The 57,671-nt window shown below is 64.8% G+C and carries 48 protein-coding genes (2 of these 48 cut by a window edge); 21 read left to right on the forward strand and 27 right to left on the reverse strand.

What is annotated here, in order from left to right; translation table 11 throughout:
* The 9 genes from ACZ52D_RS03850 to ruvC all read right to left on the reverse strand — a co-directional run.
* Positions 1-513 carry the start of an energy transducer TonB gene (locus tag ACZ52D_RS03850; protein ID WP_464442592.1) on the reverse strand. It extends 639 nt beyond the left edge of the window, so 513 of the gene's 1,152 nt are visible here — the first part of the coding sequence; its start codon is at positions 511-513; its stop codon lies off the left edge, out of view.
* A gap of 15 nt (positions 514-528) precedes the next feature.
* Complete coding sequence (locus tag ACZ52D_RS03855) at positions 529-1,020, reverse strand: ExbD/TolR family protein (protein WP_369925982.1); 492 nt, start codon at positions 1,018-1,020, stop codon at positions 529-531.
* A 3-nt stretch (positions 1,021-1,023) separates the two neighbouring features.
* Complete coding sequence (gene tolQ / locus ACZ52D_RS03860) at positions 1,024-1,719, reverse strand: protein TolQ (protein WP_222455348.1); 696 nt, start codon at positions 1,717-1,719, stop codon at positions 1,024-1,026.
* Positions 1,720-1,826: 107 nt separating this feature from the next.
* Positions 1,827-2,210: a tol-pal system-associated acyl-CoA thioesterase gene (gene ybgC / locus ACZ52D_RS03865; protein ID WP_464442593.1), complete on the reverse strand. Its 384-nt coding sequence runs from the start codon at positions 2,208-2,210 to the stop codon at positions 1,827-1,829.
* A gap of 61 nt (positions 2,211-2,271) precedes the next feature.
* Entirely contained in the window at positions 2,272-2,814 is a 543-nt protein-coding gene (gene thpR / locus ACZ52D_RS03870; protein WP_464442594.1) for an RNA 2',3'-cyclic phosphodiesterase, read from the reverse strand.
* The gene (locus tag ACZ52D_RS03875) at positions 2,814-3,479 is read right to left on the reverse strand and encodes a hypothetical protein (RefSeq protein WP_464442595.1); all 666 of its coding nucleotides are present in this window, start codon (positions 3,477-3,479) and stop codon (positions 2,814-2,816) included. Before ACZ52D_RS03875 ends, thpR begins: the two co-directional genes overlap by 1 nt.
* Positions 3,480-3,885: 406 nt before the next feature.
* On the reverse strand, positions 3,886-4,905 hold the full coding sequence (gene ruvB, locus ACZ52D_RS03880) for a Holliday junction branch migration DNA helicase RuvB (protein WP_222455352.1): 1,020 nt from the start codon (positions 4,903-4,905) through the stop codon (positions 3,886-3,888).
* A gap of 128 nt (positions 4,906-5,033) precedes the next feature.
* Positions 5,034-5,717 carry a Holliday junction branch migration protein RuvA gene (gene ruvA / locus ACZ52D_RS03885; RefSeq protein WP_464442596.1) on the reverse strand — a complete coding sequence of 228 codons (684 nt, stop codon included), beginning with the start codon at positions 5,715-5,717 and terminating at the stop codon, positions 5,034-5,036.
* Positions 5,714-6,211 (reverse strand): crossover junction endodeoxyribonuclease RuvC, encoded by a 498-nt coding sequence (gene ruvC, locus ACZ52D_RS03890; protein WP_222455354.1) that lies wholly within the window; start codon positions 6,209-6,211, stop codon positions 5,714-5,716. Before ruvC ends, ruvA begins: the two co-directional genes overlap by 4 nt.
* Before the next feature lie 327 nt (positions 6,212-6,538).
* On the opposite strand from ruvC, the gene ACZ52D_RS03895 reads away from it, so the two are divergent.
* On the forward strand, positions 6,539-6,757 hold the full coding sequence (locus tag ACZ52D_RS03895) for a DUF1127 domain-containing protein (RefSeq protein ID WP_369925976.1): 219 nt from the start codon (positions 6,539-6,541) through the stop codon (positions 6,755-6,757).
* 99 nt (positions 6,758-6,856) lie between these two features.
* On the opposite strand, the gene ACZ52D_RS03900 is transcribed toward ACZ52D_RS03895, so the two are convergent.
* From ACZ52D_RS03900 to ACZ52D_RS03915, 4 genes are all read right to left on the reverse strand, one after another.
* Complete coding sequence (locus ACZ52D_RS03900; RefSeq protein WP_464442597.1) at positions 6,857-7,201, reverse strand: hypothetical protein; 345 nt, start codon at positions 7,199-7,201, stop codon at positions 6,857-6,859.
* 104 nt (positions 7,202-7,305) lie between these two features.
* Positions 7,306-8,178: a 50S ribosomal protein L11 methyltransferase gene (locus tag ACZ52D_RS03905; protein WP_417474305.1), complete on the reverse strand. Its 873-nt coding sequence runs from the start codon at positions 8,176-8,178 to the stop codon at positions 7,306-7,308.
* Between the two features lie 91 nt (positions 8,179-8,269).
* Positions 8,270-9,505, reverse strand: coding sequence for an MFS transporter (locus tag ACZ52D_RS03910; RefSeq protein ID WP_464442598.1), 1,236 nt, complete (start codon positions 9,503-9,505; stop codon positions 8,270-8,272).
* 192 nt (positions 9,506-9,697) lie between these two features.
* Entirely contained in the window at positions 9,698-11,893 is a 2,196-nt protein-coding gene (locus ACZ52D_RS03915; protein ID WP_417474307.1) for a primosomal protein N', read from the reverse strand.
* 81 nt (positions 11,894-11,974) lie between these two features.
* On the opposite strand from ACZ52D_RS03915, the gene fsa reads away from it, so the two are divergent.
* The 5 genes from fsa (at position 11,975) to ACZ52D_RS03940 (ending at position 15,734) form a co-directional block, all read left to right on the forward strand.
* The gene (gene fsa / locus ACZ52D_RS03920) at positions 11,975-12,628 is read left to right on the forward strand and encodes a fructose-6-phosphate aldolase (protein ID WP_464442599.1); all 654 of its coding nucleotides are present in this window, start codon (positions 11,975-11,977) and stop codon (positions 12,626-12,628) included.
* A 344-nt stretch (positions 12,629-12,972) separates the two neighbouring features.
* Positions 12,973-13,683 carry a DUF484 family protein gene (locus ACZ52D_RS03925; protein WP_369925968.1) on the forward strand — a complete coding sequence of 237 codons (711 nt, stop codon included), beginning with the start codon at positions 12,973-12,975 and terminating at the stop codon, positions 13,681-13,683.
* Entirely contained in the window at positions 13,680-14,600 is a 921-nt protein-coding gene (locus ACZ52D_RS03930) for a tyrosine recombinase XerC (RefSeq protein WP_464442600.1), read from the forward strand. Before ACZ52D_RS03925 ends, ACZ52D_RS03930 begins: the two co-directional genes overlap by 4 nt.
* Positions 14,601-14,756: 156 nt before the next feature.
* On the forward strand, positions 14,757-14,969 hold the full coding sequence (locus ACZ52D_RS03935) for a hypothetical protein (protein ID WP_222455362.1): 213 nt from the start codon (positions 14,757-14,759) through the stop codon (positions 14,967-14,969).
* 39 nt (positions 14,970-15,008) lie between these two features.
* Positions 15,009-15,734: a CDP-alcohol phosphatidyltransferase family protein gene (locus ACZ52D_RS03940; RefSeq protein ID WP_464442601.1), complete on the forward strand. Its 726-nt coding sequence runs from the start codon at positions 15,009-15,011 to the stop codon at positions 15,732-15,734.
* Positions 15,735-15,789: 55 nt separating this feature from the next.
* Here the strand turns inward: ACZ52D_RS03940 and ACZ52D_RS03945 are convergent, their stop codons facing one another.
* The gene (locus ACZ52D_RS03945; protein WP_222455364.1) at positions 15,790-16,242 is read right to left on the reverse strand and encodes a methylated-DNA--[protein]-cysteine S-methyltransferase; all 453 of its coding nucleotides are present in this window, start codon (positions 16,240-16,242) and stop codon (positions 15,790-15,792) included.
* Between the two features lie 130 nt (positions 16,243-16,372).
* Here ACZ52D_RS03945 and ACZ52D_RS03950 point away from each other — a divergent pair, with 130 nt between their 5' ends.
* Complete coding sequence (locus ACZ52D_RS03950) at positions 16,373-16,756, forward strand: hypothetical protein (protein ID WP_417474311.1); 384 nt, start codon at positions 16,373-16,375, stop codon at positions 16,754-16,756.
* 13 nt (positions 16,757-16,769) lie between these two features.
* Here the strand turns inward: ACZ52D_RS03950 and ACZ52D_RS03955 are convergent, their stop codons facing one another.
* From ACZ52D_RS03955 to ileS, 4 genes are all read right to left on the reverse strand, one after another.
* Complete coding sequence (locus ACZ52D_RS03955) at positions 16,770-17,804, reverse strand: ABC transporter substrate-binding protein (RefSeq protein WP_464442602.1); 1,035 nt, start codon at positions 17,802-17,804, stop codon at positions 16,770-16,772.
* Positions 17,804-18,886, reverse strand: a complete 1,083-nt coding sequence (locus tag ACZ52D_RS03960; protein ID WP_464443113.1) for a peptidoglycan-binding protein LysM — start codon at positions 18,884-18,886, stop codon at positions 17,804-17,806. The genes ACZ52D_RS03955 and ACZ52D_RS03960 overlap by 1 nt, the downstream gene beginning before the upstream one ends.
* Before the next feature lie 117 nt (positions 18,887-19,003).
* Entirely contained in the window at positions 19,004-19,915 is a 912-nt protein-coding gene (locus ACZ52D_RS03965; RefSeq protein WP_464442603.1) for a hypothetical protein, read from the reverse strand.
* Positions 19,916-20,160: 245 nt separating this feature from the next.
* Entirely contained in the window at positions 20,161-23,163 is a 3,003-nt protein-coding gene (gene ileS, locus ACZ52D_RS03970) for an isoleucine--tRNA ligase (protein ID WP_464442604.1), read from the reverse strand.
* Between the two features lie 268 nt (positions 23,164-23,431).
* On the opposite strand from ileS, the gene ACZ52D_RS03975 reads away from it, so the two are divergent.
* Positions 23,432-23,854, forward strand: a complete 423-nt coding sequence (locus ACZ52D_RS03975) for a group III truncated hemoglobin (protein WP_464442605.1) — start codon at positions 23,432-23,434, stop codon at positions 23,852-23,854.
* A gap of 70 nt (positions 23,855-23,924) precedes the next feature.
* Here the strand turns inward: ACZ52D_RS03975 and ACZ52D_RS03980 are convergent, their stop codons facing one another.
* Genes ACZ52D_RS03980 through ACZ52D_RS03990 form a run of 3 tightly spaced genes read right to left on the reverse strand, consistent with a single transcriptional unit; the run spans position 23,925 to position 26,781 of the window.
* Positions 23,925-24,917, reverse strand: a complete 993-nt coding sequence (locus ACZ52D_RS03980; protein ID WP_464442606.1) for a YcjF family protein — start codon at positions 24,915-24,917, stop codon at positions 23,925-23,927.
* A complete protein-coding gene (locus ACZ52D_RS03985) occupies positions 24,914-25,369 on the reverse strand; it encodes a GNAT family N-acetyltransferase (RefSeq protein WP_464442607.1) in 456 nt (151 codons plus the stop codon). The genes ACZ52D_RS03980 and ACZ52D_RS03985 overlap by 4 nt, the downstream gene beginning before the upstream one ends.
* Positions 25,366-26,781 carry a YcjX family GTP-binding protein gene (locus tag ACZ52D_RS03990; RefSeq protein WP_464442608.1) on the reverse strand — a complete coding sequence of 472 codons (1,416 nt, stop codon included), beginning with the start codon at positions 26,779-26,781 and terminating at the stop codon, positions 25,366-25,368. Before ACZ52D_RS03990 ends, ACZ52D_RS03985 begins: the two co-directional genes overlap by 4 nt.
* A gap of 114 nt (positions 26,782-26,895) precedes the next feature.
* Here ACZ52D_RS03990 and truA point away from each other — a divergent pair, with 114 nt between their 5' ends.
* Positions 26,896-27,663, forward strand: coding sequence for a tRNA pseudouridine(38-40) synthase TruA (gene truA / locus ACZ52D_RS03995; protein WP_464442609.1), 768 nt, complete (start codon positions 26,896-26,898; stop codon positions 27,661-27,663).
* A 122-nt stretch (positions 27,664-27,785) separates the two neighbouring features.
* A complete protein-coding gene (locus ACZ52D_RS04000; RefSeq protein WP_369925942.1) occupies positions 27,786-28,520 on the forward strand; it encodes an NYN domain-containing protein in 735 nt (244 codons plus the stop codon).
* A gap of 78 nt (positions 28,521-28,598) precedes the next feature.
* Here ACZ52D_RS04000 and gcvH read toward each other — a convergent pair whose 3' ends face one another.
* Together gcvH and ACZ52D_RS04010 are read right to left on the reverse strand one after the other, a co-directional pair.
* Positions 28,599-28,958, reverse strand: a complete 360-nt coding sequence (gene gcvH, locus ACZ52D_RS04005) for a glycine cleavage system protein GcvH (RefSeq protein ID WP_222455376.1) — start codon at positions 28,956-28,958, stop codon at positions 28,599-28,601.
* A gap of 197 nt (positions 28,959-29,155) precedes the next feature.
* Positions 29,156-30,604 carry a glutamine synthetase family protein gene (locus ACZ52D_RS04010; RefSeq protein WP_417474424.1) on the reverse strand — a complete coding sequence of 483 codons (1,449 nt, stop codon included), beginning with the start codon at positions 30,602-30,604 and terminating at the stop codon, positions 29,156-29,158.
* Positions 30,605-30,890: 286 nt separating this feature from the next.
* Here ACZ52D_RS04010 and ACZ52D_RS04015 point away from each other — a divergent pair, with 286 nt between their 5' ends.
* The 3 genes from ACZ52D_RS04015 (at position 30,891) to ACZ52D_RS04025 (ending at position 33,206) form a co-directional block, all read left to right on the forward strand.
* Positions 30,891-31,667, forward strand: a complete 777-nt coding sequence (locus ACZ52D_RS04015; RefSeq protein WP_464442610.1) for an IclR family transcriptional regulator — start codon at positions 30,891-30,893, stop codon at positions 31,665-31,667.
* A gap of 135 nt (positions 31,668-31,802) precedes the next feature.
* Complete coding sequence (locus tag ACZ52D_RS04020) at positions 31,803-32,114, forward strand: hypothetical protein (RefSeq protein ID WP_464442611.1); 312 nt, start codon at positions 31,803-31,805, stop codon at positions 32,112-32,114.
* Positions 32,115-32,234: 120 nt separating this feature from the next.
* Positions 32,235-33,206: a type I glyceraldehyde-3-phosphate dehydrogenase gene (locus ACZ52D_RS04025; protein WP_464442612.1), complete on the forward strand. Its 972-nt coding sequence runs from the start codon at positions 32,235-32,237 to the stop codon at positions 33,204-33,206.
* 15 nt (positions 33,207-33,221) lie between these two features.
* On the opposite strand, the gene ACZ52D_RS04030 is transcribed toward ACZ52D_RS04025, so the two are convergent.
* Both ACZ52D_RS04030 and ACZ52D_RS04035 read right to left on the reverse strand, forming a co-directional pair.
* The gene (locus ACZ52D_RS04030; RefSeq protein WP_464442613.1) at positions 33,222-33,833 is read right to left on the reverse strand and encodes a hypothetical protein; all 612 of its coding nucleotides are present in this window, start codon (positions 33,831-33,833) and stop codon (positions 33,222-33,224) included.
* Positions 33,834-34,022: 189 nt separating this feature from the next.
* Positions 34,023-34,298, reverse strand: a complete 276-nt coding sequence (locus ACZ52D_RS04035; RefSeq protein WP_464442614.1) for a hypothetical protein — start codon at positions 34,296-34,298, stop codon at positions 34,023-34,025.
* Positions 34,299-34,803: 505 nt separating this feature from the next.
* Here ACZ52D_RS04035 and ACZ52D_RS04040 point away from each other — a divergent pair.
* Both ACZ52D_RS04040 and ACZ52D_RS04045 read left to right on the forward strand, forming a co-directional pair.
* Positions 34,804-36,606 carry an autotransporter assembly complex protein TamA gene (locus ACZ52D_RS04040; protein ID WP_464442615.1) on the forward strand — a complete coding sequence of 601 codons (1,803 nt, stop codon included), beginning with the start codon at positions 34,804-34,806 and terminating at the stop codon, positions 36,604-36,606.
* Positions 36,603-40,244, forward strand: a complete 3,642-nt coding sequence (locus ACZ52D_RS04045; RefSeq protein ID WP_464442616.1) for a translocation/assembly module TamB domain-containing protein — start codon at positions 36,603-36,605, stop codon at positions 40,242-40,244. The genes ACZ52D_RS04040 and ACZ52D_RS04045 overlap by 4 nt, the downstream gene beginning before the upstream one ends.
* A 69-nt stretch (positions 40,245-40,313) precedes the next feature.
* On the opposite strand, the gene ACZ52D_RS04050 is transcribed toward ACZ52D_RS04045, so the two are convergent.
* Positions 40,314-41,306, reverse strand: coding sequence for a glucokinase (locus tag ACZ52D_RS04050; protein ID WP_464442617.1), 993 nt, complete (start codon positions 41,304-41,306; stop codon positions 40,314-40,316).
* Between the two features lie 205 nt (positions 41,307-41,511).
* Here ACZ52D_RS04050 and ACZ52D_RS04055 point away from each other — a divergent pair, with 205 nt between their 5' ends.
* Entirely contained in the window at positions 41,512-42,435 is a 924-nt protein-coding gene (locus ACZ52D_RS04055) for a glycosyltransferase family 2 protein (protein WP_464442618.1), read from the forward strand.
* Between the two features lie 30 nt (positions 42,436-42,465).
* Here the strand turns inward: ACZ52D_RS04055 and ACZ52D_RS04060 are convergent, their stop codons facing one another.
* Positions 42,466-43,227, reverse strand: a complete 762-nt coding sequence (locus ACZ52D_RS04060) for a WecB/TagA/CpsF family glycosyltransferase (RefSeq protein WP_464442619.1) — start codon at positions 43,225-43,227, stop codon at positions 42,466-42,468.
* Positions 43,228-43,429: 202 nt separating this feature from the next.
* Between ACZ52D_RS04060 and ACZ52D_RS04065 the strand changes: the two genes are divergently transcribed.
* From ACZ52D_RS04065 to ACZ52D_RS04085, 5 genes are all read left to right on the forward strand, one after another.
* Positions 43,430-44,893 (forward strand): hypothetical protein, encoded by a 1,464-nt coding sequence (locus ACZ52D_RS04065; RefSeq protein ID WP_464442620.1) that lies wholly within the window; start codon positions 43,430-43,432, stop codon positions 44,891-44,893.
* A gap of 261 nt (positions 44,894-45,154) precedes the next feature.
* On the forward strand, positions 45,155-51,646 hold the full coding sequence (locus tag ACZ52D_RS04070; RefSeq protein WP_464443114.1) for a type I polyketide synthase: 6,492 nt from the start codon (positions 45,155-45,157) through the stop codon (positions 51,644-51,646).
* Positions 51,647-51,648: 2 nt separating this feature from the next.
* Positions 51,649-52,665, forward strand: a complete 1,017-nt coding sequence (locus ACZ52D_RS04075) for a glycosyltransferase family 2 protein (RefSeq protein WP_464442621.1) — start codon at positions 51,649-51,651, stop codon at positions 52,663-52,665.
* Positions 52,662-57,227: a MupA/Atu3671 family FMN-dependent luciferase-like monooxygenase gene (locus tag ACZ52D_RS04080; protein WP_464442622.1), complete on the forward strand. Its 4,566-nt coding sequence runs from the start codon at positions 52,662-52,664 to the stop codon at positions 57,225-57,227. Before ACZ52D_RS04075 ends, ACZ52D_RS04080 begins: the two co-directional genes overlap by 4 nt.
* Positions 57,224-57,671: the 5' portion of a 4'-phosphopantetheinyl transferase family protein gene (locus ACZ52D_RS04085; protein ID WP_464442623.1), read on the forward strand. 242 nt of this gene lie beyond the right edge of the window; the window shows 448 of its 690 coding nt (coding positions 1-448); the start codon lies at positions 57,224-57,226; its stop codon lies off the right edge, out of view. Before ACZ52D_RS04080 ends, ACZ52D_RS04085 begins: the two co-directional genes overlap by 4 nt.

A 57,671-nucleotide genomic window follows, 5' to 3' on the forward strand; every position in this document is an offset into this window, starting at 1 on the left:
TTCCTCCGGGGCGACCTCGGGCTGCTCGACCTCATCGACCGCCACGTCCGGCTCGGGCGGGGCAACCGGTGTCGGGGCGACCCGGTCGACCGGGCGCAGTTCAGCCTCGGGGCGCGGCTGAGGCAGCACTTCGGCGATCTCCGGCTCGGTTTCGGCAGGCGGGATCTGCTGCGGCAGTTCCGGCTCGGGGCGCGGCTCCGGGCGGGTCGTCAGCTCGGGATCGGGCGCGACCGGCGGCACCGGCTCGGGCTGGGAAACCTGCGGCTCAGGATCCGATTGCGGCTCGAGGTCCGGCGCGGGCGACGCTTCCGTCGGCTCGGCCAGCGGCGCAGGCTCGGACGACAGCTCGGGCGCCTGGCGCTGCTGGCTCAGCTTTTCGAATTGCTCGGCAGAGATCAGTGACACCTGCTGAACCTCAAACGGCAACGGCTCGGACGGGAACCAGGCGCCGAAGACGACCCAGCCCATCAGGAGCCCATGCCCCGCCAGTGAAATTTTGGTCCCGGTCTGCACCCTGTGCGTCCCCGCCTACTGCCCTTCGCCCCCGGACGGCTGGCCGTCCAGCGCCGGGCCGCCGGTATCCGTTACCAGCCCCACGTTCGAAAAGCCGCCCGCGTTCAACGCGCCCATCACCTGCATCACGTCCGAATAGGCAATCCGCCCATCGGCGCGCAGGAACACCCGGTCAGAGCTGCGCTCTGCCGCGATGGCGCGCAGCTTGGGCACCAGCTGATCCAACGCAACCGGCGTGGTCTGGATCTCGACGCCGCCCTCGGCGGTCATGGTCACCGTCAGCGGCTCTTCCTCGTCGCCCGGCAGGGCGCCGGCGGCGGTCTTGGGCAGCTGCACCGGCACGCCCACTGTCATCAGCGGCGCCGCCACCATGAAGATGATCAGCAGCACCAGCATCACGTCCACGAAGGGTGTGACGTTGATCTCCGACATCGGCCGACCGCGGCCGCGGCGGCGCCCCCGGCGGCGATTGCCGCCCCCTTGAGGTTGCTGAACTGCGGCGCCCATGGCTCAGGAATCCAGCTGGCGGCTGAGGATGGTGGCGAACTCGTCGGCAAAGGCCTCGTAGCCACCGATGATGCGGTCACTGTCCGCGCTCAGCTTGTTGTAGAAGATCACCGCCGGAATCGCCGCCAGCAGGCCGAGCCCGGTGGCCATCAGCGCCTCGGCAATCCCCGGGGCCACAACGGCCAGGTTGGTGTTCTGCTGTTCGGCGATCTCGATGAACGCGGTCATGATGCCCCAGACGGTGCCGAACAGCCCGACGAAGGGCGCGGTGGAGCCGACGGTGGCCAGCACCGACAGGCCGCTTTGCAGACCTTCGGTTTCCTTGGCGATCGCGACATCCATCGACCGGTCGATGCGCGCCTGCGCACCGGGAATCAACGCCCCGTCGCTGCGGTGACTGCGCCGCCATTCCGTCATGCCCGCGGCAAAGATGCGCGCCGCCTGCCCCGGTGGTTCAGAGCCGACCTGATCGAACAGCTCGTCCAGCGGATTGCCGGACCAGAAGGCCTGATCAAAAGCCTCGGCCTCGCGGCGCGCCTGACGATAGTTGATCATCTTCTGGATGATAATGGCCCAGGACCAGATCGAGGCCCCGACCAGCATCAGCATCACCAGTTTTACGGTTACGGTGGCCCGCGCGAAAAGACCCCACATGGAGAAATCAATCTCCTGCGCCAGCGCCAGAGTTTCTGCTTCCATTTCGCCTGCTCTATGATGTCTTGGCCGTTTGCCCGGCCTTTATTGTCAGCAACGCTAACGCAGAACAAATCGAAAGGCCAATGAAACAGGCGTGACGGCGCCGATTGTTACATCAATGCGCGAATCTCTGCCGGCAGGCGGGCGGGCTTGCCGGTGGTGGTAATGCAGACGATGGTGACCTCGGCCCGGAACAGCGGCTGACCAGCGCGGCTGACCTCCTGCTGCAGCGTCATGCGCGCCGGAGTTACCTTGTGCATGCGGGTAGTGACCAGCAGTTCCTCGTCGAATTTTGCCGGCGCCAGATAGTCGGCCTCGATCCGGCGTACCACATAGATCAGCCCGGCCTCGCGCATGGCGTTCTGATCGACGCCGATGCCGCGCACCCAGTCGCTGCGCGCGCGTTCGATGAACCGCAGGTAATTGGCGTGATAGACGATCCCGCCCATGTCGGTGTCCTCGTAATAGACCCGGACGGGGAATTGGTGGATCATGCGCTGCTCTCCTGCCTGCTACGGCGCACACTAGTGGCGAGGCGTGCCACCCACAAGCCGGTCAACCGCTCAGCGAATACTCTGCCAGAATGTCATAGCGCGCGCCTTGCGGGGCCAGGGTGGACTGGAACAGCGCAACGCGCTCCGCGTCGCATTCGGACTGGAAACCCGACGCCGCCGCCAAATAGCGCGCCACCCTGTCCACCTGCCCCGCGTCCAAGTGCCGGGGAAAGCGTCCGAGGGTCACATGTGGGCGGAAGCGCTCGCGGGTCAGATCGATCCCGGCCGATCGGCAGGCGGTGCGAACACGGTCACGCAGCCGGGTCAGCTCGGGCGTCTTCTGCACCTGTGCCGCCAGCACCCGCGGCAGCTTGCCGCCAAACGTGTCCAGCCCGTGGAACGACAGCCGCACCGGTGGCGCGCTGATCTCGGCCAGGTCCTGGTGCAGCCTCTGCAGCTGGGCCTCGGGCTGGTCATCAAGAAAGGCCAGTGTCAGGTGCATGTTCTCTGCCGGGACATGCCGCCCCGCGGTCAGCCCCTCCTGCACCCGCTCCAGCGCGTCGAGGGCCGCATCGGGCAGCAGCAGGCCGACAAAGGCGCGCATCAGCTTTGCGGCGGCTCGGCTGGCGCCTGCAGCCGCGCGAACAGGCGCAGCGCATGGGATTTGTCCTCCGCCGCCACCGGCATCATCCGATCATAGGCGGCGGCGATCACCCCCGCGATCTCGGGCCGCAGGATGGTTGCGCCGGTCTCTGGCAGCACCGCCAGCGGCGAGGCCTCGGCGAATGCCCGGTCGCCCCACAGCAGCGCCACCTGCACCGCCTGGGTCAGCGCAAGCGTTTCCGCGGGCAACTCCGCCATTGCGCCCTGCATCTGCAGGAAGACAAAGGCCGCCTTGATGCCGCCCTGTTCGTCGAAACGGAAAGCGCGGTATTGGCTCGCACCGCTTGCCTTGAGACGGTCCACCAACGGCGCGAGATCGGGGATCATCCGGTCGAGATCCGGGACCGCCAGCAGCTCTTCCCAATCGCGAAAGAAGAAGAACATCAGGTTCGACCCCAGTTCCGGGTCGGTCTCGGCCATCTGGTGGCCTGCCAGCGTCATCACCGCCTCCACCGCGCCCTTGATGGTTCGCAGCGTTTCGTCCTGAACGCCGAATACGATTGGCGCAACCGGCCGCCCCCAGCGGGCAAAGGCATAAGAGCCGTCGTTGCGGGTGAACAGGGTTTCGATCTGCTCGGGCGTCAGGTTCGGCAACTGGGGGGTCATGGGCGTCTCCTTGGTCTTACCCCGTCTATGCCGTCTGCGCCGCGCCACGGCAAGGGGGGGGCTCCCGCGCCTGACCGCCCCTCTGGCTCCACCAGAGGGGCGGAAACAGCCTTGGGCCGGGCGCCGCTGGCGCGGCGCAGCAATCCCCCAAATGGAGCGGGGTCCAATACCGGAGTGCCCTTTCGTCTCTTTGCAGCGAGACGTCGGCCGAAGGCCGCGCCGCGCACCAGCGCGGCGCCCGGCCCAACGGGCGCAGGCGCATCTGTGATGCGCCGGCGCCGGGCGGGAGCGCCTGCCGGAGCGGTCCAGGCACAGGGAGCAATGGTCAGGACATCTGACCTGTTGTTTCGCGCGCGAAACATTGGGGCAGCAACGCTGACACAACTTATAGTGGTGTTTGGCGGTTTTACCCGAACAGGTCGTTCTGGCTGCGCGGTGGGCTCATTCCCAGGTGGGTCCAGGCCTTTTGCGCCAGCATCCGGCCACGCGGGGTGCGTTGGATCAGACCCTGCTGCAAGAGATAAGGTTCGATCACTTCCTCCAGCGCGTCGCGGCTTTCGCTGAGCGCGGCAGAAATTGTCTCGATCCCCACCGGGCCGCCGCCGTAGTTTTCGGCGATCAGCTTCAGGTATCTCCGGTCGGCCCCATCCAGCCCCAGCTGATCCACCCCAAGTCGCGTCAGGGCGCCGTCCGCCAACTCGCGGGTGATCGTGCCGTCACCTTCGACCACCGCAAAGTCCACGACCCGTCGCAGCAGCCGACCGGCAATCCGGGGCGTGCCCCTTGCGCGGCGGGCGATTTCGCGGGCCCCGGCGTCGTCGGCAGGCGCGCCCAATTTGCGGGCGTTGCGACTGACGATCTCGAACAGCTCGTCAATCGTGTAGAACTGCAGCCGGGTCGGAATGCCGAAACGGTCGCGCAGCGGCGTGGTCAAAAGGCCCATGCGGGTGGTGGCCCCCACCAGCGTGAAGGGTTGCAGCTCGATCCGCACGGTGCGCGCGGCCGGACCCTCGCCGATCACGAGGTCCAGCTCGAAATCCTCCATCGCCGGGTAGAGCACCTCCTCCACCGCCGGGTTCAGCCGGTGGATCTCGTCGATGAACAGCACGTCGCGGGCTTCGAGGTTGGTGAGGATCGCGGCCAGATCGCCGGCCTTGGCCAGCACCGGGCCGGAGGTCATGCGGAAGTTCACGCCCAGCTCGCGCGCGACGATCTGCGCCAGCGTGGTCTTGCCGAGGCCGGGAGGGCCGTGGAATAGCGTGTGGTCCATCGCCTCTCCGCGGCGGCGCGCGGATTCAATAAAGACCCGCAGGTTGGCGCGCGCTTCGGCCTGGCCGATGAATTCGCCCAACCCCTGGGGTCGCAGGGCGCGGTCGTTGTCCTCGGGCAGCGGATCGGGGCGCAGGGCGGGATCGGCGTCAATCATGGGCAACTCCCCTGATACGAAGGGCGGCGCCCGGCCGCGGGCGGAAGCGAAGCGCCCGCCCATCGGGGCGGTCGGGCGCTGCCCGGCCGGTCGGCCAGGCGGAACACTGAACTGAAAGCCTCACCTCATCACCCCTTTGGTGCCAGCAGGCGCAGCGCCGCGCGGATCAGTTCCGGCTCGTCAGCCTCCGGGCTGGCCGCGGCGGCCTCTGCCACGGCGGCAGCGGCGTCGGAGGGACCATAGCCGAGATTGCCCAGTGCCGACAGCGCCCCGGCCGAGGCCGCCGCTGCACCCGAAGGTTTCTTGGGCGCGGTCCTGCGGGATGGCTTGGCGGCTGGCTCTGCGTCCTCGATCACCTCCAGCGCCGGTCCGTCCATCGCGTCAGCGACGGTGCCGCCCATCGCCATCACGCCGGGGGCCTTGTCCTTCAGATCGAGCACGATGCGCTGCGCGGTCTTGGGGCCGACGCCCTTGGCCGCCTTCACCGCCGCCCAATCCCCCAGCGCGATAGCGCGGCTGACTCCATCCGGCCCAAGCGCGCCGAGGATCGCAAGCGACACCTTGGCCCCGACCCCCTGCACCGAAGTCAGCAGCCGGTGCCATTCCTTTTCGACCAGCGACGGGAAACCGTAGAGCTGCATCAGGTCCTCGCGCACCACCATGTCGGTATAAAGCGCCACCGCCTCTCCGACGCCGGGCAGCGCCGCAAGGGTGCGGTCCGAGCAGTAGACGATGTAGCCGACGCCGCGCACGTCGATCAGCACGTGATCCTGCGCGCGGTATTCCAACCGCCCTGTCAGCTTGCCGATCATGCGCGTTTCTCCTTCAACTGGCGCTGTCCCGTGCCACCGTAATAGGCGTGACAGATCGCGATCGCCAGCGCATCCGCGGCATCCGCCCCCTTGGGCGCGCAGCCGGGCAGCTGCAGTTTGACCATATGGATGACCTGTTCCTTCTCCGCATGGCCGACGCCGACCACCGTCTTCTTGACCCGGTTGGGGGCATATTCGCCCACCGGCAGCCCCGCCTTGGCCAGCGTCAACAAAGCCACGCCGCGGGCCTGGCCCAGCTTCAGCGTGCCGGCGCCGTCCTTGTTGACGAAGGTCTGCTCGATCGCGGCCTGATCGGGCGCATAGGCGGCAATCACCTCTGTCACCTGATTGTGCAACGACAACAGCCGCTCGCCGAGGTCATCGCCATCCGAGTGACACAGCCCGTTGGCGACATGGGACAGCCGCGGACCGTTTGATTCGATGACCCCCCACCCAAGGGTGCGCAGCCCCGGATCGATTCCCAATATCCGCATTTTCTGCCCGCTGCCTGCCCGCTCATTGCAATTTATTTTCACCTCAATAGCACAAAACGCGAACATGTCCAATTTCTTCGGCACAACCCACGGTTCTCTGCCCGGGCGAAAAACAGTCTGAAACCGACCATTCAAATAGCGCAAAACGACATTCTCGGCCGTTTCGAGCAACCGGGCGCATATCCCTTGTTTTTATGGCTCAAAGCCATGCGATTTTTGCATGGGACACATGCAAATCCATCACTTGCCGGAGCGTTTTTTCCCAACTAGATGCCGGCCATCGCGCAAGACGCGACCGACGGCAGCAGCAGATCAGAGGACAAGGACATGGCCGCATTTGACACCACCCGCACCGCTTATGGTTCCACCGGCCTTTTCGGGCGCATCGGCGGCCTGATTGCCGCTGCAACCGGCGCTCTTGTTGCCTGGAATGATGCCCGCGCAACCCGCAAGGCCCTGTCGGCGCTGAGCGACCGCGAGCTGTCCGACATCGGGCTGTGCCGCGGCGACATCGAAGACGTGGCCCACGGCAAACCGATCTTCTGAGACACTCGCGCGGCACCCGCCGCGCTTGAGGTCCAAACACGACAAACGCCGCGGCGCTGAGGCGCCCGCGGCGTATTTTTTTGTCACGACATGGGTTGGTCAGCCGAGCAGCTGCCGGATGCCTCCAGCCAAGGCCATGCTGGCCGGATCCCGTTGCATCACCATGGCACCGAATTGCTCTATGCCGTTGCCCTGGGACAGCCGCGCGACCCGCGCGTCGTAGCTCTGCTCCCCCAACGCGCAGATCAGGGATGCCTTGCAGACCAGAAACGCCGCCAGAACGTATAGACCCTTGCGCCCCAGCCCGCGCGATGGCGTCCGCAGCGGCTTTGCGACCAGCAGGCCGTCAGGCTGCATACGGATGGCACATCCCGACGACAGAGCCGTGTGCTTGCGGTTGATCTGCTTCAAACGTGCCTGAAATTGATCGCGATGCTCGCCCATATCCAGCCTCCAGGAGGTCCACCTGCTACAGGCGGACGATCTTTGGAGCGGAATGGGGCAAAATTGCGGCAATTAGATAAAATTCACCTAAAAGCCGCGTGAAATCAGGCCGCCTTCTGCAACAGCAACGTCGTCCATTCACCAATCTCCTCGCGCCGGGTGAGATTGATGCCATTCTGTGCATAAACGGCGACCACGTCATCGGCCTGTTCGTTGAGGATGCCGGACAGGATTGCATAACCGCCGGGGCGGAGATTCGCGGCCAGTTCCGGCGACAGCGCCACCAACGGGCCTTTCAGGATATTGGCAAAGATCAGGTCAAAAGGCGCCTGCTCCTGCAGCTGGGGATGGTCGAAACCCGCCGCCTCGAGACAGATCACCTGCCCGGCCATGCCGTTGGCCTTGAGGTTGGCCTCGGCGACTTCCACCGCCACCTCGTCGATGTCGCTGGCGAGGATGGTGCCGTCCCAGACCCGCGCCGCCGCCATCGCGAGCACCGCGGTGCCGCAGCCGATGTCCGCGACCTTGTTGGCCTCGAACCCCTGGTCCAGCAAGCAATCCAGCGCCAGCAGGCAGCCCAGCGTGGTGCCGTGGTGGCCGGTGCCGAACGCCATCGCCGCCTCGATCAGCAAGGGGATGCGCCCCTCGGGCAGCTTGTCAGCGTCGTGACTGCCGTAGACGAAGAAACGTCCGGCCTCGACCGGCGCCAGCTCGCGGCGCACATGGGCGACCCAATCGGTCTCGGGCACCTCGGAAACCACAAAGGGTTTGGCATCATGCATCGCGGCCAGCAGGGCCAGGCCCGCCTCGTCCGGGGCCTCGGTGAAATAGCCGCCAACCTCCCACAGGCCGGAGCCGTCTTCCATCTCGAACACGCCGATGCCGGTGGGTTCCGGGTTCAGCCGCTCCATGGCTTCGCCCAGTGCCTCGGCCTGGGCTTTTGCGGTCAGCGTGGTGAGGGCGGTGAAAGTGGTCATGGCGGCGCTCCTGAAACTGTTGCCCAGCGCCTAGGCCGCAACGCGGCCCGCGTCAAGCATTAGCCCCTGGCCGCCGCCACGGAGCGCGGGATCATTCCGCGGGCGCGGGCTGCGCGAACTTGCTGAAAATCGTCTCGTTGCCCGGCTCCGGGTGGCGCGGGATCAAGAGCGACAGCGCCAGCGAGATCAGCGCCATGCCCGCCGCCAGGGCAAAGACCATGCCCGGCGAATAGACCCAGAGCAGCCCCAAGAGCACCGGCAGGAACACCGCCGCGATATGGTTGATGGTAAAGGCCACGGCCGCGGTGGGGGCAATGTCGCCGGGATCGGCGATCTTCTGGAAATAGGTCTTGAGCGCCAGCGCCAGGGCAAACAGCACGTGGTCCACGACATACAGCACGGCCGCGATCACCACACCCCAGCCGAACCAGTAGATGCCGCCATAGGCCGCAAAGACGATGGCCAGCCCGGCATATTCCACGATCAGCGTGCGGCGCTCACCGAACACCGCCACCGCCTTGCCCAGCATCGGTGCCACGGTCATGTTGATCACGAGGTTGATCAGATAGAGACCGGTCAGCTCATGCACATCAAAGCCGAACTTCTCGACCATCATGAAGCCAGCGAAGACCACGAAGATCTGCCGCCGCGCACCGGCCATGAACTGCAGCGCGTAATACAGCCAGTAGCGCTTGCGCAGGATCAGCTTCTTGGTCTGTGGATGCGGTGCGTCGAATTGCGGATAGGCCAGCAAGGCGAACAGAGCGATCAGCGCGGTCACCCCGCCTGCAGCGAGGAAAACGGTGTTATAGGCCAGGTCGAAGCGGTCCCAGGTCAGCACGATGAGGCCATAGACCACCAGCGTCGCCGCCGAGCCCGCCGCCACCAGCCAGCCCAGCGTCTGCGGCGCGCGGTCCTTGGGCAGCCATTGCAGCTGCAGCGACTGGTTCACCGTCTCGTAGTAGTGAAAGCCGATGGAGCTGAGCAGCGTCACCATCAGGATCCCGCCGAGCGACGGGAACCAAGCGGTGACCGCGGTCGCCACGCCCAGCAGCACAAGCGAGATCAGCCCCAAGACCTGCTCGCGCACGAACAGGATGACGGCAATGACCCCCACCGCCAGAAAGCCGGGGATCTCGCGCACCGTGTGCAGCAGACCGATGTCTGAGCCGTCGAACTGCGCCGCCTCGATCACGAAGTTGTTGAGCAGCGCGCTCCAGGCGTTGAAGGCAATCGGCATCGCCAGCGCCATCAGGAACAACAGGGTCACCGGACGGCGCCAGAACGGGAGGCCTTGGGCCTCGGACAGGGGCATGGGTCTGAACATGAGCTAGGGTTTACGCGGCTTCGCCCGGGCTGGCGAGAGGGAAAACGGGCCTGCACAGTCAGCTTTGCACCAGCGCGCAGAGAGCGGAGGGACGCTCGGTGCGCGGCTCGGCCTCCGGCTCCGGCGGGATTTCGGCCAGACAGGCCTGCGTCGCGCCGGTGTCAGACACTCCCTGGGACGTGGCTGCTCAGGTCAGAAAAAGCTCTGTGGGTCGATGTCGATGCTGAGGCGGAGATCGCCCTTCAGGCGCAAAGGCGCGGTCCAGCGGGCGATGGCCTCCTGCAGCGGCGCGCCCTTGGCGGCCTTGACCAGCAGCCGCACCCGGTGGCGGCCGCGCACGCGGGCGATGGGCGCCGGGGCCGGGCCGAACAGCTGGGCACCGATCTGGCGCAGGGGGCCGTCATTACGCGCCATCGCGTTGCCAAGGTCGAACACTGCCGCCAAATCCGACCCGGAGAGGATGATTCCCGCCATCCGTCCGAAGGGGGGGACCCCCGCGGCCTGGCGTTCGGCGGCCTCGGCCTTCCAGAAGCTCTCTTCATCCCCCGACAGGATGGCGCGGATCACCGGGTGTTCGGGCTGGAAGGTCTGCATCAGGGCTTCGCCCGGCCGTTCGGCGCGGCCCGCACGCCCCGCCACCTGCCGCATCAGCTGAAAGGTGCGCTCCGCCGCGCGCAGGTCAGAGCCTTGCAGCCCGAGGTCCGCGTCGATCACCCCCACCAGTGTCAGCATCGGGAAGTTGTGCCCCTTGGCAACCAACTGGGTGCCAAGGATGATGTCGGCCTCGCCCTTGGCGATCTCCTCGATCCGGGTTTTCAAGGCGCGGGCAGAGCCGAACAGATCCGAGCTCAGCACCGCGATCCGCGCTTCGGGAAACAGCGAGGTCGCCTCTTCGGCCAGACGTTCGATACCGGGGCCGACGGGGGCCATCTTGCCTTCCACCTCGCAGGAGGGGCAGACCTCGGGCACGGGCTTGGTCTCGCCGCACTGGTGACACATCAGCCGCTTCATGAAGCGGTGTTCAACCATGCGAGCGTCGCAATGGTCGCAAGCCACCTGCGCCCCGCAAGCGCGGCAGATGGTGACCGGCGCAAAGCCGCGGCGGTTCAGGAACAGCAGCGACTGCTCGCCCCGCTCCAGCCGCAGCTTCATTGCCTGCTTCAAGGTTGGCGAAATCCAGGTCGAGGGCAGCAAGTCCTCGGACCGCATGTCGACCGCCCGCATCTCGGGCAGCACAGAGGCCCCGAAGCGCGAGGTCAGGTCCAGCCGCTGGTACTTGCCAGCCTCGGCGTTGGCCCATGTCTCCAGCGAGGGTGTCGCCGAGGCCAGAACCACCTGCGCCGAGCACATGGCCGCCCGCAGCACGGCCATGTCGCGGGCGTTGTAGAGAACCCCGTCTTCCTGCTTGTAAGAGGTGTCGTGCTCCTCATCGACGATGATCAGGCCGAGGTCGCGGAACGGCAGGAACAGCGCCGAGCGGGCGCCGATCACCAGCTGCGCCGCGCCCTGCCCGACCATCTTCCAGACCCGGCGGCGTTCGGTCATGGTCGCGCCCGAGTGCCATTCGGCCGGCTTTGCCCCGAAGCGGGCTTCGACGCGGGTCAGGAATTCCGCGGTCAGCGCGATTTCCGGCAGCAGCACCAGCGCCTGCCGTCCGGCGCGCAGGGCGGCGGCCACCGCCTCGAGGTAGACCTCGGTCTTGCCTGAACCGGTGACGCCCTTCAACAGGGTCGTGCCATAGCGCCCGCTGCGGACGCCTTCCGCCAGTGCCGCGGCGGCCCTTGCCTGGTCTTCGGTCAGCTGCTTGGAGGGCAGTTCCGGGTCCAGATGCGGATAGGGGGTGTCGCGCGGCGCTTCCTCTTCGCGCAGGGCGCCCTGTTTCACCAGCCCCTTCACCACCGACGGCGTCACATCCGCCATATCGGCCAGTTCCCTGGGCGTGAAGGCGAGGCCGCCGTATTGCTCCAGCACCTCCAGCACGCGGCGGCGGGCGTCGGTCATCCGGTCCGGCGTGCCTTCGCCGCGGCGCAGGATCTTGCGCATCGAGGGGGGATCGCTGAGCCCCGGCGCGCGGGTGGCCAGCCGCAGCATCGCGGGCATCGGGGTCAGGGTGTAATCGGCGGCCTTGCCGAGGAACTGGCGCATTTCGGTACGCATCGGGGCGACGTCCAGCACCCGGATGACCGAGCGCAGCTTGGCCGAATCGAAATCGCCCGCCCCCGGACCCCAGACCACGCCCAGCACCTTGCGCGGGCCCAACGGCACCTCGACATAGGCGCCGAGAAAGCAGCCGCCCTCCGGCGCGCGGTAATCCAGAAGCCGGTCAAGGGGTTGCGTGGTCAGCACCCCGACCCGCTCGCCTGCCTGAAAGAACTCCTGCCCGCTCATGCTTCTGCCCGTGTTGCCGCCCGTAGTCCCATGAGGTAAAGGCTGAAGCGACCGAGGCCAACCCATCCAAAGGACTGCCCCATGAAATTCTTCGTAGATACCGCCGAGATCGACGCCATTGCCGAGCTGAACGATCTGGGCATGGTGGACGGCGTGACCACCAACCCCTCGCTGATCAAGAAATCCGGCCGTGACATCATCGAGGTCACCAAGGAGATCTGCAACCTGGTGGACGGTCCGGTGTCTGCCGAGGTTACCGCAACCGACGCCGAAACGATGATCGCCGAAGGCCGCAAGCTGGTCGAGATCGCCGAGAACATCGCCGTCAAGGTGCCGCTGACCTGGGATGGTCTGAAGGCCTGCAAGACGCTGACCGACGATGGCCACATGGTCAACGTGACCCTGTGCTTCTCCGCCAACCAGGCGCTGCTGGCCGCCAAGGTGGGCGCAACCTTCATCTCGCCCTTCATCGGCCGCCTGGATGACATCAACCTCGACGGCATGGAGCTGATCGAGGACATCCGCACCATCTATGACAACTACGGTTTCGAGACCCAGATCCTGGCCGCCTCGATCCGCACCGTGAACCACGTGCTGGATTCGGCCCGCATCGGCGCCGATGTGATCACCGCGCCGCCCGCCGTGATCAAGTCGATGGTGAACCACCCGCTGACCGACAAGGGGCTGGATGCGTTCCTGGCCGACATCAAGGCGGCAGAGATCAAGATCCTCTGATCGCCCCGGCAGAAACAGATCAATCAAGGCGCTCCGGATAGGGGCGCCTTTTTTCTTGGGCCGCTGGCCAAACAGTCTGCGCTTCTTTCCGCGCCGCGTACCCCCTCCGGCCAAACCTGGATCGCTGCCGTGCCTTGAAACCGGTTGCGTGAATGCGCTGCAGCGCCGGGCCTGGCCCGGCGCCCGGCCCAACGGGAGTGGGGCATTGCGATGCCCCGACGACGGGCGGGAGCCTGCCTGCGCGGCAAATTCCCCGAGTTCCGCATTTTTCGGCGGCATCGCGCAAAAGCCGTGTTATACACGGGCCAAACCCGTCAGAGGTCCAGAGCCGCAAGAGTGTTCCCATGAGCAGTTCAAACCGATCAGCCGAATTGGAAGACAAGCTGCGCGAGGCGATCCTCGCCAAACCCGACGCCGTGCTGGAAGACCAGCACCTCATGAGTGCGCTGGTTGCCGCCAACGAACGCGCGATGGGGTCCAACGTCGTCGACCTGCGCGGCATCGCGATGGAACGTCTGGCGGCACGGCTCGACCGGCTGGAGGATACACACCGTTCGGTGATTGCCGCCGCCTACGACAACCTGGCGGGCACCAACCTGATCCACCGTGCGGTGCTCCGGCTGATGGAGCCACAGGACTTTGCGAGCTTTCTCACCTGTCTTGAGCAGGACATGCCGGAGATCCTACGCGTTGACGCGCTGTCTCTGGTGCTGGAGACCTCCCGCCCGGGCAGCGGCGCCGAGGTGGAGCGCAAGGCCGGCGTGCTGAAACTGGCCGGTCCCGGCTTTACCGAGAGCTATGCCGGACAGCCCGCAACCGATCGCCCGGTCACCCTGCGCCAGACCGAAAGCGCCAGCCCCCGCGTGTACGGGGCCAAGGCCGAAACCATCCGGTCAGAAGCCTGCCTGATGCTGGATCTCGGCGAAGGTCGCTTGCCCGGCATGCTGGTGCTGGGCTCGGCGGACCCGCAGCAGTTCTCCCCGATGCAGGCCAGCGATTTGCTGACGTTTTTTGGTGGCGTGTTCGAACGCTCGATGCGCTACTGGCTGGCATGACGATGATCTCCCCGGCGTGCCGCGATGCCCTGCAACAGTGGCTTGAGCGGCTCGGTGGACTGGAAGGCGCCTCCGCCAATACCTGCACCGCCTACCGCGGTGACGTCACCGGCTTTCTGGCCTTCATGACACAGCACAGCGGCGGCCCGCAGGGGCTTGGAGCGCTGGCGCGCATCACCACTGCCGACATGCGGGCCTGGATGGCCTCCGAACGTGGCAGCGGCACCGGGGCGCGGTCTCTGGCGCGCAAGCTTTCGGCCGTCAAAAGCTTTTACCGGTGGCTGGCCCAACGCGAAGGGTTCGAGCCCTCGGCCGTGCTGTCCGCACGAGCTCCGAAGTTTCAGAAGAAACTGCCCCGCCCGCTGGCACCGGATGCCGCCAAGGCGGTGCTGGAAACCGTCGAGCTGCAATCCCAGAAATCCTGGGTCGCGGCGCGCGATGTGGCGGTGGTCACGCTTCTCTACGGCTGCGGGTTGCGGATCTCCGAAGCGCTGAGGCTGACCGGGGCCGATGCGCCGTTGCCACCGGTGCTGCGGATCCTCGGCAAGGGGAACAAGGAACGCGTGGTTCCGGTGCTCCCGGCGGCACGGGACGCGGTCGACCGATACCTCGCGCAGTGCCCCTTCCCGCTCGAAGCCGATGCGCCGCTCTTTCGCGGGGTCCGTGGCGGGGCGTTGAACCCGCGTCAGATTCAGGACGTGATGGCGCGCACCCGCGCCCAGCTGGGCCTGCCCGCCACCGCCACGCCGCACGCGCTGCGGCACAGCTTTGCCACCCACCTGCTGGAGGCAGGCGGGGATTTGCGCGCGATCCAGGAACTTCTGGGACATGCCTCGCTGTCGACCACCCAGACCTATACCGCGGTGGACAGTCGGCACCTCATGGATGTCTACAGGCGCACGCACCCGAAAGCCTGACTCCGCGCAGGCAAAGGACCACCCGTTTTTGCGGCAACTGGCGTCGCCCGCGCAGGCAGGTCGTTAAAATGCAACCGAAATAGAGGGCGGGCTGAAAGGGGCTGTTAACACCGGACAGGCGAAATGGGCGCAAATCAATCCAGAAAGGATTTCGCAATGACCCTGACCGGTTTTGCCGCCCTGTTTGCCGATGGCGCCCCCTCTGCCCCAGCGCCCGCGCCCGGCAGTCACCCCTATTCCCGCATCAACGACCTGCCCGCTGGTCATCCCGCCTCGCGCCCCGGTATCGCGGACCCTGCCCCGCATGGTCGCAGGATGTCGCGCATTCAATTCAGCCAGGGTGGGGAATCCCGCAGGTTGCTGCACTGAACGCTTGCGGCGCCGGGACAAATTCGCCATCACGGGGTCATGAGACCTCAGATCCGCGCCTTGACCGTACACCTGCTGACAGCCACCGGAGCCGTTTTTGCCATGTTGGCGATGCTGGCCGCAGCCGAAGGCAAGTGGAGCCTGATGTTCGTCTGGCTGGTGGTAGCCTTTGCGGTGGACGGAGTCGATGGACCGCTGGCGCGGCATTACAACGTCAAGCGTTACGCGCCGGAATTCGACGGGGTGCTGCTCGACCTCATCATCGACTACCTGACCTATGTGTTCATCCCCGCCTTCGCGTTGTTCCAGTCCGGATTGATGGCCGGCTGGACAGGCTGGGTCGCGATCATCGTCATCACCTTCGGCAGCGCCATGTATTTCGCCGATACGCGGATGAAGACCAAGGACAATTCCTTCTCCGGCTTTCCCGGGTGCTGGAACATGCTGGTGCTGGTCATCTTTGCCCTTGAGCCGAACCACTGGACCAGCCTCGTTCTGGTGACGGTGCTGGCCATCGCGATGTTCCTGCCGCTCAAATTCATCCACCCCGTGCGCACGCAACGCTGGCGCAACCTGTCGCTTCCCATCGCCCTCGCCTGGACATTCTTTGCCGGTTGGGCCGCGTGGGTCGACTTCCACCCGGCCAGCTGGGCCCACTGGGGACTGGTGGTGACCTCCGTCTACCTGCTGTTCGTTGGCATCGTTCAGCAGATCGTGCCTGAGCGCGCGCACGTGGACGCCGCCGTGCAGAACAGCAAAGGCTGACAGCGTCCAGTCGTCCTTGTTCTGGCCACCTTGGGTCGGACAAGTCCCGCGAGCGTCAGATCAGCAGCCCCGCTGCCCGCTCGTGTTTCAACAAGAACACCTTCGTTTCCACGCCGCCCGCCCCCGAGAAGCCGCCGAGGCCGGAGGCCGAAAGAACGCGGTGACAGGGAATGATCACTGGGATCGGGTTGCTTCCGCAGGCTGCCCCGACCGGTTGTGACGCGGTTCCCAAATCGCGGGCGATATCGCCGTAGGTTCGGGTCTCGCCCCACGGGATCTCCATCATCGAGGCGCAGACAGCCCGCTGGAAATCGGATCCCCGGACCCACAGCGGCAAGTCGAAAGCCACCAGCTCTCCGGCGAAATACGCCCGCAGCTGCGCCAGTGCCCGGTCCAACACCGGCGACTGGCCGCTGGTCTGCGAGGACCAGCTCAACCCAACAATGACACCGTCCTGCTCCGCCACGCTGAGCGGTCCAACCGGCGTGTCCAGACTGGCTGAGTTCATCTGCCCCTCCCAACCGCACGGCCAACGTTAACACACTGTTAACCAAACCTAACGGAAGTTTCACACATTAGCTCAAATTATTCTAAAGTGAATATCAACACAGCGTCGAATGTTATTAAAAGGTTTCCACATGCTTCCCGCAATCGCCAACGCCTCCAGCTACCACCCGGGTCTGAAACAGCTTCAAGCAGCGCGCCGTGCGCAGCTGGAAATTGCAACCACCGCTGACCAGTCGGTGGATGCAACCCGCACAAGCGGTGCGACGCAAGGCCTGGCACGCAATGTGGCGCGGGAAGAAGCGCTGAGCGCAGAGCGCCCGCAGGCGCTGACCCCGCAGCACGTCGGCCCGGCCCGCGAAGCCGCCCGCAGCGAAGCACTGGGTCTCAAGCAACTGAACGGCTTCGATCTGGGCGCCTACTACCAGGACCTGATGAGCGGCATGCAGGCTGGCCCCAAGACTGCCAGCGCACTGGCAGCCGAGACCCGTTACCTCGAAGCCCGCAAGGTGATCTGATCCAGGTCTCGCCTTATTGCAGCTGGGCCCAGAACAGCTCCAGGTGGCGTGACATGATTTCCTCGAACCGACCGGAGCGGCGCAGCGCCTCCAGGCCTGCGTTGACCCGGTAGAGATGCGTGGTGCCGCGCCAATGGTGCTTGGAGATCACCACATGCAGACTTTCCTCTGACAGCGGCTTTTCCAGCGGTACAACGCTGTCCCGCAGCCCGGCGCCCACCAGCGTGCTGGCACCAAGGAAGAGGTCGACAGCCACCGCGTCCACCTGCCCGGCCAGCACCATCCGAAAGCAGTCCTCTGCGGTCTGGGGGCGCACAAGGGTAACCACGCCCCGCTCCAGCCAGCGCCGGTCCGACCGGTTGAGATCATGGATAAAAAGCCCTGCCGGACGACATAGGGTCTTGCCCAGCACATCGGCGTCGCTGTCATGGCGCATGTCGCTGCCGACCCGGACGAACAGCATGATCGGCAGCGACATGACCGGGTCCGAGAAGTGAAAGTTGGTGCAGGCAGGGTCTTGCGGTTCGGCTTCACAATCGGGCTTCACCCAAGGAAAGCCCATGTCGAATTCCTTGGAATCCAGCAGCGGGAACAGATGCCTGGACCAGTCGTCCTCCCATGTGATCGAGCGGCTGACGGGCGCGGGGGTTACATCCAGCGCGGCATTGACCAATTCCGTCACCATGCCCTGCCCCGGCAGATTGCGGTCCGTGAACGGCGCGTAGCCGTCCCCCGTCAGCAGCTTCAGCTCCACCTGTTCCGGCGGTACTGCCGGGGCGTCAGCTTCCGCAACCTCTTGCGCGCAGGGGATGAACAGCCTGCGCCCGGGCAGCACCGCCGCCCCGGAAAGCCGGGACTGGTTGTGCGCATAAAGCAGCGTCCAGCGGTCGCGGTCGCCGTAATGGGTTTCCGCGATCGAAAACAGCGTGTCACCGGGCTGGGCCACGTAGTCGACATCGCAAATCGCGAAGGCAGCGGCGGGCGCAAGGCAGCATAGCGTCGCGACCGCACCAAGGCGGCAGAAAATGCGTGTGATCCAGTCTCGCATCAGTGCCCCCGCCAGAAACGTGTCAGATGGTCATCGAGAATGGCCTGATAGCGGCCGCTGTCGCGAATACCGCGCAAGCCGGTGTCGAACATGTCCAGCAGCTCCGCCGCACGGGGATGGGATTTGTGCACCACCACATGCAGACCAAGCACCGCAAGCGGATGCGGCATCTCGGAAAATCGCGCCTCGAACCCATGTTCACGCATCACGCTGCGGCCGGTGAACTCGTTTACGGCCACCGCGTCGGCGCGGCCTGCCGCGACCAGCTCGAAACACTCCCGGACCGTCTGCGGTCGCAGCAGCGTTATCTTGTTGTCCGCCACCCAGCGCCGACCGCCCTGATCCAGATCGAACGTAAGGTAGCCCGCAGGGCGACACAGCGTCTTGCCTTCGATGTCTTCGTCCCGGCGAAACTCGAATGGGCGGTCCTTGGGGGCAAAGAGTAGCATCAGGGTCTCGAACATCGGCTCCGAGAAGAAGAAGTTTCGGCAGCGGTAGCTGTCCGGCATCGTGTCGCACGCCGGCTTGTACCAGGGAAAGCCAAGGTCCAGCAGGGCGTTGGACAGCAGGGGGTCGAAATGTGACGACCAGTCGTTGACCCAATGGATGGCATAACCCTCGGCCGGGGCAGCCTGCGCCATCGCGGCGCCCACCACTTCGGCCAGCAATCCACCACCGGGGGCCATTCTGGCGGTGAACGGGGCAAAGTCATCGCCCGTCAGCAGATTGATTGCGCCGCCCGCGGCAGCATTGGAGTCGCCCTCGCTGTCGCCCGTCGAATCCGGACTCGGCGTTGCGGCCACCGGTCCCTGAGGCAGACCTTGCGGCTGCCCATCGAGACAGGGCAGCGACAGCCGCATGCCAACGCGGATACCTTCCGGCCTGGGGCCGATCGACGTCATGTTGCGGTTGTGGATCGCGCGCCACTTGCCGGCATCCTGGTACATGCGATCGGCGATCCCGGACAGGTTGTCCCCCGGTTGCACGGTGTAAACACCTCCGCAGGTGTCTGCCGCGGCGCTGGCGGGCTGGACGACAATCACCAGCAGAAGTAGCCCGAAAGCCCTGAAAACGGTCTTCATCATTCCCTCGGAACTTCTATCCCCAGACCGAGGTCTGCCTGAGGCGGCTGGTGATTGTTTGCTGCGTTGGCCTTGCCAATGGCGACCACGAGCGGGCTGATCTGGTCGGGCTTGGGGTCAGTTGCCGACAAACAAAGCCAGGATGGTGGCTGTGTCGACCTCACCGTCGGCACGGATCAAGCTGGCTGGAACGGCGACCTTCTTTTGCTGATAGGCTGCGTTGACGAGCTGGTGAATGTAGGCTTCGGACTGCCCCTGCGCGGCGGCCGTGCGCACCATGCGAAACAGCGCGCTGCCCTCGTCGGCACCGGGCGTGGACGCGGATAGCGTCGGGCCCGGCTGAGACGGGCTGCTGCGCAGGGCAGCAAGCGTTCCGGCAGTCATCCGCGCAACCAGCGCATCGCCATCAAGCGGGGTGGCAGCAGCGGCGGCAGCCGCACCAAGGGGAACCTGGCCCTGCGGCGCGGAAGCCGCCGTCCAGGTCGCAGGCCGGGCAGTGTCGGCGACCGCCGCGGCATAGGCAGTCCCCGGCAGCGCCTGGCCGCCGGTCGGCGAGGCCGGATGCACCGCTGTCGGCATCGCCGGGACACGACTGAACTGGGCGTGCAGCAAGGCCGCCATCGCAACACTCAGCACTGCCGCGGCAAGGGACAGGCGGGACAGGTTGCCGATGCGTCCGGTCCAGCCCCGCATTCCGCGCCAAAACTGCCGGAACATCCGGCCCATGCCAAAGATCAGAGCCGCCACACCGCGCAGCGCGAGCTGAGTGATCCCGGCGACCAGATGCAAGACCGGCGATCCCGCTGGCGAAACGTCATGCGATGCCGCGCCGGTGGCCGCAGAGGACACCGTTGGCACGCAGGCAGGCGGGGGTGCGGCGACCACGGAACCGCCAGCGCGGTTGGGCACCAGACCGATCCGGATATGGCGCGGAGCCGTCACCCCGTCTATCCGCACACTGACCCGGCGTGCGCGGGCGGTATCGCCGTACCTGCCCACCGGTTGGGTCTCCGAATATCGTTTCAACATGCCCTGCGCCTCTGCCCCACGTCGCGTTCTGTACTGCTCGGAATCTTCGCGTGAAGTTAACGATTTGTTAACCACTCGAAGAAAATCGGTCAATATCCGCGCAGCGCATATGATTGTTCCGAGGGAAAACTCACCGACAGGTTGCGCAAAAGAAACACCGACGAACGAAGGACCCGGGCATAACGCAAAACACCCGACCGTGACGGCCGGGTGCAGCATGTCTGATCAGCAAGATCGGGAAGACGTTATCCCAGCGCGCTGTTGCAGCGTCCGCAGACGCCCGGGTGGCTGTGCGCGCCCACATCCGGCAGAATCTTCCAGCAGCGCTGGCATTTGTCACCTTCGGCCCGCTCGAAGACCACAGAGACGCCGTCGACCTCAGGCATGCGGAAGGCTTCGGCCGGGGCCGGATCGCCTGTCAGCGAGATGTCCGAGGTGATGCAGATGTCGGCGAAATTGACCGAAGACAGGGCGGCCCGGGTCTCCGCATCGCGGACGTGAACCACCGGAGCGGCCTCCAGCGACGCCCCGATCACCTTGTCGGTGCGCTGCACTTCGAGGGCGGCGGTCACCACACGGCGGGCCTGACGGATCTTGGCCCATTTCGCGGCAAGCGGCTCGTTCAGCCAGTCATGCGGGGTCTCGGGAATGTCCTGAAGGTGCACGGAGCTGCCTTCGCCCGGGTATTTTTCCAGCCAGACCTCTTCCATGGTAAAGACCAGGATCGGCGCCAGCCAGGTGGTCAGGCGATGGAACAGGATGTCCAGCACCGTACGCGCAGCCCGCGCATTCAGGGTGTCGCCGTCGCAATACAGCGCGTCCTTGCGGATGTCGAAGTAGAAGGCCGACAGGTCCACGGTGGCAAAGTTGAACACCGCCGAGAACACGCCCTGGAAATCGAAGGACTGATAGCCGGTGCGGACCTTGTGATCGAGCTCGGCGAGGCGATGCAGGACCCATTGCTCCAGCTCCGGCATGTCCGCCGGGTCGACCCGCTGGTCCTCGCTGAAGTCACCGAGAGAGCCGAGCATGAACCGCATTGTGTTGCGCAGGCGGCGGTAGCTGTCGGCGGTGCCTTTCAGAATTTCCGGACCAATGCGCTGGTCGGCGGTGTAATCGGTCTGGGCCACCCACAAACGCAGGATATCGGCGCCATACTGCTTGACGACCTCTTCTGGAACGATGGTGTTGCCCAGCGACTTGGACATCTTCATGCCCTTGGCGTCCAGCGTAAAGCCGTGGGTCACCACGTTGCGGTAGGGCGCGCGGCCCTTGGTGCCGCAGGCCTGCAAGAGGGACGAGTGGAACCAACCACGGTGCTGGTCGGTGCCTTCCATGTAAACGTCGGCGATACCGTCCTCGGTGCCATCCTCGCGGTCACGCAGAACGAAGGCGTGAGTCGAACCGGAATCAAACCACACGTCCAGCACGTCGAAGACCTGATCGTAGTCATCAGGGTTCACGATGCCGTCGAGAACCTTGGCCTTGAAGCCATCTTCATACCAGACGTCGGCTCCGTGCTCCTCGAACTCCGCGACGATGCGCTTGTTCACCTCTGCGTCGCGCAGCAGGAAGTCCGCGTCGGTCGGCAGCGCGCCTTTCTTGGTGAAGCAGGTCAGCGGCACCCCCCAGGCGCGCTGGCGCGACAGCACCCAGTCGGGGCGGCTTTCGATCATCGAGTAGAGCCGGTTGCGCCCGGTCTGCGGCCACCATTTGACCAGCTCGTCGATCGAGCGCAGCGCGCGTTCGCGGATGCTGTTGCCCATCTCGTCCATGCCATCGTCCAGCTTGCGGTCGACCGAGGCGAACCACTGCGGCGTGTTGCGATAGATGATCGGCGCCTTGGAGCGCCAGGAATGCGGGTAGCTGTGCTTGATCTTGCCGCGCGCCAGCAGCCCGCCGACCTCGGCCAGCTTGTCGATGATCGCCTTGTTGGCATCACCTTCACCGCCCTTGCGGTTGAGGATGTACTTGCCGCCGAAGAACGGCAGATCGGACCGGAAGCCGCCGTCGTCCATGACGTTGTAGGTGATCATCTGCTCCAGCATGCCAAGGTCGCGGTAGAGCTCGAACTCCTCCATCCCGTGGCTGGGCGCGCAGTGGACGAAGCCGGTGCCTTCGGTGTCGGTGACGAAGGGGGCCGCGCGGAAGTCGCGGATGTCGTCCCACTCACCATTTGCGCCTTCGGCGCCAGCCAGCGGATGCTTCAGCGACAGGCTGGAGAGTTCGTCGGCGGACACGCCGCGGACGCGCTTGTATTGATCTTCCCCGAGACGGGCCCGTTTGAAGACATCCGCCGCCAGCTTGTCCGCCAGCAGGAAGCGGTCGCCCACCTTGGCCCAGCATTCCTCCGGCGTGCCGGTCACCTCGTAGAGACCGTAGTCGATGTCCTCGCCGTAGACGACCGCCTTGTTTGACGGGATGGTCCAGGGGGTGGTGGTCCAGATCACCACATAGGCGCCTTCCAGATCCTGCGCCACGATCGCCGCATCGGCGCCCGCGAAGTCCGCGTCCTCGCCGTCGGCAGCCACAAAGCCACCCGCCTCGGCCACCTTGAACTTGACCCAGATGGTGAAGCTTTCCTTGTCGTGATATTCGACCTCGGCTTCAGCCAGGGCGGTCTTCTCCACCGGCGACCACATCACGGGCTTCGAGCCCTGATAGAGGGTGCCGTTCATCAGGAACTTCATGAACTCATCCGCGATCACCGCCTCGGCATGATAGTCCATGGTGATATAGGGATCGTCCCAGTTGCCGGTGATGCCGAGACGCTTGAATTCCTCGCGCTGGACATCGATCCACCCCTCGGCGAACTTGCGGCATTCCTGACGGAATTCAACGACCGGCACCGCATCCTTGTTCTTGCCCTTCTTGCGGTACTGCTCCTCGATCTTCCATTCGATCGGCAGGCCGTGGCAGTCCCAGCCGGGCACGTAACGCGCGTCAAAGCCCATCATCTGGTGGCTGCGCACGATCATGTCCTTGATGGTCTTGTTCAGTGCGTGGCCGATGTGCAGATGGCCATTCGCGTAGGGAGGGCCGTCGTGCAGGGTAAAGGGCTTGCGTTCGGCATCGGTCCCCTTGGCGGCGGCGGCTTTCGCGCGCAAGCTGTCATAGACACCGATCTGCGCCCAGCGCTCCAGCCAGGCGGGCTCGCGCTTGGGCAGGCCTGCCCGCATCGGGAAGTCGGTTTTCGGCAGGTTCAGGGTATCTTTGTAGTCAGGCGTCTGGGGCGTGTCGGCGCACATCGGGGGCGTCCTTTGGCTAATCAGGTCGGTGTTCGGGATATTCGGTTCGGCGCGATGGCTCAAGCGCCTTTGCCCGGCGGCTCAATCGTGTCAGAGCGCCGGGAATATAATTCGAATAATGATGGCCGCGATATGGGACATGAGGTGCCTTATAGGCTGCGCCGCGGACCGGGTAAAGCGGTCAGATGCGGCACAAGCGCCCGCCCCCTTCCGCCGCGCGGCTGCTGTCGCTATCTAGCCCCAAAAGATCCAGCATCGCAGAGTGACCATGACCGACACCCAAGCCCAGCCTCCGCTGGCGCGCTTTGACATCACGGCCGAACAGATTAGCCACGTGGTCGCCGTCTTTTATGCCCGCGTGCGGCGGCATCCCGTTCTTGGCCCGGTGTTCGCCGCCCACGTGCAGGACTGGCCGGAACATGAGGAAAAGATCGCAGGCTTCTGGCGCAATGCCATCCTGCGCGAGCGCAGTTACAGCGGCAATCCGATGCGGGTGCATGTCAGCCGCGAGGATGTGAAGGCGGAGCATTTTCCGCTCTGGCTGGAGCTGTTTCACGATGTGCTGCAGACGGAACTCCCCGAGCGGACCGCCCGGCAGTGGGGGGCGCTGGCAGATCGCATAGGCGAAGGCTTTCGCACCGGGGTCGTTGCCATGCGTCAGCCCAAGGATCAGCCGCCGAAACTGTTCTGACACTGGGTTCTGACACTGGCCGCGCGGCCGCTTCGACCATGCCCCCGCCGCGCATGCCCCTGACCGCAGGTTATTTTTCCTTCGAGAACAGCCCGGTCAGCGCCCGCTGCACCACCTTGCGGGTACTGGGGCGCCGGGTCTGGGAGAACGGCATTGGACGGCACACTTCCATTGCCGCCAGACCGACCCGCGCCGACAGCGCCCCGTTGACCAGACCTTCGCCGAAACGACGCGACACTTTGGACAGGACAGAGCCGCCCAGAATCGGCTCAAGCAGGTCATCGCCGGCCGCAACTGCGCCAGTGGCGGCAAGATGCGCCAGCACCGTTCGTGTCAGCCGCCAGCTGCTGACAAGCCCCGGCCGCCCGCCATAGATCGCGGCAACCCGGCGGATCATCCGCAAAGATGACACCAGCGCCGTCAGCACATCCGCAAGCGCGATGGGGACCAATGCCGTTACAGTGGCGACCTGACGCGCGGCGGCCTCGACTTCGCGCAGGGCCAGCGCATCCAGCGGCGCCAACAGATCGGTCTCTATCTGCAACAGCAGGGCATCGGGATCCATCACCTCTTCACACCGCTCTGAAAATCGTGCCCGCTGCCAGGCCAGATCACTTCGTCCTTTGAAGAAGCCTTCCATACGCCGGGCAAATGCCCGCGCCGTCTCGAGGTCGTGACATTCGGCTGCCGCCTGGCGGAGGGCATCCACCCGGCGCAGCCGTGACAGCGCGGCCAACTCGCGCAGGCCAAGACCCAGCGCGAGCACTGCCAGCACAACCAGCCCTGCGGTGACGGCCCATCCCAGCACGGGCAAGCGATCGATCAAGGCCGTGGCGAAATCCCAGGTGGCGACCGAAACCATGGCGCCGACCACCGCGACAAGCAGCCCCCAGAACCAACGCGCCAGCCGGGAAGACTTGCGCGCCGCGATTCTCGCGGCCTGCTCCATCGCCGCCGGGGACGCACCGGGAGCCGCCGCGCTCTCCGGAACCGGCGGTGCCTCGGCCACCGAAGGCGTGTCCGAGGTGTCTTCAAGATCGATCAAAACCGGCTTCTTGCTCATGCTGCCGCCTTGTACTGCGCGCGCCATTCAAAGGTGATGTCCGGTAGGCCCTCATCATTGTGGGCACCATCACTGCGAGCGGTTTCGGCGAAACCTTCCCGCCGGTAAAAACGACGGGCGCCGTCATTGGCCTGAAACGTCTGCAACTGCAAGCGTGGCTGTCCCACCTTGGCGGCATCCAGAAGCGCCTTGCCGATCCCCTGACCGCAGGCCTCGGGGGCCACGTAAAGCGCATGAACCTGCTGCCCGTCACGTGCTAGGAAGCCATCCACGTGCCGCCCGCGTCTCGCCACCGTGACCCAGCCACGGTCGATCATCTCACCGCAAAAGGAGATGGCCTCAGCCTCGGAGTGCAAGGCGGGCATCCAGGGGGTCACCGCGGCGAACCGATGCAGGATCCAGCCGGTCTGCCCGGCATCCAGCGGGGTTGCCGACCGCAAGCAAAAGGTCACAAGGCATCTCCGATCAGAAATTCCGCGGCGCGGTCCATCCGGATATGCGGCGGACCGCTGCCATGTTTCAGTGTCAGCGGCGCAGGGGCAAAACGCATCGCCTGATAGTCCCCCTCCAACCAGCGGGTCGCGCCCTGTTGGGCAGGCACCAGCAGCTGCGCCGGATCTTCGGGCAGCGCGCCGGGGTAGCAGGCCACCTGCCTGCCGCTGTCCAGCAGCGTACCGCGCACGCAAGGCAGTTCGCCACCGTCGTGATGGCGCATTTCCTCGGTGGTGGTGCGCAGGGCGGCCAGGGCCAGCGCCGCTGTCTCGGCGCCGGCAAAGCGGGCGCGATCTTGCGCCTCGCGCGTCAACGCCTCGATAATGGCGGTCATCCTGTCATGCTGGCTATGGTGCAGATGATCGGCCTTTGTGGCCGCGAACAGGATCTTTTCCACCCGTTTGCCGCCCAACAGACGGGTCAGGAAATGGTTGCGACCCGGCTTGAACGCACTGAGGATATCAACCATCGCGTGGCGCAGATCCTCGACCGCCTGGGGACCCGAGCTGATCGCCGAGAGCGCATCCACCAGCACCACCTGCCGGTCGATGCGGGCAAAATGGTCGCGAAAGAAGGGCTTTACCACCTTGGCCTTGTAGGCCTCATATCGCCGCTCCATCTCGCGCCAAAGGCTGCCCCGGGACGGTGCTTCCACGGATCTCAAGGGAGCAAAGGTCAGCACCGGCGAGCCCGCGAGATCGCCGGGCAGCAGGAAACGCCCCGGCGTGCAGTCATAAAACCCATCGGCGCGGGCTGCGTGCAAATAACCGGTGAAAGCGGCCGCCAGTGCCTGCGCCTGCGGCTCGTCATGGGCGGCGGCGGGATCGGCGGCCCCCTGCGCGGCCAGGTAATCCTGAGCCTGCGGGCGGTTTGCGATACGCGCCAGCACTTCCGCGGACCAATCGGCAAAGGATTTGTCCAGCAGCCCGAGGTCCAGCAGCCACTCCCCCGGATAATCGACGATATCGAGATGCAAGGTCCGCGGCCCCGGCAACCCGGCCAGCAGGCCAGCCGGACGCACCCGAAGACTGAGACGCAGCTCGGACACCGCCCGTGTGCTGTCGGGCCAATGCGGTGTCGGCCCGGTCAGCGCTGCAAGGTGGTTTTCATAGTCGAAGCGCGGCACCGTATCGTCAGGCTGGGGTTGCAGGAACGCGGCCTCGATCCGGCCCTCGCGGGCGGCGGCCAGCTGCAGCATCCGGCCACGGTCCAGCAGATTGGCCACCAGCGAGGTGATAAAAACCGTCTTGCCAGAGCGCGCCAGCCCGGTCACCCCCAGCCGCAGAGGCCGATCAAACAGCGCCGCGGACACACCGCTGGTGACGCTTTCGACACCACTGATCACCCCGTCTGCAAGGGAGGTTATCACCAAGACACTGTTCCTGCTCTTCTCTTGTCCATTTCCCTAGATAGGCGGGACGACAGACGCTTACCAGTGCGCATAGAACACTTGCCCCGGCGCTGTGGCATTGCTACTTGCCCGGCCATGCCGCGTTTTGCTCTGAAAGTCGAATACAATGGGAAGCCTTTTGCCGGTTGGCAAAGGCAGAAGGATCAGCCTTCGGTGCAGGGCGCGATCGAGGCTGCGCTGTCGCGGCTTCAGCCGGGCGAGCATACCATCGCCGCGGCAGGACGCACCGATACCGGCGTACATGGGCTGGGACAGGTTGCACATTGCGACCTCGTTCGGGAATGGGACCCGTTCCGCCTGTCGGAGGCGCTGAATTACCATCTGAAACCCGATCCGGTCGCTATCGTGGACTGCGCACGAGTCGATGACGACTGGCATGCGCGGTTCTCGGCCATTGAGCGCCAGTATCTGTTCCGCATCCTGATCCGCCGCGCCCCCGCCACCCATGAGGCCGGGCAAGTCTGGCAGCTGAACCACGACCTCGATGTCGAGGCAATGCAGGAAGCCGCCAACTACCTGGTCGGAAACCACGATTTTACAACCTTCCGCTCTTCGATCTGCCAGGCGGCAAGTCCCGTCAAGACGCTGGACGAGCTGAGGGTTGAACGGGTGCAGGGGTTCTCCGGCCCGGAGATCCATTTCCACGTGCGCGCCCGCAGTTTTCTGCACAATCAGGTCCGCAGCTTTGTCGGCACATTGGAACGCGTGGGTGCGGGCGCCTGGGAGCCGACAGATGTGAAAGCCGCGCTGGAGGCCTGCGACCGCGCGGCCTGCGGTCCGGTCTGCCCCGGCCACGGGCTGTACCTCGCCCGGGTCGGCTACCCCGAAGACCCATTTGGCTGAACGCCCCTTGCATCCCGCAAAGGGCCGCACATACTGCATTCCAGACCTGACCGATACCCCGATGTGCCAGAGGGCCGCCCCGGCCCCCTGCCCAACCTCTTTCACAAAAGGCATACGCGGAAATGGCAAAACCCGAAAAACCCCCACTTCTGGCCGTCCTGATTGATGCCGACAATATCTCGGCCAAATATGCCGAAGCGATGTTCGAGGAAATCGCCTCCTTCGGCGAGGCCAGCATCCGCCGCATATACGGCGATTTCGCCGGCGGTAGCCCGCAGGGCTGGAACAAGGAAAAACTGGCGGCCCTGGCGATTGTGCCTCATCAGCAGTTCGCCAACACCACCGGCAAGAACGCTTCGGACATCGCGCTGGTGATCGACGCAATGGACATTCTGCATTCCGGGCGGTTCGACGGCTTTGTGCTGATCTCTTCGGACAGCGATTTCACCCGGCTGGCCAGCCGAATTCGCGAACAAGGTCTGGACGTGTACGGCATGGGTATGCGCAAGACCCCGGCCGCCTTTGTCCGCGCGTGCAAGCGCTTCATCTATGTCGAGAACCTGCTGCAGGAACCCGCCAAGGCAAAGCCGAAGCCGCGCAAGGAAGACGAGAGTGCCGATCCCCCGGCCGAGCTGCCGGATCCCACCAAGCTGGTGATCCGCGCGATGGACGCCATCGACCAGGATGACGAATGGTTCACATTGGGGCAGATCGGCCAGTTCATCACCACCGCGGCACCGGATTTCGACACCCGCAGTTACGGCAAACGCAAGCTGAGCGAGCTTATTGCCTCGTTGAAGCTGTTTGAGACCAAGCGCGGAGAAGGCAACCAGATCCTGGTGCGGCGGCTGGACTGATCCGCGCCCCAGCAACTGGAGAAGATCAAAGTATGGGCCCGTCGCATCGGTTGCGGCGGACCCTGAGGGCGAGACCGATCAGCCGATAAACGACTTGTACGCGGCCTCGTCCATGTAATCATCCATCGGCGATAGGTCGGACGCCTTGATCTTGAAGAACCAGGCACTGCCCTCAGGATCGTCGTTCACCTTGCCGGGATCATCCGCCAGAGCCTCGTTCACCTCGACGATTTCCCCATCCAGCGGCGCCAGAATGTCGGAAGCGGCCTTGACCGATTCAATCACCACGATCTCGTCGTCCTTGGAGACCTCGGTGCCGGGTTCGGGCAGCTCGACATAGACCACCTCGCCCAGCTGTTCAGCGGCGTGCGCGGTGATGCCAACGGTGATCAGATCGTCTTCGGGCAGCAGCCATTCGTGTTCTTCGGTGTATTTCATGATCTTGGTTTCCCTTGGAAGAGCCGGGGTTCATCTGTATGCGGCTGCCGAATTGGACGTCCGTGAGCACCAGAAAGATGCCGCGAGCCGGAATCGCCAGCCCCAATGCGGGCGCTGGTACACGCTAGCAACGGGCCGCGCCAGCGATCAAGCGGGGAAATCCGCGAGCACAGGTTGGAGGATGGCGCTCGCCACCGTCAGAACAGGTTGAAATACTCGGCCTGCTCCCATTCGCTGACGGTATCGAGGTAGCGTTCCCATTCGAACTTCTTCAGTTGCAGAAGGTAGGCCGTCACCTCCTTGCCCAGCGCATCACGGCACAGTTTCGACTGCTTGAACCCGCTCAAGGCCTGCCCCAGCGACCGTGGCATCCGCGCGGCATCCTCGCAATAGGGCGAGGTTGTGGGACGCGGCGCCTCAAGGCTTTCGGCGAGTCCTGCGGCGCCGGCGATGATTTGGGCGGTTAGCGCGTAATAAGGGTTGGCCGAACTGTCAGGGGCGCGGTTTTCAACCCGGCTGTCCGCCTCTCCCGGTGCCATCAGCGCACGCAGCATCGCGCCGCGGTTGTCCACCCCCCAGCTGATCCGATTGGGGGCCAGTTGATACGGCAGATAGCGCTTGTAGCTGTTGACCGTGGGCGCCACCAGGAGGGACGTTTCCGAAGCGTATTTCAGCAACCCGGCCATCCATCCGCTGGCATGAGGGCTGAGCATGCCGGGGGCCTCGGGCACGAACAGATTGCGCCCCGTCGCCAAGTCGTGCAGCGACTGGTGCACGTGCCAGCCATTGGCCATGGAATTGTGCAGGCGCGGCTTGGCCATGAAACTGGCATGCAACCCCTCTCTGGCGCAGACCTCCTTGGCCATGGTGCGCAGCATCACCATGGCATCGGCCTGGGCCATTGCGCCATCCGGGGCAAAGGTGAACTCCACCTGGCTCGGCCCCATTTCGATTTCGACCGAGCGCACGGGCAGGCCGAGTTTCTGGGCATTGCGCCGCAGCAGGTCCAGAACGCGCTCGACCTCGCCGTAGCGGGTTTCTGTGAGATACTGGTAGCCTTGGGTCAGGTTGCGGGTCTGAACCGGAGCGCCGGGATGGGTCGCCTCTGCATGGCGGTCGGCACGATCCGCCAGCTCAAAGATATGAAACTCCACCTCCAACCCGAAGGTAACGGACATGCCCTGTGCCGCCAGACGGTCCACAGCGCGTTGCAGCACCGCGCCGGAGGCAAAGGCGATCGGGCTGCCATCCTGATAGACCGGGTCGCAGAAAATCCAGGCCGAATGCCCCGACCAGGGCAGCACCCGATAGGTTTCGGGGCGCGGCACCAACAGCACGTCCCCCGCACCCTGCATTGGCCCGCTCAGCCCGCTGTCTTCCTCCCAGACCGCAAAGGCGGCGCGGTGTGACGTGTCCTTCAGCAAGAGCGTTGCAGGCACATTGATGCCGCGCTGGAACAAGCTGTCGATGCCATCGGCCATGACCGTCTTGCCACGCAGGATGCCGTGCTGATCGGCAAAGAGCACTCGCACGGTCTCGACCCCGTCGGCTTGCACCCGCGCCGCAACTTCCCTCGCCTGTCGGCAGGTCTCTTCGTCGAACAGCCCCAGTCGCGCCAGTTTGCCGGAAGTGAAGTCATGCGCCATCGGCCGCCTCGTGGTCTTTTGTCTCAACTGCAAATCTGCCCGGTTCGGTCTGACCCGAGGTGCGTCCGATGCGGACCCAAGCAGCGGCAGACTGTAGCAAAAACGGGCCGGACGTCCAGTTGTACGGCCGCAATTGTCCATTCCGACAGCGCAAAGGCAAAGCAGCGTCGCGATTTACGCCTTGACAGCGTGCGCCCAACGCACATGGTGCTGAACATTCGCACAACATGACGAGCACTGGCGACCGGCCAGGCCAATTACGAACAAAAGCAGGCCCGAACGACGAATGGCAGTGATAGATCAGGACAGGAATATTTCTTCGAGCTTTGCCAAGGGCCTGGCGGTTCTGGCGGTTTTCGACGCCCAAACCCCCAGCATGACCCTTGCCGAAATCGCCCGGCGCAGTGGACAGGACCGGGCCACTGCCCGGCGCGGAGCCCTGACCCTGGTGCAGGCGGGGTACCTGCGCCAGGATGGGCGGATGCTGTCCCTGACCCCCCGCGTGCTGGCGCTTGCGGGTGGCTTCCTGCAGGCCAATCAATTCGGACGGCGGGTGCAGCCGGTTCTGAACCGCCACGCGCGACAGATGGAGGTCGAGGTTACCCTGGCGATGCTGGACCAGGGTCGCGTTCTGGTGCTGGCGCAATCGACCGTCGATCACGGTCATATCACCTACGGGTTTACGGCCGGGTCGCACATTCCATTGGCCCATACCAGTCTCGGGCGCATGCTGCTGGCCGGTCTTTCCGCTGAAGAAGCCGCAGCCACATTGGCAGCCACCGATATTCCCGGCCACACCAGCCAGTCGCTCACCTGTGCGGATGCAATCCTGCAACGGGTGGAGACGGCACGCGAGCAGGGCTACTGCGTTACCGACAGCGAATTCGAGGCCGGGATCATCGGTTACGCGGTGCCCGTGTCGCGCCCCGACCGCACCCCGATCGTGGTCGGCAGCTCCGCGCCACGGGGACAGAATCCCGAGGCAGACACCGAACGGCTGCTGCGCGGCCTGCAACTCTGCGCGGCGGAGCTGCGTCAGGCAGAAGCGGTAGATCACCTGTAACGCCAGAAGTATCGTCCACATCCCGGCGTAGCCCCCTCGCCCGGCTCGCCATCCCCTCTCCTGCACGTCGCTATGCAACCTGATGGCGTCCTGCTAGGCTCATCATCGATGAGTTACCGCAGGAGCCTTTCCATGATGAAGCAGATGATTTTGGCCGCGGGTTTCTGCTCTACCCTGGCCCCGGCCTCGGCAGTGGCAGAGCAGGTCGGTACCCAAGTCGAGGTTCTGGGGCGCACCTGGCTGGTGGCTTGGGCGGACGACCGTCCGCGTCATGTCAGCGCCACGCGAATGAACCTCGAGCATCAGCCCTTTCGCCCACCGGCGGTGCTGAGCGCGCGACAGGCGGTGCGCGCCATGCGGGCGGCAACCGGGTGCAGCGTGAACCTCGACAGTTTGCTGCGCTCGATCTCCGGCACCTATTACGGGCAGCTCATTTGCCGCAAATAACCCCGTCTTTGCCGGTTCAGCCGATCCGTTGAGATTCGCAGAAACATCCTCTTGGAAAATGTGACCATTTTCCTGCCACACCGGATTGAGCGGCACCGGCGCGCCTGCCATAGATTGCGCATGAAACTTGCAATCAACGGATTCGGCCGCATTGGCCGCGCCATCCTGCGCCAGATTCTGACCACATCGCGCGGAGATGACATCGAGGTGGTGCGCATCAACGACATCGCGCCGTTGGACATGTGCGCCTACCTGTTTCAATACGACAGCACCTTCGGCCCATTCGCCGCGCCGGTCGAACACGGCAACAAGGCGCTCCACGTGATGGGCCACTCAATCCCCGTAAGCCACGCCGCGGATCTGACCGAAGTGGATCTGAGCGGCGTCGACCTCGTGCTGGAATGCACAGGCATTGCAAGAACATCGGACGTCGCCGAACGCGGACTGAAAGCGGGGGCGGGTAAAGTGCTGATCTCCGGCCCCTCCCCGGCGGCGGAAACGACCGTTGTGCTCGGCGCCAACGAAGAGACGCTCGGCGAGGCGCGGATCGTGTCCAACGCATCCTGCACCACCAATGCGCTGACCCCCCTGGTGAAGCTGCTGGACCAGATCAGCGGCATCGATACCGCGCATATGACGACGATCCACTGCTATACCAACTCGCAGCCCATGGTCGACGCGCCCCGGGGGGATTTTGCGCGCTCTCGTGGCGGCGCACAGTCGATGGTGCCGACCACGACCTCGGCGATGCATCTGATCGACGAGGTACTGCCGCATCTGAAAGGACGTATCAGCGGGGCCGCCGTGCGGGTGCCAACCGCCAGCGTGTCCGCCGTCGACCTTGTCGCGCAGTTGAAGGCACCGATCACCGTCGAGCAGCTCCACGAAGCCGCCGCGGCCTCTGCGGTGCTGGGCTGGACCGACATGCCGCTGGTTTCCTCCGACCTGCGTGCAAGACCGGAATCCCTGGTGATCGCAGGGCCGGAAACGCGGATGGCAGGCGACCGTCAGCTGCGGGTATTCGGCTGGTATGACAATGAGTGGGGATTTTCGGCGCGCATGCTGGATGTCGCGCGGCTGATGGCCGCCTGACCCAGCAGGCAGCCTTCAGCGATCGCGATGCCGCAACGTCTCCTGCCGCAAGCGCATCCAGCGGAAGATCAGCATCAATCCGAACATACAGAGCATGAGCCCAATCATGTCGCCGACCGCATAGACAGTCAGAACGGTCAATTGGTCGTCGGGGAAGATGACACCGGAAAAAACCATCGATTGTCCGAGTGAGTTCAGCAACGACGCCAGCGCCCCGACCGTCAGAACCCCAGCCCAAGACATGCGGCGCGCCTGACCGGAATAAAAGTTACGACCACTCAACCGGAGCAGCTCGAAGGCCGCAAGCGAGGACAGCACTCCGACGGCAACGGATTTGAGCAGCAACGGCTCCAGCATCTCACGTATGTTGGCGGAGGTGAACATCGCGTCGGCCACCAATGTTCCCACCGCAAGCGGCAGACAAGCGCGCCACCCGAACAACCAGATCGCGAGCACACGCACCCCATGCGGCAGATAGGCGAGACTGGCGAAAATGGTGATTTCTGGCAGGAACATGTTCTGCACCGGCGTCACCACCATGGCGGTCAACCCGTGGCAAACAATATAGGCCGCGGCAATGATGGCATGGCTTAGACCGCCGGAGAAGACTGTCAGGAGATGACGCATACCTAAGCACTAGCCAGCCCCCCGAACACACGCAATGGCGGTTTTCCGCCGAAAGTGGACCGACAGTGACTTTCTCGCGACGTCTGTCGCCAAGTCTCGCGCGAACGCCGCAAATGCGGAGTGGTTGATAAAGCGGCCCCTCAGGACCCATCCCGAAGGGCGGAACAGGCCCGCCTCGGCAGCAGGAAACTACCGCGCGACATCGCCGCCAGCCGAGAACCGCACGACGTAATGACGCGCCTTGCTGTCGCCTGCGCGCTCCAACAGCCCCATTTCCAGAAGGGACTTCAAGGTCCGGTAGAAGGTCGCCTGTGTCACGCCCCGCACCAGCCTGTGGCTGCGGATCTGATCGGATTGAACGGCTGTGCCCGGCTTGCCCGTCAAGGCGTGGGCCGCCAGCAAAACGTCTCGCTCCACGCGGCTGAGCTTTTCCAGACCGATATCCTGCTCCATCTCGTAGAGCATATTACGCAATTCGAAAATTGACTTCAGCCTGTCCAAACCAACCTCCTCGTGACACGCGACCTTTCGGCGCGAATTAGACGACACCACGCAAACATTATCAATCCGAGAATTTTCTAGACAGCAATGTTCTGCGTGGTATCATCCGCTTCAGGCTTGGCTGTGTGAGTGGTGGCTGAGCCTGACGATTGCACCAAATTTCCAGTTTCAGAGTGCTATTGGTAACGAGTGACAGCTCCGGCAGGGACAACTGCCGGGGCTGGATTGACTATGGCAATCTCCACGCCGATTTCAAACGAATTCCTTTCTGACGCACCATAATGACGCACGATTTTACGGTTGCCTGCACCGCTCTTCCTCGGCTTCACGCCGGGCGGGAACATTTGCCGCCGACTTCCCCGGATTGGCGGTTTTCCCCCGAGAAATTCCCGTGCTAGGCTCACGCTGCCCCACGGCCATTCTGGCTGGGCGACGAACCCCGTTTTCAATCCCGCCCACGGGAGCAGACATGCAATTTTCCTTTCGTCCGCGCGCCCTGATGCGCGCTCTCGCTCTGGCCCTTCTTCCGCTGGCACCGACCGCCGCGCAGGCTGCCGACGCACGGCTGTCGGCCCCGGGTGCACCAGCCGATCTGCAGGCGCGGCTCGAGGCAGCCTCTGCGTCTGTCGCCGTGGGACCGAAAACCGGTGTTCAAGAGGTGTTGGCCGCGGCGCTGTCGGACTATCGCACACTGGTTCAGGTTCTTTACGATGCCGGACATTTCTCTCCGGTGGTGAACATTCGTCTGGATGGCCGCGAGGCCGCGACAATCCAGCCGCTGAACCCGCCGCGAACCATCGAGCATATTGAAATCACTGTTCAACCAGGGCCGCAATTTCGCTTTGGCGTCGCCGAACTCGCGCCGTTCCCGGCGCAGAGCGAAATCGACATCCCGCCGACCTACGCCCCCGGCCACCCTGCCAGCACCGGCGCCATCCGGGATGCGGCGAGCGCCGGTGTCCGGGCCTGGCGACGCAATGGGCACGCCAAGGCCGCGATCAGCGGACAGGACATCACTGCCGACCATGCGAAAGCCCGCCTGAATGCACGGCTGCGACTGACACCGGGCCCCCGGCTTCGGTTCGGGAAACTCCGCCTCACCGGCCAGACCGCCGTGCGGGATGACGCGCTGCGCCGTATCGCGGGTTTCCCAACCAGCGAAACATTTCATCCGGATCTTGTCGCCAAATCTGCGACCCGGCTACGCCGGACTGGCACGTTTTCCAGTGTGGTTCTGCGCGAGGCGGAGCATCCCAACCCCGACGGCACCCTGGACTTTATCGCCGAGGTCGAGGACCTGCCCCCGCGCCGGTTGACCTTCGGCGTCGAGATCAGTTCCTCTGACGGAATCGAAGTGTCGGGCAGCTGGATGCACCGCAACCTGTTCGGAGGCGCGGAAAAACTCCGCGTGGAAGCACGGCTCAGCGGTATCGGCAGCAGCAATGATCTGGATGGACGCCTAGCAGTACGGCTTGATCAGCCCGCAAAATTGGGACCGGATGACAGCATCTTTTACCTGGCCGAGGCTGAGCACCTCGACGAAGAACATTACACTGCGACCCGCATGCTGGGCGCGATCGGGGCCCGGCGCACCTACTCCGAGCAGTTCTATGCCGAGGCGGCGCTTGGCGCGACGTCGATCCTGGCCGAGGATGTCTATGGCAAACGGCGGTTCAAGTACCTGGCTGCCCTGTTGCGCGCCAACTATGACGGCAGAGACAGCCGGGTGAACCCCACCAGCGGCTATTACCTGCAAGCCAGCGCGACACCATTCCTGGGCTTCGATGGCAGCAAATCCGGCCTGCAGATGAAGGCCGATGGCCGCGCCTATCGGGGCTTGGGGGCCGAGGACCGTATCGTGCTGGCCGGACGCCTGCAGCTGGGATCGGTCGTTGGCCCTTCGCTGAATGAAATTTCCCCTACCTTGCTGTTTTACTCGGGCGGCGCAGGCAGCGTGCGCGGTCACGAATATCAATCCCTCGGCGTGCCCGTGAATGGCGGCATTTCCGGCGGGCGCAGCTTCATGGCGCTGTCCGCGGAGATCCGCGGCAAGGTCAGCGACAAGATCTCGCTGGTTGGCTTCTACGACGCCGGTTTTGTCGGCGAGGACAGCTTCGTATCCGGGTCTGCCGCGCGTCATGCCGGCGCCGGTGTCGGACTGCGCTACGATGTGGCCGGAATCGGACCGATCCGCCTCGACGTCGCCTACCCGGTTGACGGAGGTTCAGAGGACGGCGTGCAGGTCTACATAGGAATAGGACAGGCGTTTTGAGACAGTTTATCGGCCTCTCACTCGGACTTTGCCTGGCTCTGGGCGCCCCCGCGACACCTCCCGCTGCCGCACAGGACAGCGCCGCCGAAAGCGGTGGGCTACTGGTGGACTTCCTCGAAGACACGCTGTCCGGCGACAGCCGCTACATCAGCGTAACCGGGTTGCAGGGGGCCTTCTCCTCCAAGGCCAGCATCGAACGGATCACCATTGCCGACGAAAGCGGCATCTGGCTGACGATCGAAGATGCGGAACTGGACTGGAACCGGCTGGAATTGCTGCGGGGGCGGTTTTCCGTAAACCAGCTGAGCGCCGGACGAATTGCAATCGAGCGCCCCCCGGAACCGCTGCCCCCCGATCCGGACCTCCCCGCACCGGAAGCCACCCCGTTTGCGTTGCCGGAACTGCCCGTTGCGATCGAGCTGGATCAGATTGCTGCCCAGCATATCGAATTGGGCGAGAAGCTCGCTGGCGTCGCGGCCGTATTCTCGGTCGACGGCTCGCTGCGGCTGGCAGATGGCACACTGGACACCAAACTGGAGGCCGACCGGCTGGACAGGCCCGGCGACCATCTGCGTTTGCAGGCGGGCTACACAAACGAAACGCGCCAGATCACCCTGGACCTTGAGCTGGATGAGGCGCCCGGTGGATGGATCGGAGCCAGTCTGGATCTCCCTGGACACCCGTCAATTCAGCTGCTGGCACAGGGCAGCGGTCCGGTTACCGATTTTGCCGCGACCATTGGGCTGAGCACAAACGGGCGCGAGCGGCTGGCAGGCGAGGTGGTCATGACGGCGCCGCCACTGCCCGAAGATGCAGCGGCACACGCGCCGCGCCCGCTTGCCTTCTCGGCCGATCTGGGCGGCGACATCGATGCGCTTCTGGCCCCCATTCATCGCCCGTTCTTTGGCCCTGGTCTGCGCCTAAACGTTCGCGGCACGCGCAGTGCTGACGGCGCAGTCAAGCTGGACACGCTGGCCTTGCGGACCGCCGCCCTGCAACTGACCGGCGCTGCATCCCTGACGGCCGGGGGCGTGCTGGACACTGCCAATCTCAAGGCTGCAATCACACCACCCGAGGGGCAGGCTGCAGTCACCCTGCCCGTTCCCGGTGCGCGCACCACACTGGCCGCGGCTGACCTGCATCTGCGCAAGACAACTGTCGGCAACTGGACACTTGATGGCTTGCTGAATCAACTGAGCCATCCAGGCGCGCTGATCGACACGGCAAAGATCACCGGCAGCGGGACCTTGGACCAAAGTCGCGAGTTCGCCCTGCAAGGACGTCTTTCCGCCGTCGTGGCCGGGCTTGAGCCACGGCAACCCGCCCTTGCGGAGGCAACCGGCACCGACATACGCCTTGATGCGACGCTCACCACCGAGGGGCCAGGCGCGCTGCGCATCACCGACATGGAGCTGCGCGGCAGCGACTATCGGGCAGCCGGGCACCTGTTTCTGGACGGGCTGGAAAGCGGGTTGAATTTGACTGCGGACCTGACTGCGGAAGCGACGGAACTGGCGCGGTTCTCCGCCCTTGTCGGCCGCCCCCTCAGGGGGGCATTGCAAGGCAGCGTGGAGGGCAGCTTTACGCCGCTGTCGGGCGCATTCTCTGGCGCGGTGGAGCTGACTGGCGAGGACCTTGCCGCCGGCATTTCCCAGTTGGACGAGCTGCTGCAAGGGACCACCAGCCTGACGGTGAAAGCCGCCCGGGATGCCGCGGGGCTCAGCATTGACCGCTTCACGCTGGAGGGCATCAACCTCGCCGCGAACGCCTCCGGCATGCTGACCAGCGATCGCGGTCGGCTGGACCTTGATGCGGAATTGAAACGCGTGGAAATCCTTGCTCCGCAGCTGCCCGGCCGGCTGAAGCTGACGGCAGGCGTCACGCGGCAGGATGATGTTTTCAGCGGCACCGCCGAACTCAGCGGCCCCCAGAACAGCTCTGCCCAGCTGGACGGGTCGGTGACTCTGGCAGGCGCGGCAGATTTCAGCTTTGCAGCGGCCCTGGAGGAATTGGAGCGGTTTGTGCCGCAGCTGGCAGGCAAACTGGCCGCCGAGGGCCAAGCGAAACGCACAGCCGGCGAATGGGAAATCACCGGAACCGCCACCGGGCCAGCCGGGCTTGATGCGAAGATCGATGTCCGCTTTGCCGAGAGCAGCGGCAGCACCGATTTGCGATTTGACGCGGTCCTGGCCCAGCTGCAAAGGTTGATCCCGGAGCTGCCGGGGCAGCTGACAGCCAAAGGGTCTGCCACCCGGCGTGATGGCACTTGGAAGATCGACGCCACCGCCAAGGGGCCTGCCGGGGTTGATAGCCGACTGGCCGGGAGCTGGAACGAGGCGGAGGGCACTGCCGATCTTGCCGCAAATGGCACCCTTCGCCTGGAGGGGGTCAACCCGTTCATCACGCCCAACCTGCTGCGCGGCGCGGCAAGTTTCAATCTGGCGCTGAAAGGTGCCCCCTCCCTGGACGCCCTGCGCGGCACGATCTCCGTTCCGGGAGCCTCCCTTGCGGTGCCGTCCGCAGCCCAGAGAATAGACGACATTCGGGCGACAGTCTCGTTGGGGGACACCCGTGCGCAACTGCAGATGTCTGCCCGCCCCCGCGATGGTGGCACGGTCACGATCAGCGGCCCGGTCAACCTGACACCACCGTTTGATGGGGCGCTTCAGATTTCCATCGATGACGTGACCGTCACCGATCACCTGTCCTATGAGACGCTGCTGAACGGTCGACTGAGCTTTGCCGGGGAGATGACCGGCCGCAACCGGGTCAGCGGGCGCATCGACGTGGGCGAGACCAACATCAACCTCAATACGGCTGGCGGCACTGTCTCTGCGGCACCGATCCCGCCGATCCGCAACATCAACACGCCTGCGGCCGTCCGCCAGACCTTGGCGCGTGCGGGGCTGACCGGGCAAAGCAGCGCCAGCGGCAGCGGGTCAGGGCGCACCGATCTGGACGTCATCATCAGCGCGCCCTCGCGGATCTTTGCCCGGGGGCGCGGCCTGCGGGCCGAGCTTGGCGGCCAGATCCACCTGCGCGGCAGCACAGCGCGGCTGGCGCCCTCAGGCCAGATCAGCCTGATCCGCGGCACCTTCGACATTGTCGGCCGCCGACTGCAACTGGACGAAGGACGGATTACCCTGCTGGGAGATTTGCGTCCCTACCTGGAGTTCAGCTCCTCCACGGCTACGGAAGAGGGCACCGCAACGCTGAAAATTTCCGGCCGCGTCGATGCGCCGGAAATCAAGGTAACCTCCGACCCGCCACGCCCCAGCGAAGAAGCCCTGGCCCTGTTGCTGTTTGGCGACAATCTCAAGGACATCTCCCCACTGGCGCTGGCGCGACTGGCGACATCCGCGCTGACCCTCAGCGGTCGCGGCGGCGGCACCCAGGCCCAATTGCGCCAGTCCACCGGTGCCGATGACGTGGATATCGGGGTCGACAACCTGGGCAGCGGACAATTGGGGCTGGGCGGTTATGTGGCTGAAAATGTCTATACCGACTTCAACGTCAACACCCGCGGAGACAGCGAGTTGAGCATCAACTTGGACGTGACCGACAGCTTGACCGCCAAGGGTACGGTGGACAGCGAGGGGGAAACCGGTATCGGCCTGTTTTTCAAACGCGATTATTAGCGGCAAGCTTTTGCGGACGGGGCCAAGGCAGCCGCAGCTGCGGCCCCGTCAATCAAGGGTCGGGACCCGTTAAGTCTGCTCTTGGGCCTCGCCGCCCACCGGGTGAGAAAGCGCATCTTCGGCGGCGGCCGCTCTCAGGGCCACCCGGGCCGCGCCACTAACCCCTGCGGCGTCATCCTTTATCAACCACAGGGGCGTGTCGCCGCATATCTGCCCCAGCTTGCCACCGGGCGCGGTATAGCTGGACAGGAACAGATCCCGCGCAGACGTGTTGAGAATGCCGCGCGCAACGCTGCCCGCAAAGAACATCCCCTGCCCCGGCATGTAGAGTGCGGTCATTTCTCGCGCCAACAGTCCAAGCAATTGCGCCCACTCGCCGATCGTGCGCGCCTCGCTGCCGTGGGGATCTGCCAGATAGGCCGCGGATATCCCCTCGGCACTGCTTGCGGCACTGCCGCTCAGGGCCTGGTGGAACCGCACCAGGCCATGACCCGAGAACAAGCTCTCGACGCTGCAGAATTCGGTCGGCGCCCGCTTCAGAAGCTGTTCCAGCCGGTGCACCAGGGGCTGCGGCAAGGCAGCATGACCCAATTCGGCCTCCAGTGTTTCCTCTCCACAGGAAGCCGCGACGTTGAAACCGGTTCCGATCCCCGCCACAAGGGCTTGTGCGCCGCTTTGCCGACCTGGCCGAAGGCTGGCCAACTGCCCCGGGATCAGCACCTGCAGTGCATGGCCCAGCGCCGCGAGGTCATTGATGATCTGCGCCTTGGCACCCGGCTGCAAACCCAGCACCGCGGCGAGTTCCTCTGCCCGGCCCGACCAATTGCGATTGCTGAGTTCAAAATGGCCATCACGAACTGGTCCGGCCACGGCAAGGCAGGCCCCTGCAAGGGGCGGCAATCCTGGCTGGGCGCAATAGGCGCGCAGCACGTCCTCCAAGCTGGCAAAACTGTCATTGGAGAAACTCTGCAACGCCGTCACGCCAACGCCGGGTGCCGCCAGCGCCAAGCGTGTCCGGCTCCCTCCGACATCGCCCGCCAGAACCGTCAGTTCAGCTCCCATGCGCGGTAATCCCCTTGTTCTCCTGTTGTTTACACAGCCTGAAGCAAAGATGGCGTAAAAGCAATTGAGCATGCACGCCCCGCTTGCAGTGGCCGCACGAAGGCGGCAGTTTGAACCTGCCTGATTGCGCCACGAATGGACCGCCCCTGTGACCCAACCGCCGCCCCCTTCCCCTGCTGCCGCCGCTGCCGAAACGGCTGCAGTCGTGATCGGTCGCAATGAGGGCGAGCGGCTGATCCGCTGTTTGCAGTCGCTGACGGGACAGGTGCGACAGATCATCTATGTCGACAGCGGCTCCTGTGACGGCTCGGTCGAAGCCGCGCGCAATCTGGGGGCCGAAGTCGTCGAGCTGCACACGTCCCGTCCCTTTACCGCGGCCCGGGCCCGCAACGCCGGGTTGGCCGCAGTCGCGACCGGGACGGAATATGTGCAATTCACCGATGGCGATTGCGAGGTGGTTGAGGGGTGGATCGCGACCGCTCATGCCTTCATGGAAGCCAACCCACAGGCGGCAGTGGCCTGCGGTCGCCGGCGCGAGCAGTCTCCCTCCGCCTCTGTCTACAATCGGTTGTGCGATGCCGAGTGGGACACCCCAATTGGCCCAGCCAAGGCCTGTGGTGGCGATGCGCTGATGCGCTTGACGGCACTGCGCGATGCTGGCGGCTATCGCGACGAGCTGATTGCCGGAGAGGAACCCGAGCTGTGCCTGCGCCTGAGACGGGCGGGATGGGAAATCTGGCGACTGGATGCAGAAATGACCCGCCATGACGCCCGGATGCTTCGTTTCGGCCAGTGGTGGCAACGCAGCCGCCGTGCAGGCCACGCCTTTGCCGAGGGGGCGGCGTTGCATGGGGCCAGCCCGGAACGACATTGGGTGACAGAGACCCGCCGGGCCCTGACCTGGGGCGCCATTTTGCCCGTGTCCATCTTGATTGGCGCGGCCTTCAGTGTCTGGGTTTTGCTGCTGGCCTTGATCTACCCGGCCCAGCTCCTGAGATTGGTGCGGCGTATGGGCTGGGAACGGGGGGCTTTTACCCTGCTGGGGAAGTTCCCCGAGGCCGTTGGAGTACTGGAATATCACCTGAACCGGCGCAGAGGTCGGTCGCGGACGCTTCTGGAGTACAAATAGAGTGGCCTACGGCGCGCTCACCAGGCGGTGTCAGGGGCGTTCTTGACGGCCAAGCGACGCGGCATGCAGCACCTGGCGCGGCAGGATCGCGAGGCATTTTCCATAGCGGGGCAGCAGTCGAACCGGATTGGACAAGGCACGCCACAGCCATTCCATCGCTATGCTGCGCACCCAGGCTGGCGCGCGTTTTTGATGTCCTCCAAGGAAATCAAGCCCGGCTCCGACCGAGGCAAAGCCCACGTTCGGAGCCATTCTGCGGCCACGGCTGGCCAGTTGCTCCTGCCGCGGCGCCCCCAACGCCAGAAAACACAACTGCACGCCAGTTTCGGCCAACCGATGCAGGATCTGGTCAGCCTCTTCCCCTTCGGGGTCGAAAGGCGCCGAAGGCGCCTGACACCAGGCGATGTCCAACCCCGGCACCGCCGCGATCAACGCCGCTTCGGCATCGTGCAAAGCAGCTTCGGTACTGCCCACCAGCGCAACTTTGACGCCACTCTCAGCCGCGAGGCGGCACAGGGGAAGCACCATGTCGGAGCCCGGCATCAGCTCGACCGGGCGCCGCGCCAGTCGCGACATCCAGACAATCGGGCGCCCGTCCGCCACCACCAGATCCTGTGCCTGGTAGGCCGCCAGAAACCGCGGATCCGCCGCCAGTTTGACGATGTGATCGAGATTGATCGTCGCGAGCGCGAACCCGTGCCCCGCCGCAAACCGGGCACGGATCTCGGTCTCGAGACCGGTACGGTCCGGGATATTGACCGCAACACGGCGCCCGTCGAATTCGAAATACACGGTATCCCTCGCAGATGATGTGACTTCGTCTTAGCCGCGTGGTGCCGTTCGGACCAGCCCCCCGCCTTCGGTCCCGGCCAGACCCGTGGCATTCCTGCAAACCATTTACCGGATAGTCGAAATCCCCGCGACACCCCGGATCGCAGCGGTTACATTCGACCGCGTAACGGAACCGCGTACGTCAAGGAGGGCAAGACCGCCGGTGCCCAATGCTGTGGCCTACATGATGCTGCTGGCCTGGCCGCTGGTCAGCCTGGTTCTGTTCCGGCGTCTGCCGCTGGAGCGGGCGATCCTGTGGTGCATCATCGCCGGCTACCTGCTGCTGCCCCCCGTGGCCGAGTTTGACCTGCCGCTGGTCCCGGACATGGACAAATTCGCGATTCCGTCGATCATGGCCTTCGGGCTCTGCACCTTCATGCTGCGTCGGCCCGTGCCGCTTTTGCCGCGCCACCCGGCCGCACTGGTGCTGGTCTTGCTGTTTATCTTTGGCGTCATTCCCACGGTGCTCACCAACGGTGAGCCGATGCTGTTTCACAAGATCGCCAATGCCGACCCGATTCTGATTCTCAACCATCAATTGCCGGGCCTGCGCTGGCGCGACGTTGGATCCGTGATGATCAACCAGGTGATCGTGTTGATGCCGTTCCTGATCGCTAGGCGTTACCTGTCCACGCCGGAGGCCCATCGAGACCTTTTGCTGGCGCTTGTGTTGGGCGCGCTGGCCTACTCCATCCCGGCCTTGTTCGAAATCCGCTTCAGCCCGCAGACGAACGTCTGGGTCTACGGCTTTTTCCAACATGATTTCAGCCAGATGATCCGAATGGGCGGCTACCGCCCGATTGTGTTTCTGCCGCATGCGCTGTGGCTGGCGTTCTTTGTCGCCACCGCGCTGATGGCCGCCGCCGCACTGGCCCGCACCGCCACCGCAGAGCGCCGCTGGCGACTGGGGCTGGTCTGCGGCTACCTGTTTCTTCTGCTCATCGGCTGCAAGAGCCTCGCGTCACTGGCCTACGGGCTCGTCTTCACGCCGGTGGTGGCCTTTGCGCCGCTGCGCTGGCAGCTACGGATGGCGCTGGTACTCGGGTTGATCGCGGTGATCTACCCGATGCTGCGCAACGCCGGTCTGATACCCACCGATGATGTCGTGGCCTATTTCGAAACCATCAGCGTTGACCGGGCCCATTCCCTGGGCTTCCGCTTCGACAATGAGGCACAGCTGCTGGCGCGCGCGGCGGAAAAGCCATGGTTCGGCTGGGGCGGCTGGGGCCGCAACCTGATCCTCCACGAGGAGAGCGGCGAGATCCTGTCCATTCCAGATGGGCGCTGGATCATCGTCTTCGGCACCTTCGGTTGGCTAGGATACATTGCCGAAATGGGCCTTTTGGCATTGCCGCTGGTTTTGCTGGCTTGGGCCGCACGCAAGACGTCCGTGCAAAGCTTTTCGCCCTATGCGGCACCGATCGCCCTGATCCTGGCGGCCACGCTGGTGGACATGCTGTTGAACGCGACGTTGATACCGGTCACCTGGATGTGCGCGGGCGCGGTGCTGGGCTACGCGGAACGGTTGATCTATCCGGGCCTGTTCAGCGAAAGGCCCGCCTTGTTCGGTGGCATCCAGGCGATGTCGAACGAAACCAGTGCCCCAACGAAACGCAGCGTGATATGATGCCCTATTCTTACCGTTATTCTCGCGGAAAAGACACAATGCCACCATAGGCTGGCCCGATGGATTGACGAAGGTGACGTGGAACCGGTCTCTCCCGTGACGCGGATGGGGAAACTGCCGCGCACACCTGACCCAGCGATCGGCTGAGGCTGGCACGTCGGATTGACCCGCGCGACGGGCTGCCATTCAAACCGGACAGCGGTGGGGCAGCGGGTCGCCACGCAAGTTTTTGTAAGGCCGTAGGGGCAGATAGTGACGATATTGGATAGAAAATCAGCAGCCGCAGGCGCCGCGGCCGGTGATATTGCGATAGTCGGCCTTTCAGTGGACGTGCCCGGTGCACCAAGCGCGGACGTGTTCTGGCAAAACTTGCGCCACGGCCTGGAAGCGATCGAGCAGCTGGACCGCGAAACCCTGCTGGCCAATGGAGAGCGCCCTGCAACGCTGGCAGATCCGAATTACGTACCCGCCGCAGCACGGCTGAAGGGGTTTGATGAATTCGACGCCGAGTTCTTTGGCTTCAGCCCAAAGGAAGCAGCCATCCTCGACCCTCAGCATCGAAAGTTCCTTGAGGTGGCGTGGGGCGCCATGGAAAACGCAGGCCATCCGCCTGAAACCATCTCCGGCCCGATCGGCGTCTATGCCGGCTGTGGAATGGGCAGCTATTTCTACTTCAACATCTGCTCGAACCCCGACCTGGTCGATGACGTTGGCATGTTCCTGCTCCGTCATACGGGCAACGACAAGGATTTCCTGACCACCCGCGTCAGCCATGTGTTCGATCTGAAAGGCCCGTCAGTCAACGTTCAGACCGCCTGCTCCACCTCGCTGGTGGCCGTGCATTACGCCTGCAAGGCCCTGCGGGAAGGCGACTGCGACATGGCCTTGGCGGGCGGTGTCACCATCGAACTGCCCCATGGCCGCGGCTACGTTTACAAAGAGAACGAAATCCTCAGCCCGGACGGTCATTGCCACGCCTTCGATCATCGCGCGCAAGGTACGGTCTTTGGCTCCGGTGCCGGGGTTGTGGCTCTGCGGCGGCTCGAAGATGCCATTGCCGACGGCGACCACATCTGGGCCGTCATCAAGGGATCGGCCATCAACAATGACGGCTCGGACAAGGCCGGCTACCTCGCGCCCTCGGTCGGCGGACAAGCTGCCGCGGTTCGCAACGCGTTGCAGGCAGCAAATACCCCGGCGGAGACCATCGATTACGTCGAATGCCACGGCACCGGCACCTATCTGGGCGACCCGATCGAGGTCACGGCACTGACCGAAGCATTCCTGGCCTCCACCGAGGCGCGCGGATACTGCCGGATCGGTTCGGTCAAGACCAACATCGGCCACCTCGATACCGCCGCAGGCGTGGCCAGCCTGACCAAGACAGCCTTGGCGCTGCATCACAAGGAGATCCCGCCTTCGCTGGGATATGAGGCGCCGAACCCGGCGATTGATTTCGAAAACTCCCCTTTCAAGGTGAATGCCAGCCTAAGCCCCTGGACCTCCCACAAGGGGCCAAGGCGCGCCGGGGTGAACTCCCTTGGCGTCGGCGGCACCAACGCCCATGTCATCCTGGAGGAAGCCCCCGAGCGGTTGCCGTCGGAGGAGAGTGATTTTCCGTTTCAGATCCTCTGCGTTTCAGGCCAGTCAAAGGCAGCACTGGAGGCAAACACGCTGGCCTTGGCGGACTATCTGGAGGCCCATCCCGAAGCGGACCTGGCAGATGTCGCCTTCACCCTGAAACAGGGGCGTCGAGGTTTTGCAAAACGGCGGGTTCTGGTGGCCGAAACCCCGGCTGAGGCCGCGCGCCTGCTGCACGAAAACGATCCGCGCAAGGTGTTCACGCATGACCGACTGGGCGATGCCCCCCAAGTGGTCTTCATGTTTCCCGGTGGCGGCGCGCAATATGCCGGGATGGCTCGCGACCTTTACGAGACGGAGCCGGTCTTCGCCGAATGGATGGACCGGGGGCTGGACCACCTGCAAAAACAGCTCGACTATGACATCCGCGCTATCTGGCTGCCCGAAGAGAGTGGCGAAGAGGCTGCAAATGCGCGTCTGCAGCAGCCCTCCGTCCAGCTGCCGTTGATCATGCTCGTCGAATACGCATTGGCGCAGCTGTGGATCAGCTGGGGCGTTCGGCCCGCGGCATTGGTCGGACATTCCATGGGGGAGAATACCGCGGCCTGTCTGGCGGGTGTCATCTCGTTTGAGGACTGCATAGACCTGGTGCTTCTGCGCGGACGGTTGTTCGATACAGTGCCAAAGGGCGGCATGTTGTCGATCGCGCTACCGCTGGTCGAGGTGGAAGCCCTGATCGGGGACGAGTTGGACATCGCAAGCGTCAACGCCCCTGCCCTCACCGCGGTGTCCGGCCCACAGGCGGCGCTCGACAGGCTGGCCGCCGAACTGGCCGCCCGAGAGATCGAACATCAGCGCATCGCCATCGATATCGCCGCCCACTCGCGCATGCTGGACGGCATTCTGGAGACCTATGGTAACTTCCTGCGGGGTCTCACCCTCTCCGCACCGCAGCTGCCGGTGATCTCCAACCGCACCGGTGCGGAGCTGACCGCAGAGCAGGCCATGAGCGCCGACTACTGGGTCGACCAGCTGCGCAACACCGTGCGCTTTGGTGATTGCATCACCCAGCTCGCCAAGACGCCGGGCCGCGTGTTTCTCGAGGTTGGCCCCGGCAAGGCGTTGAGTGCGCTGGCGCAGATGGCGCCGGAGGTCAAGCTAGGCCAGGTACTCAGCTCGCTGCGCCACCCGGCGCAACAGGTCATGGATGATGCCTATTTCTTTGGCGTCATCGGTCGCCTCTGGGCTTGCGGGGTCGAGGCCGACTGGGAGCAGATATGGGGCGAAGCCCGGCGCAACCGGTTGCCGCTGCCCACCTACGCCTTTCAACGACGGCGCTATTTCATCGAGCCGGGCCAACCGGCAACCACCGAGGACCCGGCCCCAAAGCGGCACGACGACCTGTCCGATTGGGGGTACCGCCCGGCTTGGCGTCCCCGGCTGGCAGACTGCGCGCTTGATGTCGAACGGGAGCTGGACGAAGAACTCCACAACTGGCTCATCTTCGAAGATGACTGCGGTCAGGCCGCGGCGGTGGGCGCCCGCCTGTCCGCCGCCGGTCACACCGTGATGCGGGTGCGGGCGGGCGATACCTACGCCAGGCTGGCCCCTGATCTGTTCGTGTTGCCGCCCGAGCAAGGCCGCATGGCTTATGGCGCGCTGCTGGGCGATCTGGCTGCCGAAGATCTGTTACCCGACCGAATTGCCCATTTCTGGTTGGTCACCGAAGCCGAGACTTACCGTCCCGGCTCGTCGTTCTTTGATCGCAATCTGGAAATGGGGTTCCACGGCCTGACCGCCCTGGCACAGGAACTGGGCAACATCAATTTGCCCGCTCCCGTGCACCTCACCGTCTTCACGACCGGGGCCGCGCAAGTCCGTGGTGAACCGTTGCCCTATCCGGAAAAGGCAATGATCGCAGGCCCGCTCGGGGTGATCCCTCGGGAGCTGCCCGGGGTGAGCTGCGCCAGCGTGGACATCGAACTGCTGCCGCGCACCACGGGGCTGTCAGACCGTTTGAAGCGGCGCAAGCCAGCCAAGGCCAACCTCGCCGACCGCCTGCTGGAAGAACTCATGGCCACACCGGCCAATGCCACCGTCGCATGGCGCGGTGAAAAACGTCTGGAGTTGAGCTGGCGTTCGCAGTCGCTGACGGCCCCGTCTGTGCCACCGTTCAAGTCCGGTGGACACTACCTGATCACCGGCGGGTATGGCGGGATCGGCCTGACGATTGCAGGCCACCTGAGGCAAACATATGGCGCCAAGGTCACCTTGATCTCGCGCGACGGCTTGCCGCCCCGCGACAGCTGGAAACGCTACCTCGCCAGCCATAGCCCGGCCAACCGCACGGCAAGACGCATTCGCGCGGTGATGGATCTGGAGGCGAAGAACGGTAACCCGGTGCTGCCACTGGCCGCTGACGTATGCAACAGCGGGGAACTTGAGGCCGCGCGACAGGCGGCAGAGGCCGAGAACGGCCCGCTAACCGGCGTCATTCATGCTGCTGGCGTCATCAACGACGCGCCGCTGCTGGCCAAGGATGAGGACAGCATCGCAAGTGTTCTTGCCCCGAAGGTCAGCGGCTTGCGGGCGTTGGACACGGTCTTTCCGGACGGCAGCCTGGACCTCATGCTGCTGTTTTCATCCTCCTCCACCGCAACCCGGCCGGCAGGACAGGTGGATTACATTGCCGCCAACGAATACCTCAACGCCTGGGCACGCCACCGCGCCAACGGGCGGACCCGTGTCGTCGCCATCGACTGGGGCGTCTGGGCTGACACGGGCATGGCCGCAGCAGCACTCAAGACACGGAACGCCGAGCCCGAAGCCACCCAACCTGCCCCCTATGCGCAACCGCTTCTGCAACAGCAGGGGTTTGACAGCGACGGCAACCGGGTCTTCCTGCCCACCTTCGACACCAGCCATTGGATTTTGAACGATCACCGCACCGCCGCGGGCACGGCGCTCCTGCCCGGAACGGGTCACGTGGAGATCGCCGCCGAGGTCATGCGGGCGCTGGAAACTGGCGACGCGTTTGAAATCCGCGACCTGTATTTCCTGCGTCCCCTGGTGGTCGCAGACGAGCAGCCAAAGCAAACGCTGATTAAGCTCGAAGCTAATGAAAATGGTTATGAACTGTTTGTTTACTCTGCCTGTTCAGGTGGTTACCATCTAAACAGTCAGGCAATGCTGGCCTTTGCGACGGCGGCAGAACGCCCCGTCGCGCTCGATATTTCAGACATCCTGTCCCGCTGCCCTCACGTGCAGAGCCCGCAAGACGGTCGTCTGCGCTCCCCGCAGGAACGGCATCTTCGCTTCGGGCCTCGCTGGCATGTGCTGCAATCCGCCGCGCTGGGTGCGGGGGAAGGGCTCGCCCGGTTGCGGCTGCCCGAATTCGCGCAGGACGACAACATGCAGCTGCATCCTGCACTGCTGGATCTGGCGACCGGCTGGGCAATGGACCTGATCCCCGGCTACCGCGCAGACGCCTTGTGGGTCCCTGTCTCCTACAAGCGGATTCGCGTGCATGCCGCCCTCGGCCATGATGTCTACAGCCACGCGCGTCTGCACGACGCGCCCGGTGACGGCGCTGCCGCATTTGACATCACGCTGACGGATCCCGATGGCAACGTGCTGGTGGAGGTTGAGGGCTTTCGCATCCAACGTTTGGTCGGCGGTTTTGAAGCGACAGCCGCAAGCACCAAACCTGATGCCACAGCCGAGCAGCTGAAACTTTCGCCGGTACGTGATGCAACGCCTCTCTCGGCAGAGGAGCGCCGCCTACATCTAAACATCGCCAATGGCATTCGTGCCGAAGAAGGCGGCGAGGCCCTGGAACGTGCACTGGGCTGCGCCATTTCCGCGGACCTGCCGCAAGTGGTGGTCTCCTCGCTGGAGCTGCCTGCACTGATTGCGCAAGCGGATCGCCCGGCTCCGCTCCCTTCTCAAGACGCACAAAGCTTTGAGCGCCCCCAGCTTGAGACCGATTACATCGCCCCGCGCAACCCGGTGGAACAGAAGCTGGCGGACCTGTTTGCCTCACTCCTGGGGGTTTCGGAGGTGGGAATCGAGGACAGTTTCTTCGATCTCGGCGGCCACTCTTTGATTGCGGTTCGACTGTTTGCCCAGGTGAAACGCCAATTCGACGTGGAGTTTCCCTTGTCGGTCCTGTTCGAGGCCCCCAGCGTCGCCGCGCTGTCAGACCGCATCATCGCGCGCCGCGGCGGAGGCATTTCCGCGGAGCCGGGCGACAGCCCGCAAGACGCCGCGGAGCAGCCGCAATATACCCACCTCGTGCAGCTGCACCCCGGTGACGGCACCGGTCGGCGCCCCTTCTTTCTGGTCGCGGGCATGTTCGGCAACGTTTTGAACCTGCGCCATCTGGCGTTGCTGGTCGGTCGGGATCGACCGGTCTACGGTTTGCAGGCCAAGGGGCTTGTTGGCGACGACGCCCCGCATGACCGGGTCGAAGACGCGGCCCGCAGCTGCCTGGCGGAAATCCGTCAGCTCCAACCCGAAGGCCCCTACCTGCTGGGCGGGTTTTCGGGTGGCGGCATCACCGCCTACGAAATGGCTCAGCAACTGGAAAACGACGGTCAGGAAACCGCAGCCCTGATCCTTCTGGATACCCCTCTCCCCGTCCGCCCCCCGCTCAAACCAGCTGACAAGGCCCTGATCAAGCTGGCCGAATTGCGAAAACAGGGACCCCGCTTCCTGCTGGACTGGGCAAGGAGCCGCATTGCCTGGGAAGTCCAGAAGCGCCGGGCCGAACCCGTCGGCAACAGCGACTTGCCCGAATTCAACAACCGCCGGATCGAGCGCGCTTTCCGTGCTGCGGTTGAAGCCTACACCTTGCGGAACTGGAACGGCCCGATGACCCTGTTCCGCCCGCCCCTTGACCGCAAGTGGCAGGTCACCGGCGGCAATTGGGTCAGCGCCGAGCGTGAGTATGTCTTTGAGGACAACGACTGGACCCGATGGGCACCGAAGGTCGAGGTTGTCGAAGTACCGGGGGATCATGACAGCATGGTATTGGTGCCGAATGTCACAGTGCTTGCGGCGGGCGTGAAGGCTCGTCTGGATGCTGCCGATGCGCGGGCGGTTCAGGCCAAACAGGCCACGCACAGCACAATTGTGCAAACCGCACCCAGCCGGACACAGGCCGCGGAGTGAGCATGGCAGACAACGCACGCATACTGACGATCCTGTTGAATTTCCGAACACCGGAGATGACCCTGCGCGCCGCCGAGGCCGCGCTGGCCGAGATGCGCGCGTTGCCGGGCGAACTTTTGATCATCGACAACGGCTCGGATGACGGCTCTTTCGAGCAGATCAGGAGCGCTGCGCATGAAAGGGGCTGGCTGGAGGATGGCAAACTGCGTCTCCTGGCCTCGCCCGTGAACGGTGGCTTTGGCGCGGGCATGAACCTAGGTTTCAAAACCGGCCTGTCAGATGGCTCGGCGCCGGAGTTCTACTATCTCCTGAACTCGGATGCCTTCGTGCAGGGGGACACCATCCGACGGTTGCGCGACTTTCTTCAACGCTCTCCCGGTGCCGGGCTGGTCGGTTCTTACGTGCAGGGCACCGATGGCACCCCGCATCGCACTGCCTTTCGCTTTCCCTCCATCGCTGGCGAGTTCGAGGCCAGCATCTGCACTGGCATCTTTACCCGGCTGCTGCGCCCCTGGGTGGTCGCCATGGAGATACCGCAACAGGAAACCCAGGTGGACTGGACCGCCGGCGCCAGCCTGATGATCCGCCGCGAGGTGATCGAGGACATCGGGGGCTTTGACGAACGGTTCTTCCTCTATTTCGAGGAAACCGACCTCTGCCACCGCGCCGCCCGCGCGGGCTGGCGTACACATTACCTGCCGGACAGCCGGATCGAACATGTCGGCTCGGCCTCCACCGGGATGAAGGACTGGCAGCGCACGCCCGGCTACTGGTTCGACTCGCGGCGGCATTACTTCACCAAGACCCACGGCCGCGCCTATGCGCTGCTGGCAACGCTGGCACAGGCGGCCGGGCGCAGCCTGTACGCACTGCGCTGTGTGCTGAGCGGTCGAAAACGCCCCGGCCCGCCGTATTTCCTGCGCGACCTGCTGCGCCATGAGCTGCGCGCCAGCCTGCGCCCCTCCGCCTGCCCTGCTGAAACGCGCCCGATCTCTCCGCTTGTGAAGGAGCCGAAATGACCCCTTTTTCCGCTGTCGTCATTGGCAATGAATCGCTGCTGATCGGCTGTGCCGACACTTTGCTGGCGCGCGGCCATCGGATTGATGCGGTTGTCTCGCAGGATGCCGACATCCGCCGCTGGGCTGCCGACAAGGGGCTGGCGCTGCTCGAGCACCCGCAGGACATCACGGGCGGCTATGACTGGCTGCTGTCGATTGCAAATCTGACGATGATCCCCGACGCCGTTCTGGCTGGCGCTGCGCGCGGGGCGGTGAATTTCCATGACGGGCCCTTGCCTGCCTACGCGGGCCTCAACACCCCGAACTGGGCGCTGATCAACGGCGAGCCGCAGCACGGCATCACCTGGCACCTGATGACCCGCGGTGCCGACGAGGGCGACATCCTGGCCCAGCGAAATTTCGATGTGGCAGAGGATGAAACCGCCTTCAGCCTGAACTCCAAATGCTATGCCGCGGCGATGGACAGCTTCCCCGAGGTTCTGGCGCAGCTGGAAAGCGGCGACCTGAACCGCCAGCCGCAGGATCTGAACCAGCGGCGTTACTTCGCGCGCGCCGACCGTCCGGCGGCGGGCGGGCTGCTGGATTTCACCCGCCCCGCGGCTGAGCTGGCCCGACTGGTGCGAGCGCTGGACACGGGCGGTTACTGGAACCCCATGTGCATCGCCAAACTGCGTCTCGGCGATCAGCTTGTGCTGGCAGGCACCGCGCGGCTGGCCGAAGGCACGGCAGCGCCCGGCACGGTCCTGGCCGTCTCGAAGGACAGTTTGACTGTTGCCACCACCGAGGGCGCGGTGCGGCTATCGCGGCTGACCACACCGGCCGGGCTGGCGGTAGACCTCCGTTCGCTGTGCGACATCGGCACGAATTTGCCCGGCGTCCCCGCCGACGAGGCTGCCCGGATCACCGAAGCCCTCGCCGCCGCCCAACAGGGCGAGCCGCACTGGCGCAAGCGGCTCGCGGCGATGCAGCCGCTTCAACTGCCGCTGGCCTCGGACACAGGGAACACGGGAACCGCCCGCCGCAGCCTGCCACTGCCCGCCGGGCTTGACGCTTCTACCGCCGCAGCTGCAGTGCTGGCCTGGGCCCTGCTGGGAACGGCCGAGGAGCGCGGCGATGTGGCGCTGGCCACCTCCGTGGCGCAGGGCGCGGCCGGGTTTGTCTCTGACTGGGTGCCGTTGCAGGCCCGGCGCGAGGAAACCGTGCAGACACTGCTGGACCGCACCAAGCAAGAGATTGACACGGCACGGACATACGGTGGCTTTGCCAGCGACCTGATCGCCCGTGCGCCAGAAATCGCGGCGCAACCGATGCCTGCCATCGGCCTGTCGCTGGAAGGAAACGCCCCACTGGTCGGCTGCGCGGTAACGGTCGCACTGTCAGAGGCAGAATTGGTGCTGCACTGTGACGCCAGCCGAGTGGACGAGCGCGCCGCGGACCTGCTGGCAGCGCGGCTGGACCTGCTCCTGCAGGCCTTCGCCGAGGGGGTCGAAGGTCCGCTTGCCGCCCTGCCGGCGCTACCGGATGCCGAACGCCGGATGCTGCTCGAGGACTGGAACAACACGGCCTGCGACTATGACGCCGCGCAAACCGTCCACGCGGCGTTTGAAGTGCAGGCCACCAAAACACCAGACGCCACCGCACTGGTTTTTGAGGACCGGACCTACACCTACGCCGAGGTCAACGCCCGCGCCAATGCTGTTGCCGCACGGCTGCAAGCTATGGGCGTGCAGCCCGGCGCCCATGTCGGCATCTACATTCGCCGCAGCGCCGAGCTCGTCTTTGCCGCGCTGGGGGTGCTCAAGGCGGGTGGTGCCTATGTGCCGCTGGACCCGGCCTATCCGGCCGACCGCATCGCCCATTACATTCTGGACAGCCAGGCGCAGGTGATCATCACCCAGGCTGCGCTGAGCGCCAGCCTGCCCGCATCGGACGCGAAGGTGCTGGAGGTCGAGAGCGTTACCGATCCGGTGGCGGACAACGTTGACGGCGGCGCGGCGGGCAGTGATCTGGCCTATCTGATCTATACCTCCGGCTCCACCGGCACGCCCAAGGGAGTGATGGTCACCCACGCCAATGTGGCGAATTTCTTTGCCGGGATGGATCAGCGCATTCCGCATCAGCCCGGCGATGCCTGGCTGGCAGTGACCAGCCTCAGCTTCGACATCTCGGTGCTGGAGCTGTTCTGGACCTTGTCGCGCGGGTTGAAGCTGGTGCTGTCCAGCGACGAAAGCCGGTTGGAGCTGTCGCGCGGCCCGGTGGCACTGTCGGACCGCCGAATGGATTTCAATCTGTTCTACTGGGGCAATGACGACGGGCCGGGGCCGCAGAAATACAACCTGCTGCTGGAGGGCGCCAAATTCGCCGACCAGCACGGCTTCAACGCGGTCTGGACACCAGAGCGGCACTTTCACGCCTTTGGCGGCCCCTACCCCAACCCGGCCGTTACCGGCGCGGCCGTGGCAGCGGTCACGCAGAACATCGGCGTGCGCGGCGGCTCCTGCGTCGCTCCGCTGCACCACCCGGCCCGCATTGCCGAGGAATGGGCGGTGATCGACAACCTGACGGCAGGGCGCGCAGGGATCGGCTTTGCCTCTGGCTGGCAGCCGGATGATTTCATCCTGCGCCCGGAGAACACCCCACCCGCCAACAAGCCTGCGCTCTTCGATGCCATCGAAACCGTACGCAAGCTTTGGCGCGGCGAGGAGGTCGCCTTTCCACGCAAGGACGGCAGCGAACATGCCGTCATCACCCAGCCGCGGCCGGTCTCCTCCGAACTGCCGGTCTGGGTTACCACCGCCGGCAACCCCGACACCTGGCGCGAGGCCGGGGCGATCGGCGCCAATGTGCTGACCCATCTCCTGGGGCAAAGCATCGAAGAAGTCGCGGGCAAAATCCGCATCTACCACGACGCGCTGCGCGAGGCGGGCCATGATCCGGCGGATTTCAAGGTCACGCTGATGCTGCACAGCTACCTGGCCGAAACCCGCGAGCAGGCCCGACAGGTGGCGCGGGAGCCGATGAAGGACTACCTGCGCTCCGCCGCCGGGCTGATCAAGCAATACGCCTGGGCCTTCCCGGCCTTCAAGCGGCCCGAGGGCGTGAACAATCCGTTCGAGATGGACCTCGGCTCCCTCTCCGAGGCCGAGATGGACGCAATCCTCGACTTTGCCTTTGAGCGCTACTTCGAGGACTCCGGGTTGTTCGGCACCGTGCAGGACGCCTGCCAGCGGGTTGCGGCGCTGAAGCGCATCGGAGTCAATGAAATCGCCTGCCTGATCGACTATGGCATCGCCCCCGACGTGGTGTTGGAGGGCCTGAAGCCGCTGGCCGAGGTTCTCCGCCTCAGCAACGCGCCGCAGGCACTGGCAGCAGATGACTTCTCCCTGGCGGCGCAGATCGTGCGGCACGGGGTGACCCACATGCAATGCACACCGTCAATGGCCCGGATGATTGCGGAGGACGCGAACGCGAGCGCCTGCCTGGGCCAATTGCAGCACCTGCTGGTCGGCGGCGAGGCGCTGCCCGGCGATCTGGTGCAGGCGCTGCGCGCGTCGACCGGCGCCGTGCTGCACAATATGTACGGGCCGACCGAGACGACGATCTGGTCCACCGTCAGTCGTATTGATGCCGTGCCGCAGGGGACCGCCAGCATCGGCACCCCGATCGCCAATACGCAGGTTTACGTGCTGGACGATACCCAGCAGCCGGTGCCCCTCGGCGCTGTGGGAGAATTGTATATCGGCGGCGCGGGCGTGACAGCGGGCTACTGGCAGCGTGACACGCTGACCGACGAGCGCTTTGTCACCGCAGACTTTGCCGAAGGCCGCCTGTACCGAACCGGCGACCTGGTGCGCTGGACCCCGGACGGTCAGCTCGCGTTTCTCGGGCGTTCCGATCATCAGGTCAAGATCCGGGGCCAGCGGATCGAATTGGGCGAAATCGAGGCTGCCCTTGCGGCCCAACCGGGCGTCACCGGTGCGGTCGTCGTACCACGCGGGGGCAGCGGGGCCGAACAACTGGTCGGCTATGTCACCGCAGCGCAGCCGGTTGATGAAGCCGCCGTGAAACAGGCACTCGCCGCACGGCTGGCGGAGGCCATGGTGCCTGCCCGCATCGTCACGCTTGAGACTTTCCCGCTGACGCCAAACAAGAAAATTGACCGAAAGGCACTGCCCGACCCGCAGCCCCAACGACTGCAAGCGGTGGCAGCCGAGCCCCTCAGAGGTGACTTGCAAGCCAAGATCGCGGCGGTCTGGAGCCGCTTGCTCGGCATTGCCAACATCGGTGCGGCAGACAACTTCTTCGAGTTGGGTGGCCATTCGTTGCTGGCTGTGCAGGCACACCGGGAGCTGCGCGACACCCTCGGGCTGACCACGCTGTCGATCACCGACATCTTCCGGTTTCCCACGCTGTCCAGCTTGGCGAACCACGCCGAAGGGATTGCAGGGGGCACGGAAAAAGCCGAAGAACAAGCGACAGGTACCAGCGCCGCCCCGGACCGCAGCGACACGATGTCCAAGCGCCGGGCCATGCGCGCCAATCGCAGGACAAGGACCGGATGACGGCAGCCAATACCAGACTGGCAGAACGGCTGGCCCTGCTAAGGCCGCTGCTGGCCGAAGACGTGGCCCTGGCCGGGGCGGATCCGCTGGCCAACCCGCCCGCCCCCTTGCCCGAAGAGGTCGCCTGCCTGTCGCCAAACGCGGTGCGCAAGCGGCGTGACGAGTTTGCCGCCGGGCGTGCCGCTGCCCACCAGGCGATCTGCAAGCTGGGCCTTCCCTTGCAGCCGGTTCCAGTCGGCCCGGACCGCGCGCCGGTCTGGCCGGAAGGGGTGACAGGTTCGATCAGCCACACGCAGAGCTGTGCCATGGCGGTGTTGGCGCGCAATGACGCCGTGCAGGGGCTGGGCATAGATTTGGAAGAAGATACGCCACTGAAAGACGATCTGCTGGCGGCGATCTGCACCCCGCGTGAACGCGACTGGCTGCGGCAGCAGGACCATGCCG

It is taken from the genome of Leisingera sp. S2M4 (genome assembly GCF_055398055.1).

Excerpts from the sequence above, each read along its gene's own strand:
- ACZ52D_RS03855 (WP_369925982.1), bottom strand. The coding sequence starts at position 1,020 with ATGGGCGCCGCAGTTCAGCAACCTCAAGGGGGCGGCAATCGCCGCCGG.
- tolQ (WP_222455348.1), bottom strand. The coding sequence starts at position 1,719 with ATGGAAGCAGAAACTCTGGCGCTGGCGCAGGAGATTGATTTCTCCATG.
- ybgC (WP_464442593.1), bottom strand. The coding sequence starts at position 2,210 with ATGATCCACCAATTCCCCGTCCGGGTCTATTACGAGGACACCGACATG.
- thpR (WP_464442594.1), bottom strand. The coding sequence starts at position 2,814 with ATGCGCGCCTTTGTCGGCCTGCTGCTGCCCGATGCGGCCCTCGACGCG.
- ACZ52D_RS03875 (WP_464442595.1), bottom strand. The coding sequence starts at position 3,479 with ATGACCCCCCAGTTGCCGAACCTGACGCCCGAGCAGATCGAAACCCTG.
- ruvB (WP_222455352.1), bottom strand. The coding sequence starts at position 4,905 with ATGATTGACGCCGATCCCGCCCTGCGCCCCGATCCGCTGCCCGAGGAC.
- ruvA (WP_464442596.1), bottom strand. The coding sequence starts at position 5,717 with ATGATCGGCAAGCTGACAGGGCGGTTGGAATACCGCGCGCAGGATCAC.
- ruvC (WP_222455354.1), bottom strand. The coding sequence starts at position 6,211 with ATGCGGATATTGGGAATCGATCCGGGGCTGCGCACCCTTGGGTGGGGG.
- ACZ52D_RS03895 (WP_369925976.1), top strand. The coding sequence starts at position 6,539 with ATGGCCGCATTTGACACCACCCGCACCGCTTATGGTTCCACCGGCCTT.
- ACZ52D_RS03900 (WP_464442597.1), bottom strand. The coding sequence starts at position 7,201 with ATGGGCGAGCATCGCGATCAATTTCAGGCACGTTTGAAGCAGATCAAC.
- ACZ52D_RS03905 (WP_417474305.1), bottom strand. The coding sequence starts at position 8,178 with ATGACCACTTTCACCGCCCTCACCACGCTGACCGCAAAAGCCCAGGCC.
- ACZ52D_RS03910 (WP_464442598.1), bottom strand. The coding sequence starts at position 9,505 with ATGTTCAGACCCATGCCCCTGTCCGAGGCCCAAGGCCTCCCGTTCTGG.
- ACZ52D_RS03915 (WP_417474307.1), bottom strand. The coding sequence starts at position 11,893 with ATGAGCGGGCAGGAGTTCTTTCAGGCAGGCGAGCGGGTCGGGGTGCTG.
- fsa (WP_464442599.1), top strand. The coding sequence starts at position 11,975 with ATGAAATTCTTCGTAGATACCGCCGAGATCGACGCCATTGCCGAGCTG.
- ACZ52D_RS03925 (WP_369925968.1), top strand. The coding sequence starts at position 12,973 with ATGAGCAGTTCAAACCGATCAGCCGAATTGGAAGACAAGCTGCGCGAG.
- ACZ52D_RS03930 (WP_464442600.1), top strand. The coding sequence starts at position 13,680 with ATGACGATGATCTCCCCGGCGTGCCGCGATGCCCTGCAACAGTGGCTT.
- ACZ52D_RS03935 (WP_222455362.1), top strand. The coding sequence starts at position 14,757 with ATGACCCTGACCGGTTTTGCCGCCCTGTTTGCCGATGGCGCCCCCTCT.
- ACZ52D_RS03940 (WP_464442601.1), top strand. The coding sequence starts at position 15,009 with ATGAGACCTCAGATCCGCGCCTTGACCGTACACCTGCTGACAGCCACC.
- ACZ52D_RS03945 (WP_222455364.1), bottom strand. The coding sequence starts at position 16,242 with ATGAACTCAGCCAGTCTGGACACGCCGGTTGGACCGCTCAGCGTGGCG.
- ACZ52D_RS03950 (WP_417474311.1), top strand. The coding sequence starts at position 16,373 with ATGCTTCCCGCAATCGCCAACGCCTCCAGCTACCACCCGGGTCTGAAA.
- ACZ52D_RS03955 (WP_464442602.1), bottom strand. The coding sequence starts at position 17,804 with ATGCGAGACTGGATCACACGCATTTTCTGCCGCCTTGGTGCGGTCGCG.
- ACZ52D_RS03960 (WP_464443113.1), bottom strand. The coding sequence starts at position 18,886 with ATGAAGACCGTTTTCAGGGCTTTCGGGCTACTTCTGCTGGTGATTGTC.
- ACZ52D_RS03965 (WP_464442603.1), bottom strand. The coding sequence starts at position 19,915 with ATGTTGAAACGATATTCGGAGACCCAACCGGTGGGCAGGTACGGCGAT.
- ileS (WP_464442604.1), bottom strand. The coding sequence starts at position 23,163 with ATGTGCGCCGACACGCCCCAGACGCCTGACTACAAAGATACCCTGAAC.
- ACZ52D_RS03975 (WP_464442605.1), top strand. The coding sequence starts at position 23,432 with ATGACCGACACCCAAGCCCAGCCTCCGCTGGCGCGCTTTGACATCACG.
- ACZ52D_RS03980 (WP_464442606.1), bottom strand. The coding sequence starts at position 24,917 with ATGAGCAAGAAGCCGGTTTTGATCGATCTTGAAGACACCTCGGACACG.
- truA (WP_464442609.1), top strand. The coding sequence starts at position 26,896 with ATGCCGCGTTTTGCTCTGAAAGTCGAATACAATGGGAAGCCTTTTGCC.
- ACZ52D_RS04000 (WP_369925942.1), top strand. The coding sequence starts at position 27,786 with ATGGCAAAACCCGAAAAACCCCCACTTCTGGCCGTCCTGATTGATGCC.
- gcvH (WP_222455376.1), bottom strand. The coding sequence starts at position 28,958 with ATGAAATACACCGAAGAACACGAATGGCTGCTGCCCGAAGACGATCTG.
- ACZ52D_RS04010 (WP_417474424.1), bottom strand. The coding sequence starts at position 30,604 with ATGGCGCATGACTTCACTTCCGGCAAACTGGCGCGACTGGGGCTGTTC.
- ACZ52D_RS04015 (WP_464442610.1), top strand. The coding sequence starts at position 30,891 with ATGGCAGTGATAGATCAGGACAGGAATATTTCTTCGAGCTTTGCCAAG.
- ACZ52D_RS04020 (WP_464442611.1), top strand. The coding sequence starts at position 31,803 with ATGAAGCAGATGATTTTGGCCGCGGGTTTCTGCTCTACCCTGGCCCCG.
- ACZ52D_RS04025 (WP_464442612.1), top strand. The coding sequence starts at position 32,235 with ATGAAACTTGCAATCAACGGATTCGGCCGCATTGGCCGCGCCATCCTG.
- ACZ52D_RS04030 (WP_464442613.1), bottom strand. The coding sequence starts at position 33,833 with ATGCGTCATCTCCTGACAGTCTTCTCCGGCGGTCTAAGCCATGCCATC.
- ACZ52D_RS04035 (WP_464442614.1), bottom strand. The coding sequence starts at position 34,298 with ATGCTCTACGAGATGGAGCAGGATATCGGTCTGGAAAAGCTCAGCCGC.
- ACZ52D_RS04040 (WP_464442615.1), top strand. The coding sequence starts at position 34,804 with ATGCAATTTTCCTTTCGTCCGCGCGCCCTGATGCGCGCTCTCGCTCTG.
- ACZ52D_RS04050 (WP_464442617.1), bottom strand. The coding sequence starts at position 41,306 with ATGGGAGCTGAACTGACGGTTCTGGCGGGCGATGTCGGAGGGAGCCGG.
- ACZ52D_RS04075 (WP_464442621.1), top strand. The coding sequence starts at position 51,649 with ATGGCAGACAACGCACGCATACTGACGATCCTGTTGAATTTCCGAACA.
- ACZ52D_RS04080 (WP_464442622.1), top strand. The coding sequence starts at position 52,662 with ATGACCCCTTTTTCCGCTGTCGTCATTGGCAATGAATCGCTGCTGATC.